Source organism: Rhodanobacter terrae, from assembly GCF_042657005.1.
In the GTDB taxonomy this organism is placed as follows: Bacteria; Pseudomonadota; Gammaproteobacteria; order Xanthomonadales; family Rhodanobacteraceae; genus Rhodanobacter; species Rhodanobacter terrae.
The window spans coordinates 1-56,998 of record NZ_JBHSNG010000018.1; the positions used below are offsets into that span (position 1 = coordinate 1).

The 56,998-nt window shown below is 65.1% G+C and carries 50 protein-coding genes and 1 pseudogene (1 of these 51 cut by a window edge); 32 read left to right on the forward strand and 19 right to left on the reverse strand.

Translation table 11 applies throughout. The features are described from left to right. The 15 genes and pseudogenes from ACFPPB_RS14825 to ACFPPB_RS14895 form a co-directional block, all read left to right on the forward strand. A pseudogene (locus tag ACFPPB_RS14825) lies at nt 1-112 on the forward strand (IS1595 family transposase); the annotation flags it as partial. A gap of 398 nt (nt 113-510) precedes the next feature. Then, nucleotides 511-669 (forward strand): DUF3309 family protein, encoded by a 159-nt coding sequence (locus ACFPPB_RS14830; protein WP_377328434.1) that lies wholly within the window; start codon nt 511-513, stop codon nt 667-669. A 304-nt stretch (nt 670-973) separates the two neighbouring features. Continuing rightward, on the forward strand, nt 974-1,486 hold the full coding sequence (locus ACFPPB_RS14835) for a catalase family protein (RefSeq protein ID WP_377328436.1): 513 nt from the start codon (nt 974-976) through the stop codon (nt 1,484-1,486). Next, entirely contained in the window at nt 1,476-1,901 is a 426-nt protein-coding gene (locus ACFPPB_RS14840; RefSeq protein ID WP_377328438.1) for a hypothetical protein, read from the forward strand. Before ACFPPB_RS14835 ends, ACFPPB_RS14840 begins: the two co-directional genes overlap by 11 nt. Further along, complete coding sequence (locus ACFPPB_RS14845) at nt 1,898-3,385, forward strand: RAD55 family ATPase (protein WP_377328440.1); 1,488 nt, start codon at nt 1,898-1,900, stop codon at nt 3,383-3,385. Before ACFPPB_RS14840 ends, ACFPPB_RS14845 begins: the two co-directional genes overlap by 4 nt. A gap of 21 nt (nt 3,386-3,406) precedes the next feature. Further along, nucleotides 3,407-4,960, forward strand: coding sequence for a diguanylate cyclase domain-containing protein (locus tag ACFPPB_RS14850; protein ID WP_377328442.1), 1,554 nt, complete (start codon nt 3,407-3,409; stop codon nt 4,958-4,960). 814 nt (nt 4,961-5,774) lie between these two features. Then, nucleotides 5,775-5,960 carry a CsbD family protein gene (locus ACFPPB_RS14855; RefSeq protein WP_377328444.1) on the forward strand — a complete coding sequence of 62 codons (186 nt, stop codon included), beginning with the start codon at nt 5,775-5,777 and terminating at the stop codon, nt 5,958-5,960. Between the two features lie 285 nt (nt 5,961-6,245). Next, nucleotides 6,246-6,827, forward strand: coding sequence for a c-type cytochrome (locus ACFPPB_RS14860; RefSeq protein WP_377328446.1), 582 nt, complete (start codon nt 6,246-6,248; stop codon nt 6,825-6,827). Between the two features lie 74 nt (nt 6,828-6,901). After that, nucleotides 6,902-7,402, forward strand: a complete 501-nt coding sequence (locus tag ACFPPB_RS14865) for a nuclear transport factor 2-like protein (RefSeq protein WP_377328448.1) — start codon at nt 6,902-6,904, stop codon at nt 7,400-7,402. Between the two features lie 458 nt (nt 7,403-7,860). Beyond that, nucleotides 7,861-8,274, forward strand: coding sequence for a response regulator transcription factor (locus ACFPPB_RS14870; RefSeq protein ID WP_377328450.1), 414 nt, complete (start codon nt 7,861-7,863; stop codon nt 8,272-8,274). A 136-nt stretch (nt 8,275-8,410) separates the two neighbouring features. Continuing rightward, nucleotides 8,411-8,920, forward strand: a complete 510-nt coding sequence (locus ACFPPB_RS14875) for a DUF4199 domain-containing protein (RefSeq protein ID WP_377328452.1) — start codon at nt 8,411-8,413, stop codon at nt 8,918-8,920. A gap of 448 nt (nt 8,921-9,368) precedes the next feature. Beyond that, entirely contained in the window at nt 9,369-10,484 is a 1,116-nt protein-coding gene (locus ACFPPB_RS14880) for a sensor histidine kinase (protein WP_377328454.1), read from the forward strand. Then, nucleotides 10,481-11,221, forward strand: coding sequence for a LytR/AlgR family response regulator transcription factor (locus tag ACFPPB_RS14885; protein WP_377328456.1), 741 nt, complete (start codon nt 10,481-10,483; stop codon nt 11,219-11,221). The genes ACFPPB_RS14880 and ACFPPB_RS14885 overlap by 4 nt, the downstream gene beginning before the upstream one ends. A gap of 100 nt (nt 11,222-11,321) precedes the next feature. After that, a complete protein-coding gene (locus ACFPPB_RS14890; protein WP_377328458.1) occupies nt 11,322-12,620 on the forward strand; it encodes an ABC transporter permease in 1,299 nt (432 codons plus the stop codon). Between the two features lies 1 nt (nt 12,621). Beyond that, complete coding sequence (locus ACFPPB_RS14895) at nt 12,622-13,854, forward strand: ABC transporter permease (protein WP_377328460.1); 1,233 nt, start codon at nt 12,622-12,624, stop codon at nt 13,852-13,854. Nucleotides 13,855-13,973: 119 nt separating this feature from the next. On the opposite strand, the gene ACFPPB_RS14900 is transcribed toward ACFPPB_RS14895, so the two are convergent. Then, complete coding sequence (locus tag ACFPPB_RS14900) at nt 13,974-15,065, reverse strand: alpha/beta hydrolase family protein (protein WP_377328462.1); 1,092 nt, start codon at nt 15,063-15,065, stop codon at nt 13,974-13,976. 52 nt (nt 15,066-15,117) lie between these two features. Next, a complete protein-coding gene (gene bhcC, locus ACFPPB_RS14905) occupies nt 15,118-16,503 on the reverse strand; it encodes a 3-hydroxy-D-aspartate aldolase BhcC (protein WP_377328464.1) in 1,386 nt (461 codons plus the stop codon). On the opposite strand from bhcC, the gene ACFPPB_RS14910 reads away from it, so the two are divergent. Beyond that, on the forward strand, nt 16,481-17,446 hold the full coding sequence (locus ACFPPB_RS14910; RefSeq protein WP_377328466.1) for an alpha/beta hydrolase: 966 nt from the start codon (nt 16,481-16,483) through the stop codon (nt 17,444-17,446). The genes bhcC and ACFPPB_RS14910 overlap by 23 nt on opposite strands. A gap of 24 nt (nt 17,447-17,470) precedes the next feature. Here the strand turns inward: ACFPPB_RS14910 and ACFPPB_RS14915 are convergent, their stop codons facing one another. Continuing rightward, nucleotides 17,471-18,526 carry an SDR family oxidoreductase gene (locus ACFPPB_RS14915; RefSeq protein ID WP_377328468.1) on the reverse strand — a complete coding sequence of 352 codons (1,056 nt, stop codon included), beginning with the start codon at nt 18,524-18,526 and terminating at the stop codon, nt 17,471-17,473. 405 nt (nt 18,527-18,931) lie between these two features. Next, nucleotides 18,932-19,444, reverse strand: a complete 513-nt coding sequence (locus ACFPPB_RS14920) for a PepSY domain-containing protein (RefSeq protein ID WP_377328470.1) — start codon at nt 19,442-19,444, stop codon at nt 18,932-18,934. 593 nt (nt 19,445-20,037) lie between these two features. Between ACFPPB_RS14920 and ACFPPB_RS14925 the strand changes: the two genes are divergently transcribed. After that, nucleotides 20,038-22,563, forward strand: coding sequence for a zinc-dependent metalloprotease (locus ACFPPB_RS14925; RefSeq protein WP_377328472.1), 2,526 nt, complete (start codon nt 20,038-20,040; stop codon nt 22,561-22,563). 167 nt (nt 22,564-22,730) lie between these two features. Here the strand turns inward: ACFPPB_RS14925 and ACFPPB_RS14930 are convergent, their stop codons facing one another. Beyond that, the gene (locus tag ACFPPB_RS14930) at nt 22,731-23,915 is read right to left on the reverse strand and encodes an alpha/beta fold hydrolase (protein WP_377328474.1); all 1,185 of its coding nucleotides are present in this window, start codon (nt 23,913-23,915) and stop codon (nt 22,731-22,733) included. Between the two features lie 395 nt (nt 23,916-24,310). On the opposite strand from ACFPPB_RS14930, the gene ACFPPB_RS14935 reads away from it, so the two are divergent. Continuing rightward, nucleotides 24,311-25,516: a serine hydrolase domain-containing protein gene (locus tag ACFPPB_RS14935; RefSeq protein ID WP_377328476.1), complete on the forward strand. Its 1,206-nt coding sequence runs from the start codon at nt 24,311-24,313 to the stop codon at nt 25,514-25,516. Nucleotides 25,517-25,616: 100 nt separating this feature from the next. On the opposite strand, the gene ACFPPB_RS14940 is transcribed toward ACFPPB_RS14935, so the two are convergent. The 3 genes from ACFPPB_RS14940 to ACFPPB_RS14950 form a co-directional block, all read right to left on the reverse strand. Continuing rightward, nucleotides 25,617-26,111 carry an Ohr family peroxiredoxin gene (locus tag ACFPPB_RS14940; RefSeq protein WP_377328478.1) on the reverse strand — a complete coding sequence of 165 codons (495 nt, stop codon included), beginning with the start codon at nt 26,109-26,111 and terminating at the stop codon, nt 25,617-25,619. Nucleotides 26,112-26,314: 203 nt separating this feature from the next. Continuing rightward, on the reverse strand, nt 26,315-27,094 hold the full coding sequence (locus tag ACFPPB_RS14945; RefSeq protein ID WP_377328480.1) for an SDR family oxidoreductase: 780 nt from the start codon (nt 27,092-27,094) through the stop codon (nt 26,315-26,317). 136 nt (nt 27,095-27,230) lie between these two features. Further along, complete coding sequence (locus ACFPPB_RS14950) at nt 27,231-28,190, reverse strand: LysR family transcriptional regulator (RefSeq protein WP_377328482.1); 960 nt, start codon at nt 28,188-28,190, stop codon at nt 27,231-27,233. 335 nt (nt 28,191-28,525) lie between these two features. Between ACFPPB_RS14950 and ACFPPB_RS14955 the strand changes: the two genes are divergently transcribed. From ACFPPB_RS14955 to ACFPPB_RS14970, 4 genes are all read left to right on the forward strand, one after another. Continuing rightward, on the forward strand, nt 28,526-29,026 hold the full coding sequence (locus tag ACFPPB_RS14955; RefSeq protein WP_377328484.1) for a carboxymuconolactone decarboxylase family protein: 501 nt from the start codon (nt 28,526-28,528) through the stop codon (nt 29,024-29,026). Nucleotides 29,027-29,111: 85 nt separating this feature from the next. Next, nucleotides 29,112-29,537, forward strand: a complete 426-nt coding sequence (locus ACFPPB_RS14960; RefSeq protein ID WP_377328486.1) for a cupin domain-containing protein — start codon at nt 29,112-29,114, stop codon at nt 29,535-29,537. Between the two features lie 158 nt (nt 29,538-29,695). Next, the gene (locus ACFPPB_RS14965; protein WP_377328488.1) at nt 29,696-30,592 is read left to right on the forward strand and encodes an RNA polymerase sigma-70 factor; all 897 of its coding nucleotides are present in this window, start codon (nt 29,696-29,698) and stop codon (nt 30,590-30,592) included. Between the two features lie 169 nt (nt 30,593-30,761). Next, nucleotides 30,762-31,619, forward strand: coding sequence for a hypothetical protein (locus ACFPPB_RS14970; protein WP_377328490.1), 858 nt, complete (start codon nt 30,762-30,764; stop codon nt 31,617-31,619). A gap of 101 nt (nt 31,620-31,720) precedes the next feature. Here the strand turns inward: ACFPPB_RS14970 and ACFPPB_RS14975 are convergent, their stop codons facing one another. The 5 genes from ACFPPB_RS14975 to ACFPPB_RS14995 form a co-directional block, all read right to left on the reverse strand. Continuing rightward, nucleotides 31,721-32,398 carry a type 1 glutamine amidotransferase domain-containing protein gene (locus ACFPPB_RS14975; RefSeq protein WP_377328492.1) on the reverse strand — a complete coding sequence of 226 codons (678 nt, stop codon included), beginning with the start codon at nt 32,396-32,398 and terminating at the stop codon, nt 31,721-31,723. Between the two features lie 107 nt (nt 32,399-32,505). After that, the gene (locus tag ACFPPB_RS14980; RefSeq protein ID WP_377328494.1) at nt 32,506-34,278 is read right to left on the reverse strand and encodes an ABC transporter transmembrane domain-containing protein; all 1,773 of its coding nucleotides are present in this window, start codon (nt 34,276-34,278) and stop codon (nt 32,506-32,508) included. Between the two features lie 964 nt (nt 34,279-35,242). After that, nucleotides 35,243-35,491 (reverse strand): DUF167 domain-containing protein, encoded by a 249-nt coding sequence (locus ACFPPB_RS14985; protein WP_377328496.1) that lies wholly within the window; start codon nt 35,489-35,491, stop codon nt 35,243-35,245. Nucleotides 35,492-35,519: 28 nt separating this feature from the next. Continuing rightward, a complete protein-coding gene (locus ACFPPB_RS14990) occupies nt 35,520-36,503 on the reverse strand; it encodes a hypothetical protein (protein WP_377328498.1) in 984 nt (327 codons plus the stop codon). Then, nucleotides 36,500-37,054: an RNA polymerase sigma factor gene (locus ACFPPB_RS14995; RefSeq protein WP_377328500.1), complete on the reverse strand. Its 555-nt coding sequence runs from the start codon at nt 37,052-37,054 to the stop codon at nt 36,500-36,502. The genes ACFPPB_RS14990 and ACFPPB_RS14995 overlap by 4 nt, the downstream gene beginning before the upstream one ends. Before the next feature lie 375 nt (nt 37,055-37,429). Between ACFPPB_RS14995 and ACFPPB_RS15000 the strand changes: the two genes are divergently transcribed. Beyond that, nucleotides 37,430-37,903, forward strand: a complete 474-nt coding sequence (locus tag ACFPPB_RS15000) for a YehS family protein (protein ID WP_377328502.1) — start codon at nt 37,430-37,432, stop codon at nt 37,901-37,903. 756 nt (nt 37,904-38,659) lie between these two features. Here the strand turns inward: ACFPPB_RS15000 and ACFPPB_RS15010 are convergent. Together ACFPPB_RS15010 and ACFPPB_RS15015 are read right to left on the reverse strand one after the other, a co-directional pair. After that, nucleotides 38,660-42,082 (reverse strand): trifunctional glycoside hydrolase family 18/polysaccharide deacetylase/glycosyltransferase family 2 protein, encoded by a 3,423-nt coding sequence (locus tag ACFPPB_RS15010; protein ID WP_377328506.1) that lies wholly within the window; start codon nt 42,080-42,082, stop codon nt 38,660-38,662. Nucleotides 42,083-42,171: 89 nt separating this feature from the next. Further along, nucleotides 42,172-43,614 (reverse strand): lipase family protein, encoded by a 1,443-nt coding sequence (locus ACFPPB_RS15015; RefSeq protein ID WP_377328508.1) that lies wholly within the window; start codon nt 43,612-43,614, stop codon nt 42,172-42,174. Nucleotides 43,615-43,938: 324 nt separating this feature from the next. Between ACFPPB_RS15015 and ACFPPB_RS15020 the strand changes: the two genes are divergently transcribed. Then, nucleotides 43,939-44,700: a YdcF family protein gene (locus ACFPPB_RS15020; RefSeq protein WP_377328510.1), complete on the forward strand. Its 762-nt coding sequence runs from the start codon at nt 43,939-43,941 to the stop codon at nt 44,698-44,700. Nucleotides 44,701-44,755: 55 nt separating this feature from the next. Here ACFPPB_RS15020 and ACFPPB_RS15025 read toward each other — a convergent pair whose 3' ends face one another. The 4 genes from ACFPPB_RS15025 to ACFPPB_RS15040 all read right to left on the reverse strand — a co-directional run bounded on the left by ACFPPB_RS15025 (nt 44,756) and on the right by ACFPPB_RS15040 (nt 49,302). Then, nucleotides 44,756-46,186, reverse strand: a complete 1,431-nt coding sequence (locus ACFPPB_RS15025) for an aldehyde dehydrogenase family protein (RefSeq protein ID WP_377328512.1) — start codon at nt 46,184-46,186, stop codon at nt 44,756-44,758. 324 nt (nt 46,187-46,510) lie between these two features. Then, the gene (locus ACFPPB_RS15030; protein WP_377328514.1) at nt 46,511-47,422 is read right to left on the reverse strand and encodes a cation diffusion facilitator family transporter; all 912 of its coding nucleotides are present in this window, start codon (nt 47,420-47,422) and stop codon (nt 46,511-46,513) included. 355 nt (nt 47,423-47,777) lie between these two features. Beyond that, nucleotides 47,778-48,290 carry a Slp family lipoprotein gene (locus tag ACFPPB_RS15035; protein WP_377328516.1) on the reverse strand — a complete coding sequence of 171 codons (513 nt, stop codon included), beginning with the start codon at nt 48,288-48,290 and terminating at the stop codon, nt 47,778-47,780. A gap of 88 nt (nt 48,291-48,378) precedes the next feature. Beyond that, the gene (locus ACFPPB_RS15040) at nt 48,379-49,302 is read right to left on the reverse strand and encodes a 23S rRNA (adenine(2030)-N(6))-methyltransferase RlmJ (protein WP_377328518.1); all 924 of its coding nucleotides are present in this window, start codon (nt 49,300-49,302) and stop codon (nt 48,379-48,381) included. 170 nt (nt 49,303-49,472) lie between these two features. Between ACFPPB_RS15040 and ACFPPB_RS15045 the strand changes: the two genes are divergently transcribed. The 8 genes from ACFPPB_RS15045 to ACFPPB_RS15080 all read left to right on the forward strand — a co-directional run. Then, the gene (locus tag ACFPPB_RS15045; RefSeq protein ID WP_377328520.1) at nt 49,473-49,820 is read left to right on the forward strand and encodes a hypothetical protein; all 348 of its coding nucleotides are present in this window, start codon (nt 49,473-49,475) and stop codon (nt 49,818-49,820) included. 121 nt (nt 49,821-49,941) lie between these two features. Next, on the forward strand, nt 49,942-50,340 hold the full coding sequence (locus tag ACFPPB_RS15050; RefSeq protein WP_377328522.1) for a hypothetical protein: 399 nt from the start codon (nt 49,942-49,944) through the stop codon (nt 50,338-50,340). Between the two features lie 110 nt (nt 50,341-50,450). Next, nucleotides 50,451-52,280, forward strand: coding sequence for a copper resistance system multicopper oxidase (locus ACFPPB_RS15055; RefSeq protein ID WP_377328524.1), 1,830 nt, complete (start codon nt 50,451-50,453; stop codon nt 52,278-52,280). Then, nucleotides 52,277-53,443, forward strand: a complete 1,167-nt coding sequence (locus ACFPPB_RS15060; protein ID WP_377328526.1) for a copper resistance protein B — start codon at nt 52,277-52,279, stop codon at nt 53,441-53,443. Before ACFPPB_RS15055 ends, ACFPPB_RS15060 begins: the two co-directional genes overlap by 4 nt. A gap of 12 nt (nt 53,444-53,455) precedes the next feature. Continuing rightward, nucleotides 53,456-54,571: a c-type cytochrome gene (locus ACFPPB_RS15065; RefSeq protein ID WP_377328528.1), complete on the forward strand. Its 1,116-nt coding sequence runs from the start codon at nt 53,456-53,458 to the stop codon at nt 54,569-54,571. A 131-nt stretch (nt 54,572-54,702) separates the two neighbouring features. After that, on the forward strand, nt 54,703-55,125 hold the full coding sequence (locus ACFPPB_RS15070; protein ID WP_377328530.1) for a hypothetical protein: 423 nt from the start codon (nt 54,703-54,705) through the stop codon (nt 55,123-55,125). Nucleotides 55,126-55,207: 82 nt separating this feature from the next. Then, entirely contained in the window at nt 55,208-56,479 is a 1,272-nt protein-coding gene (locus ACFPPB_RS15075) for a TolC family protein (protein ID WP_377328532.1), read from the forward strand. Further along, nucleotides 56,476-56,998 carry the beginning of an efflux RND transporter periplasmic adaptor subunit gene (locus tag ACFPPB_RS15080; protein ID WP_377328534.1) on the forward strand. Its footprint extends 782 nt past the window's final position, so only the first 523 of its 1,305 coding nucleotides appear in the window; the start codon lies at nt 56,476-56,478; the stop codon falls past the right edge of the window. The genes ACFPPB_RS15075 and ACFPPB_RS15080 overlap by 4 nt, the downstream gene beginning before the upstream one ends.

A 56,998-nucleotide genomic window follows, 5' to 3' on the forward strand; every position in this document is an offset into this window, starting at 1 on the left:
CTGTTACCGCTTCAATCGTCGCTTCGACTTGGCCGCCCTGGTGCCGCGGCTCATCGTCGCTGCCGCGCGGACGCCGCCGCTGAGTTATCGGCTCGCAACGTTGGATGCGTGATGTGGGGAATCAGGACGCTATATGGAACGATGCATCGAAGATGTTGCTGCCAACACGCGTGAAGAAGCGGTGTTGCCTGTACGCGTGAACAAAGACGACTTTTTAGCGCCGGTCGGTTTCAGTCTGTACTTTCTGGCTGCTCGTGCATCAGCGAGATCACTGCTTTTGCCCGGAGAGCTTGGGACGGCACATGGATGCGATCCACCCATTGCACATGCCGGCCATGTCAGATCCCCGTGAGCACGCGGTGATTGAATAACTGGGTTTTTATTGACAGTTCGTCCACTGGGGGACTGTTACCGTGGATTGTTCGCGCGTAGGCCTGAAATTCCGCACGAAGATTTATCTATTACGAACCTTGCCTAGGGCTCGTCGCATCTAACGACGAGGACGCCGTCATGTCTCTTTCACTGCTGTTGATCATTGTGCTCATTTTGCTGTTGATCGGCGCGCTCCCGACGTGGGGTTATAGCCGTTCATGGGGTTACCGCCCGACCGGCGGCCTCGGCCTCATTCTCGTTATCATCATCGTACTGCTGGTGTTCCATATTATTTGAAGCGCACATCGATGCCTCGGAAGCGTAGTCGCTGGATCGCGTTCCTTTTCTTTCTCGCTTCTGTTGTCGTCATGCTTGGGATAGGTGTCTGCCCGAGTACCACGCACCAGGGAGTGCAGCCACCCCGCAGCGGTTCGCCAGGGAACACGTCCGTATCGCCGTCATAGCAACCGCGTCGCTTCCGTGGAAGCCCGCAATGCCAGCACCCTTTCACTGGGTGGAGGGGTGCTGGCATTGCAGCGGACGCACACCCAGCCTTGACCTTGCCGGTGTCCTTCTGGGTACCGACCTAAGGAGTCCGACAATGTCCAGCCCGATGTCAGCTTCGCCGCTGCACCACGATTCCTCGTTAGAAAAGCTCGAAGACGGCGATACCCAGACCATCGACGCACTGCTCGAAGTCCTGCGGACGATCAACGAGACGACCTTTTCGCGGAGCGCGGTGGCGAGTGGGAGGCCGCGCGTGCCGCTGTGCACCGACCTGACCAGCATGCCGATCGAGGATGCCTCGGTGGAATGGTCGCAGGACAGGAGACCCTACATCGCCGTGGCAAGAATCATTGTTGCAGAGCAATCCGCGTGGTCCGAAGTGTGCTCGGCAGCGAGCGATGGCGGCATGGCGTTCAGTCCGCGGCATGCACGGTGTGGGAACCAGCCGCTGGGAACCCTCGCGCGCGCCCGCAAGGCGGCCTACGAGGTGAAATCAAAGGGTCAGTTTTTTACATCGTTTGCCCAGACGAATCGCTGCCACTGCGAAGGGTGTAAAGTACCTGGGTCCGTGCATTGCGGAACCTCACGAATCACCGATGCAAGCTGAAGTGCAAGGGGTCCAGCCGATGTTTGCGCGCCTCGCCGCCGAGAGCGCCGATGCCGCTCGGATCGCGGAAATAGCCGTCTCGATCTGGGACGACGTGGGAGAGGCCTTGGCGCCGATCATTGGCCAGTCCGGCGTCGGCGCGCTGTTCAGGCGCAGTATTTATCTCACCCGCATCGCGCACCCCTGCCTGCAGGTCGTCGACGAGCGCGCGTTAGCATCCGGCGGCCTGGCGGTGTTACAGACGGTGTTGGCGCAACAGGACAGCACCGAAGCGGCCGCAGTAAATGCCGCGCTGCTGCAGAACTTCCAAGAAGTACTGATCACCCTGATTGGCGCATCGCTCACCTCGCGACTGCTGCGTCCCGTATGGGAAATCACCTCGAGCGGCGATGCCGCGCAGGAAAAAATACTATGACCACTGCCAAAGCCACCATTAACCGGCTGCGCACGGGCGTGCCCGGACTGGACGAGGTGCTTGGCGGTGGGCTGCCCGAGTTCTCGTTCAATGTCATTGCCGGACCGCCCGGTTGCGGGAAGACCACTCTCGCGCACCAGATGATGTTTGCGCTGGCCACGCCAACACGTCCGGCACTGTACTTCACCGTGCTGGGCGAGCCGCCGCTGAAGATGCTGCGTTACCAGCAGCAGTTCGACTTTTTCGACAATGAGAAGGTCAATCACGCGATCCACTTCATCAACCTCGCCGAGGACACCGCCACGGGCGACCTGGCCCGGGTACTGGCGCGGATCGTCGCCGAGGTCGAGGCGCGCGGGCCCGGCCTGGTGTTCGTCGATTCGTTCCGCTCGGTGATCCTGGCCGGGCAGGGCGAGGGCAGCGGCTTCATCAGCCTGCAGCAGTTCGTGCAGCAGCTGGGCATGCTGATGACCAGCTGGCAAGCGAGCACCTTTCTCATCGGCGAGTACTTCAGCGACAGCGATCCCAGCCCGGTGTTCACCGTGGCCGACGGACTGATCTGGTTGCGCCAGAGCGTTCAGCGCAATTCGATGGTGCGCAAGCTCGACATCGTAAAGATGCGCGGCCAGCCCACGCTGCCCGGCTTGCATACGTTCCGCATCAGTGCGGCCGGCCTGCAGGTGTTTGCGCCACTGCCGGCGGTCGATGCATCGGCGAATATTTCGAATCCGTCGATCACCGAGCGGTTGTCCCTGGGCGTGCCCGGACTCGATGCGATGATGGGTGGTGGCTTGCCGCGCGGCTACTCACTACTGGTGGCTGGACCTTCCGGCTCGGGCAAAAGCATCCTGGCGGCGGCGTTTCTGGCCGAGGGTGCCAACCGGGGCGAGACCGGCGTGATTGCCGCCTTCGAGCAGCGTGCCACGCGATCGCGTGGCCAGCACCTGGCCAAATTGATCGAAGGCGGTCGTATCGGCGTGATCGACACCAGCGCTCCCGGCCTGTCGGTGGATGAGGTCGCCGTAGTGCTCGTCGCCGAGGTAAAGCGGCTCAACGCCAGCCGCGTGGTGATTGACTCGCTGTCGGGTTTTGAACTTTCGCTGGCGCCCACTTTCCGTGAGGACTTCCGCGAAGCACTGGCGCGGATGGTGTCAGCGTTGGCCGGCACGGGAGTCACCGTGCTTATGACCTCGGAGCTGGAGGACCGCTACACTGAACTGCGCTTCAGCCCCTACGGCACGGCCTTCCTCACCGACGCCATCATCGTGCAGCGCTACATCGAGGTGGAAAGCCGGCTGCAGCGCATGATGGCGGTGCTCAAGATCCGCGCGAGCATCCACTCGACCGAACTGCGCTTGTTCCACATCGATGACGACGGCATCAAGATCGACCAGATGCTGACTAACTATGAAGGCCTGCTGGGTAGCAGTCCCACGCGTAGCCAGCTTGGACTCCAACAGCGAAGCGATTCCGACGATGGTTGATCGCCGCGCCAGTGCGTCGCCATGACCGACCAGCCCAACCCTACCGAGGCTGCCGCGAAGCGCGCGCTGTTGCTGCTTGAAAAGGAGGCAGGACGCCTGCGTCATGAACTGACGGAACTGCGGCGAAAGCTCTCTCACGCGCGGCGTCATCTCAATGAGAGCCATGCGACCCAGTTGCAGGAGGCCAACCGGGAATTGGTGCTGGCTGCAATGCATGCTGACGACATCGCCGCCTCGGCCGTTGCCGATCTGGCTACCTTGACCATGGCCTTCCAGCGCGATGTGGTAACCGGTACGCTCAACCGTGCTTTCATGCTGGACCGGCTGGAGCGTGCCCTGCTGATGGCCCGACGCGACGAGCGGCACCTGGCGCTGGTGTTTGTTGATCTCGACCATTTCAAGCCTATCAACGACAGCCTAGGGCATGCTGGCGGTGACGAGGTGCTGCAAATCGCGGCCCACGCGTTGCAATCGGTGCTGCGTGAATCAGATACCGTGTGCCGTTATGGTGGCGATGAGTTTCTGGTGCTGCTGCCGGAGATCTCGGCCCCCGCCGATGCAGGTCGGATCGCCGCCGACATGCTGACGGCGCTCAGCGTGCCTGTCAGCGTGGGCGGCCGGATATTGAAGCTTTCGGCCAGTCTGGGCATCAGCATCTACCCGGAGGATGGTGAGGACGCAGTTACCCTTATCAATCGCGCCGATGCCGCCATGTACCGGCACAAGCGCGCCGGGTTCGGCGATTTCAAGCGCCGCCGGGAGGCCTGGTCCCAGGAGCAAAGTCCGACGCCGCAGGATCTGCGCGAGGTCAACACGCAACTGGTGCTGTCCGCATTGAAAGCGCAAGAATCCGAGGCGCATGCGACCGAGGCGCACCATCAGCAGTTGAAGCACATGGCGATCGTGGCACATGAATTGCGCAATCCGCTAACTCCGCTGCGCATCGCCGCCGACCTACTGACCAACTGTGGCAACGCCGGCGAAATTCCGATCGAGCGGCTTCAGGTGATCATCGATGACCAGGTCAGCTACATGACCCGATTGATCGATGACCTGCTCGACGGCTCGCGCCTGAGTGCCGGCAAGTTGCGAATCGAGTGCACTGACATCGATTTGCGCGATGTCCTCAACCAGGTAGAGGCTTCCTGTCGGCCGGGCATGGAGTTTCGCCAGCAGTATTTCAGCATGCGCGTAGGGTCCGAGCCGATTCGCATGGTCGGTGATCCGGTGCGACTGGCGCAGGTCTTCAGCAACCTGCTGGACAACGCCTGCAAATACACGCCGGAGAAAGGCGAGATAGCACTTGAGCTGCTGTTGCTGAACAACAGCGCCGTGATCACCGTGCGCGATAACGGTATCGGTATTTCTGCTGAGGTTCTGCCGACGATATTCGACCTGTTTGTGCAGGATGCCCGTGCGCTGCCGCACTCCAACGGAGGACTGGGGATTGGCCTTGCAGTGGTGCGTGATCTGGTGCAGGCGCACGGTGGCAGCGTGGTTGTCCACAGCGCCGGCCGGGGTTGCGGCAGCGACTTCATAGTGACACTGCCGCTTGCCGGGCCAGATGCGACCTGACGATGCTCTGATCAGTCAAGTCGTAAACAGCCGTCCAGGTGCCTGTGCGAAAACCTCGTCAAACTACCTGAAGTGATGCTCTGCCGGACTTTCCGACGGGCCCATCGAAATCTACTCGTATGAACTGTCTGTTGCGCCTCGCAGACGCAGCTGCCCGTGGTTGCAAGCGAGGTTCGCCGCAGGAAATCCCAGGTCGGATGGCACCATCGCCGGCGCAGGATGGCTGTCGATTTCGTAGATTCTTTCGTGGGAGCTGCGCATCGTTGCGCATTCCATGTCTGACCAGCGGCACTCCTGGCCGACAAGAGGAATTTCGAAGGAAGCACGTTATGGTCGGCGAGGTTGATCTGAGGAGAGCTTCGCAACACCAGCACGATGTTCCAGCTTGTTGGACTCCTGTCCAAACAGGCCAAGAAGCCGCGTTATCCAAGGCAATCCCGAAGAATGCTTGGCGCTGACGCGATCATCACTCCCCAAGTGAGACAACTGACATCGGCCGGCGAAGGTAGCCTCTCTACCTCGTCAAGGACTGAGGACGCCGGCCGTTTGCATGACTCATGTTTTTTTGCATCCACCGCCTCCCCCATGGGCGGTTTTTTTTGCGTTGGACGTCACTGTGGATCCAGGAAATTGGCGTCACCCGCAGCACTACAAGTGCGATTCCATTCGAGAGGCATCTGCCTCGGTACCTTGCGTATCGCTCATTTAGCAAATGGTAGACAACCCTCCACCCTTGCGCTTCACGGGTTCGAGACGAATGACGGACTATAGGTCTGACATCGCACGTTCGCGAGATGAGAGGCAGGATCGAATCATGGACAAGAACAGAACTGAAGGTACGAAGCACGAAATCAAAGGCGCGATCAAGGAGGTGGTTGGCAAAGTCACGGGTAACAAGGCCAAGGAAGCCGCTGGTAGTGTCGAAAAGAACATTGGCGCGATGCAGAAGGACGTGGGAAAAGCGATGGATCACGCGCGTGGCGAGAGCAAAAAGCACTGATCGCGTTTTGCACTCGATATGAAGGTCGATCACACTTTGATCGGCCTTCATGTTCCTATGGCCCTTCAATCGGCTCGTCGTGCCGAGCGCGCTGGATGGTATTGGCGAGGATGATAGACGCGACGAGCGTGTGACCGGCGGCGGATATACCTCCGCGCAACCGACCAATCCGGATCTTGGCAATACGGTACCGGTTATTGTCGTCGTTGAAGGACCGGCTGCGAACCTCGCAGCATCGCACCGGCCTGTCATTTAAAGACCTCGATCGCTGAATAAGGAGGAATCATGAAACGCATCTTGATCGGAGTCGCCTTGACGTTTGCGATTGCACTGGTCGGCGCGTACCTGCTGATCCAAAGTGGGCTTGTGCCAGCCAATGCCGATGCGCAACCAGGCCGACTGGAAACATGGATGGCGAGTACGTCGTTGAATGCCACGTTGCTTCGCAACGCTCCCAAAGGCCCCAACCCGGTCGCGCTGACGGACCAGAATCTCCTCGATGGCGTCAAGCTGTTCGCTCAGAATTGTGCGGTTTGCCATGGTTCAGCGCAGGGCGCGGCATCGCCATCGCCGCTAGCGAAAGGTCTTTATCAAAAGCCGCCACAATTCGCGACCGATGGCGTGGAGGATGATCCCGAGGGCGTCTCTTTCTGGAAGATCAAGCACGGGATCCGTCTGACAGGTATGCCATCGTTCGGTTACTCACTCAGAGACCAGCAGATATGGACGATTGCTCTATTTCTGAAGCATATGGACAAGCTGCCGCCCGATGCAGAACAGACGTGGCAGCAAGTCCGGAATTGGCCGCTAGACACTCTACCTAACGCCGCGCCAATGCCAGAGCAGCCAGCACAGTCAAAGCAATAGGCCAGTGCGTTTACGCTCGCTCTGGAATAGCCCACTTGCTCCACTTCGGTTGCCGCTGAGCAAGCCCGTAGTCCATGGTCGGTTTTTTTGAAGCATGGCACGTGGTCGTTTTGGATGCATTGAAGTTGGTGGGTTTGCGCCGGCAACGGATGGCAACCTCGTTAGGCCTCAGTCCCTCAATCTTCAAGCGGAAGAAGCAAATGCCCACAGCCGAAACACTTGAGCGATTCATCGCGCGTGTTGAAGAGAACGCTCACGCGGAAGCTTGCGAGGAGTTCTACACCGCAAACTCTACGATGCAGGAGAACCAGTCGCCTCCGAGGATCGGACGAGATGCGCATGTGACCAACGAACACAAGGTCATGGCTCGGGCAAAGTCAGTCTGGTCGAAGTGTGTACGTCCTGTCTTCGTCAACGGAGACAACGTGGTCATTCGCTGGATTTTCCACTTCGATTGGGCCGACGGCACGGTCACACACATGGAAGAACTCGCGTACCAGCGCTGGGACGGTGAACGCATCGCGGAAGAGACGTTCTTCTATGATCCAGCCCAACGTATTCCCGGGAAGATCTAGGCTTGCTCCCTACGATCGCATGGGGCGTGACGGCGAGGATGGGGCGCCGCGAACGGACTACAGCTCAAGTCGTAGTCGTGCCAGGAGCCTAACCCGTGCGGCCATGGCGGCTTTCTTCCTATGAAACTCGCTCAGCGACTGCCCGGAAGTGGCCGAAGTCGGCCGGTCGACTCCCGCTGCTTGCGAGCCTGGCCAGTTCCACTGACGGTGGTGGTCGGGCTCGATGTCGGAAATGGGCAACGCGATGACGATGATGGCCGCCTGGCCCCCAGCCGAGCGCAGTTTCACTGACGAAGCTGGTCAGCTTCTGTGGAATCGGGGTCAGTTATACGTATCTCGGAAGTGAACCTGGCACCGCGGCTGGACCGAGGCCGCCCGTTGTCGAACCAAGTGGCCCTTTTCTTGCCGTCCCCGTCCCAGCGCCAAGATGATCTCGTACAGGGCGAGCGGAGACGGGGATGTGGGAGCGGGTGGTCGGCTACGGGGCGCTGCTGGCAGCGGGAACGCTCGCCCTGCAGTGGCTCGACTACCAACGGCTGGCGTGGATGCATTCGGGCGACATCTACCTGTTCCTGGTCGCGGCCGCCTTCCTGGTGCTCGGCATCGTCCTCGGCGTGCGGGTGTTCGCCGCGCCGGCGCCGGCCGCCTTTGATGGCAATCCGAAGGCGCAGGCGGAACTGGGCCTGAGCGGGCGGGAGTTGGAGGTGCTGCACGAACTGGCAGCCGGCCAGACCAACAAGGAGATCGCGGCGCACCTCCACGTTTCGCCGAACACGGTCAAGACGCGCGTGGCGCGAGTGTTCGGGAAGCTGGGCGCGAAGCGGCGCACCGAGGCGATCCGCCGGGCGCGCGAGCTGGGGATCGTGCCCTGAGAGCGGATTATTCGGGGTGAACACGCCGAAATCACCCGTTCGGGCGATTGCCGGATGGGGCAGGATCGCGGTCAATGCCGGCTCAATCCACCGCTCGAGGAGTCACACCATGTTGCGCACCATCCTGAAATACGGCGTGATCGCCGGCCTGGTCGTCGGCGGTTTCGAGATCGTCACCTTCGTCGCGTTCTCCGGGATGCCGCCGATGAAATACGGCATGGTGATCGGTTACACGACCATGCTGATCGCACTGAGCGCGGTGTTCGTGGGGATCAAGCGGCACCGCGACGTGGATCGGGGCGGGGTGATCGGGTTCTGGCCGGCGCTCGGGGTCGGGCTGGGCGTCAGCTTCATCGCCGGGATCTTCTACGTGATCGCGTGGGAAGCAGTGCAGGCGATGACGCACATGAATTTTGCCACCTCCTATGCGAACGCGATCATCGCGAGCGAGAAGGCGAAGGGCGCGAGCGCCGATGCGCTGGCGAAGCTGACTGCCGACATGGCGGCGTTCAAGGTCAAGTATGCGAATCCGATGTACCGCCTGCCGATGGCGTTCGCGGAGATCTTCCCGGTCGGCGTGCTGGTGTCGCTGGTCTCGGCGGGACTGCTGCGAAACAGCCGCTTCTTGCCCGCGCGGCGGGCTTGACGCGTTTACGACCGCAGGTGAGGTGGGTGGCGTGCTGCGTGAGTTTCAAAAAATGCAGTTTTTATCCGCGACCCCAAAGCAGCCACCAACTTCAGGGAACGTCTGAACAAGCTTCTGCTCGTCGCCGAGATTGTGGGAGCGACTTCAGTCGCGATGGCCGCGGCAGCGGCCTGCAGCATCCCGGCGTTGCAGCGGCTCGATGCACAATCAGGCGGCGCAGCGCACTGCTACGCGATCGCGACTGAAGTCGCTCCCACAGGAGGCGCCCTTCTCCAGACCGCAGTGGACTTATTCAGACCATCCTTAGAAAAGGGAAAAGGAGACTGCGCCATCAAGGTGCCGACAAAGCGACTTTCAATGCCCTGACCATGGCCGCCTTGCCCCTCTTAGGTCCCGCTTGCCACATAGACAATGTCCGTCGCCGCAGGCGCGGCTACACTCGATCACCATGAACGCGTTATCTCGCCCACTGCCGGCAGGTGTCCACACCGACTACAGCGCGACGTTTCCTCAAAAGACCTTGGCCACGTTGTGGGTGTTGTGGGCAGCATTCTGGCTGCTCATGATCGGTGTTTCCTTCGAGGATCAGTTTCGTGATCCGCTCACGCGGTGGTGGGAGCCCGTCCTGTCGGAGGGGAGTTCGGCTCTGGTCTCGACAGGATGGATGTGGCTTGCCGTCCGGGTTCGCGGGCGCCATGCGCGGTATCTGGACAAGCTCTTGATCTGGTTCGGTAGCTACCTGCGCTGGTTGCCATTGGTCTTCATCACCTGGATTACGGCGGTTTACACGATACGACATGGCGTCTACGCCGCTGTGGGTCGCACCTACGAGCACCCAGGCTGGGGTTTCGTCGTTGTGTATGAGAGCCTCAAGCTGACGTATTTCGCGGGACTGTGGCTCGGGATCCTGTTTGGTATCGATTCCTATGGGCAGTGGCAACTCCAGTGGCGCCGTTTGTTGCAAACGCAGAAAGCGCTGGCCGAAGCGCAGCTTGCACAGCTTCAAGGCCAACTGCGGCCGCATTTCCTGTTCAACGCACTCAACACTGTCTCAGCCCTGATGCATACGGACGTGGCGCGAGCCGACCGTTTGGTGGCGGCGCTTGGAGATCTGCTGCGTATCAGCCTTCGGTCCAATGAGCATGAGATGACGCCGCTCGCTGAAGAACTGCGCACGCTCGAGCTGTATGCGAACATCATGCTTGAGCGGTTCCGGGATCGCGTGACGCTGGACTGGCAGATCGATCAGGCTCTGCTCGACATCCCCGTTCCGGCGCTATTGCTGCAGCCCTTGCTTGAGAATGCGTTCAAGCACGGCGTCGAGCCTACGGCGGCGCACGTGTTCATGATTGTCAGTGTCCGGCGCGAAAGTGGCTCACTGGAAATCGTCATTGGCAACTCGGGCTCCATGCTCGCGTCGCAGCACCGTGACGGAGTGGGATTTCGCAACTGCCGGGAGCGGCTCGGCATCATCTATGGCCATACGGCATCCCTGCTGGTCCGCAACGAGGGCGACGGCGTTGCCGCGCGCGTCTTGATACCGCTGATGGACACCATTCAATGATCCGCGCCGTGATCGCCGACGACGAGGCACCGGCCCGCGAGAAGCTCGAACGCTGGGTGGCCGAACAACCGGATATGACCGCGGTCGGATCGGCCGAGGACGGATTGTCCGCGGCGCAGTGCATCGAACGGCTCCGCCCGGACGTGGCCTTTCTCGATGTCCAGATGCCGACCTTGTCGGGACTCCAGGTCGCAGCGCAGCTCGAGCCAGCGAGCGCGCCGCTGATCGTGTTCGTGACCGCCTTTGACGAGCATGCGGTGAAGGCGTTCGATCTCAATGCGGTCGACTATCTGCTCAAGCCTTACGACCTGGATCGCTTCACGCGTACCGTGCAGCGCGTCCGGGAACGGCTGCATGCCCATGAGTCCGGCGCGATAGCGGTAGCGATTGGACGAGCACGGACGCCTTCTTGCGAGCGCTTGCTCGTGCCGGACGGCGAACGGTTGCAACTGATCGATGCGGCATCCGTCGAATGGCTCCAAGCCGACGACAACTACGTCCGCGTGCATACTGCTTCGCGCACGTACCTGCTACGCAGGACACTGCAGGACCTGCTGTCTCAGCTGGGGGAGCAGCGCTTCGTGCGGATCCACAAGTCGACAGCGGTGAACCTCGGTTCTATCGGATCGCTCACTCCCCTCTTCAAGGGCGACTACGAAATCCATCTACACAACGGCCGCGTTCTCCGGCTCAGTCGACGGTATCGCGAAGCGATATTCGCTCGCATGGGGCAGTAGTTCCTACTCACCACACCGACGTCTCCACTCACCCCAAATCTGCTGTCGGCTGGTTGCCTGCGGATCAAGCTCCTGCTTGTGTGAATGAATGGGGAAAGGAATGTTCGGCTACTACTTTGACCTTGCCATGCGCAGCCTCCGGCGCAACAAGGCGCTCACAACACTGATAGTGCTGGCGATCGCGCTGGGCATAGGTGCCAGCATGACCACGCTGACCGTACTGCATGTGCTATCGGGCGATCCGTTGCCGGACAGAAGCAGCATGTTGTATGCGCCGCAGATCGATCCGCGCGACATGGGTGATTACCAACCCCAGGGCGAGCCGCTAGATCAGGTCACCTGGATCGACGGCACGAACCTGTTGCAGGCGAAGCGGGCAGATCGCCAGGCGCTGATGACAGGCGTTTCGGTGGCCATCCAGCCGGCACAGTCCGCGCTTGATCCATTTTACGAGACCGCGCGCTACACCACGGCCGATTTCTTTCCCATGTTCGGCGTGCCGTTCCGGTACGGCCATGCCTGGGGCGCGCCCGAGGACGCGGCCAGGGCAGCCGTGGTCGTGATCAGCAGCAAGCTGAATGACAAGCTGTTCGGTGGTTGCGACAGCAGTGGACGCATGCTGCGCGTGGAGGGTCATGCGCTGCGTATCATCGGCGTGCTGGGCGACTGGCGGCCGAATCCTCACTTCTATGACCTCCACGTGAAGAGCTACGGCAGGGACGAAGGCGTCTACCTGCCGTTGTCCACCTCGCAGGATCTGCATCTGGCGCATCTCGGCGGCGCCGACTGTTGGGGCAATGGCGGTGCCGACGCCACTCCCACAGCGCCTTGCGTGTGGTTGCAGTTCTGGGTGCAGCTGGACACGCCGACCCAGGCCGCCGCGTACCGGCAGTTTTTGATCCATTACTCGCAGGAGCAAAAGTCGCTGGGCCGCTTTCTGCGTCCGCCCAACGTACGCCTGCGCAATCTGATGCAGTGGTTGGGCTACGAGCAGGTCGTGCCCGGCGATGTGCGGTTGCAGACCTGGCTGGCGCTGGGCTTCCTGCTTGTGTGTCTGGTCAATACGATAGGCCTGATGCTGGCCAAGTTCCTGCGCCGCTCCGCCGAACTGGGTGTGCGCCGTGCACTAGGCACATCGCGGCGTGCGCTGTTCATGCAGTTGCTGGTGGAGTCCGGCGTGATCGGGCTTGCGGGTGGCCTTGGCGGCCTGCTCCTGGCGTACCTCGGGCTGTGGCTGGTGCGACGACAGCCGGCGGATTACGCGCCGCTGGCGCATCTGGATGGCGCGATGCTGGTGATGACGCTCGTGCTGGCGGTGGTTGCCAGTCTGCTGGCAGGCGCGCTGCCGGCCTGGCGCGCCAGCCACATCACTCCCGGCCTGCAACTGAAGAGCCATTGACATGGATATCCGACCGATTCTCGCCACCCTGCGCCGGCACAAGATCACCGCATCGCTGTTGATCCTGCAGATTGCGCTGACCTGCGCCATCGTGTGCAACGCGGTGTTTCTGATCCATCAACGCCTGCAGCAGATGGACATTCCCAGCGGCATCGCCGAGCACGAGCTGCTGCAGATCAAGTTTGCGTACATCGGCGATCGACCGGATGCCTACGCGCAAGCGCAAACCGATCTGACGACATTGCGGCAGGTCGCCGGGGCGCAGGCGGTGGCCCTGGCAAACCAGCTACCGCTCAGTGGTTACGACATGTCTACCAGCGGCCTCAAGCTGCGCCCTCATCAGCGGCAGAACTCGCTCGAGGCGGCGAGCTACTACGGCCAGAACCTGCTGGCGACGCTGGGTGTACGGCTGATTTCGGGGCGCGATTTTCAGCCCGATGAGCTGCTCGATCTGAAAGCCGTAATGCCTGCGCTGCACAGCGGCGATATGAAAAATCTGCCGCACAGCGTGATCGTCGCCCAGGCGGTCGCCGAGCGCCTGTGGCCAGGCCAGAGTGCGCTGGGGAAGACGATCTACGTTGGCGACGACATACCGTTGCAGGTGGTCGGCGTGAGCGCACCACTGGCACGGCCGGACAATTTGCAGATGGGTGCCCAGTACAGCGTCGTGTTTCCGATACGCCTGACCGCGACGGAGGGCGGAAGCTACGTGATCCGCACCGCCCCGGGGGATCGCGAGCAGGTGCTGAAAACCGCTATGGCTGCGCTCAAGCGCCTCGATCCCAGTCGCATCGTGCTGGAGCAGCGCACCTATGACGAACTACGCCATGAGTATTTCCAGGGCGACCGGGCCATGGCCGGCATGCTGGTTGGAGTTATCGCGGCGCTGCTGATCGTCACCGCGCTGGGTATTGCCGGACTGGCCAGCTTCTGGGTGGGGCAGCGCCGCCGTACCATCGGCGTGCGCCGCGCACTCGGTGCCACCCGCGGCAACATCCTGCATTACTTCCAGACCGAGAACTTCCTGCTGGCCACGATCGGCATCGCGCTCGGCATAGTGCTGGCCTACGGCATCAACCTGCTCCTGATGCTGCATTATGAATTGCCGCGACTGCCGGCGATCTATTTCCCGATCGGCGCGATCGCGCTGTGGTTGATCGGCCAGCTCGCCGTGCTGGGGCCGGCGCTGCGCGCCGCCGCCGTGCCGCCGGTCGTGGCGACGAGGAGCGTTTGATATGCCGTTGGCATGAGCTTTCGACGTCCGCTACCCGGCGACCCGACAGAGGTGACGACCGCCCGGTCCTGGCCGTGCGCCGCCTTGCGGCCTCGATGACGGTCGACGAGCACGCACGCTCAGTGTGCAGCGACGCCCAGCGTCTTGCGGAAGAACGCCAGTGCGTCGGCGTTGATCTTCCGGTGCGCCGTGACGCGATCGACGCCCGGCGGATCCTTGCAAATGTCCGGTGCGACCCTGCTGAGTTGGGACGAGCAGGGCGAGAGAAACACGTAATGCCCCGCCTTGGGAATCCTCTCGATGCCGGCGAGCGTCTTGATCAGGGGAGCGATGTGCAGAACGTTTTCCTGTGGCAGCAGCACTCGATCGTCCTGACCGTAATAGAGAAACACCGGGCGATCGACGCGGGAAAGACTGACCTTGTCGAAAACCAGGCTCAGCGGCGCCATGACGAAGGCGGCTTTCACGCGTGGATCATCGGGCTTGCCCCAGCGGTCGACGCTTGCCTGCAGTGCGGCGAGGGCCGCTGTCGCGGTCCCTTCGGATTGGAGCTTCTGCAGCAGCCCGCAGTCCGGGTCTTGGGGATGTCGTTTGCAATAGCCTGTGAAGAGATTGAAATGTGGTACCGCACCGACAACCACCAGCGCCGCGTAGCCGCCGGCGGAAAAGCCGGCGACGCCGATCCGGTTCGGATCGATCAGCGTCTTCCAGCGCGGATCGTTCAACAGCTCGTTGATGGCCGCCTTCACCTGGATCGGCCGGCCGTCCAGTACGGCGGCGGTGCCGACGCCGCTCGTGTCGTGGAAATTGTCCTTGGGGTGTTCCAGCGTCGCCACCATGAAGCCGTGGCTCGCCAGGTAAACCGCGAGATCGTGATGGCCGAGGTCCGACCCGCCGTGGCCGTGCGAGATCACCACCAGCGGCTTGGCGCCGGGGATCGGCGGTGCGTCGGCTGTGGCATGCAATTCGTAAGGTCCGTGCCAGGTGATCTTCGAAGCTTGCGCGGACGGATAGAACACGTAGCCGGGCGTCGTGCCTGCGTTGACGGGGTCGTGAATCGCGATCGCCTGGAATCCAACCCCGGTCGCGGCCTGGGCGATGGCGGCGACCGGTGCGAGGAGCAGCAGCGAAACGAGCACGCGACTCGCCAAGGCACGGCGTGAACGAATATTCATGCGGTCTACCTGCCACGAAAGGAAACGGAATTGCATGGCGACTTGACACGTGGCGCGTTATCGCGATGTGCTCCGGCAACGACACGCGTCAATAGCACTTCCCACGCGCCGACACCGGCCAGACCACCTCGACCTTGCCGTTGCGCACGCCGACGTACCAGTCGTGCAGGTTGCAGGTCGGGTCGCAATGTCCGGGCACGAGCTTCAGCTTTTCGTTGATGCGCAAGACGCCGCGCATGTCCTCGATCACGCCGTGTTCGTCCGAGGCGCTGATGTATTCCACGTCGTCGCGGCCGTGGATGACGGGCAGGCCGCTGTCTAGCGACTGCACCTTGAGGCCTGCGTCGCAGACCGCGTGGCCGGGTTTTGCGTGGCTCATCACCGAGGTCAGGATGAATAGTGCGTTTTCCCATTCGCCATGGTCGATGCGATGGCCGTCCTTGTCCCTGATGCGCCCGTAGTCCGCATCCATGAAGGCGTAGCTGCCGCATTGCAGTTCGTTGTAGATGCCTGAATTGGACTCGAAGCAATACGAGCCCGTGCCGCCTCCCGAGACGAGCTCGGGGGTCAGCCCGGCCGCTTGCAGGCCCTCGACCATGGTCTTCACCAATGCAATGGCGTGGTCGAGCTTGGCTTTGCGGTCCGCGTAGCTTTCCAGATGTTGCATGGCGCCCTGGTACGCCTGGATGCCGGTGAATGTCAGGGCTGGCGCGGCATGGATGGCTTTGGCGATCCCGACCGCTTCGCTGGTGGTGGCGACGCCGCAGCGGCCCGCGCCGCAGTCGATCTCGACGAGGCACTCGATGGTTGTGCCGTGCTTTTGCGCCGCGGCCGAAAGTTCGGCCACGTTCGCCACGTCGTCGACGCAGACGATGATGCGCGCGCCGTATCCCGGCAGGCGCGCGAGCCGGTCGATCTTGTCCGGGTCGCGCACCTGGTTCGACACGAGGATGTCCTTGATGCCACCACGTGCGAAGGCCTCGGCTTCGGAAACCTTCTGGCAGCAGACGCCGACCGCACCGCCCAGGCTTTCCTGCAGCTTCTGCACATCGACCGACTTGTGCATCTTGCCGTGGCTGCGGTGGCGCACGCCGTGCTCATGCGCGTAGTTGCCCATCTTCACGATGTTGCGTTCCAGCGCGTCGAGGTCGAGGACCAGGCACGGCGTCTGGATATCCGCCTCGTCCATGCCCGGCAGGGCGGGGATGTGGTAGCCGATTTCGTAGTCGGTGAAATCCATCGTTGCGTTCACGGGAATCTCCGCAGTTCTCAAGTGGCTTGTCGGGATCGTCATGGCTCCGATGATGATGACATTGACGGGCTTGCCCGAGGAAATCCATGGAAGCGGCCGCTGCAGGCCCGATCCAGCGTGCAACATCGGGAAGACAGGCCGGGCCCGATGAGCCGCCTTGATCACACAATCTTGGCGTGCGCCAAAACGGAGGAGCATCATGAGGCCATGGGCCGTTGCCATGTGTCTGCTGATTGCATGCGGTGGCGCATTTGCCAAGACGATGGTCTGGCAGCCGGCTGCCGGGCATACACAAATACCGATCTGGCCGGGAGCGGCGCCGGGTACGCAACAAGTTCCCGGTCCGGAAACCGCGACGGTGAGCGACAAGTTGTTGGCCGGCAAGCCGGTGACTGCAGTGACCAATGTGACCCGGCCGACGATGACGGTGTATGCGCCCACGGGAAAAAATACAGGGGCCGCTGTTGTTGTGATTCCGGGCGGGGGTTTTCAGATCCTGGCCATCGACCTCGAAGGCACCGAAATCTGTGACTGGCTGACGTCCAGGGGCATCACTTGCGTCCTGCTGAAGTATCGCGTTCCGGGTGTGCCCTATGTCTGGCAGTGCGATTGCCGTCCGCACAATTACCAGCTATCGGTGCCTTCGTTGCAGGACGCCCAGAGAACCCTGCGGCTGGTGCGCCATCACGCCGCGGAATGGCACATCGATCCGCACAAGGTGGGTGTCATCGGGTTTTCGGCAGGTGGTTATCTGGCGGCGGAGATCAGCACGAACTTCAATCGGCGCCTGTATGCACCCGTCGACGCGGCCGACAAGGAAAGTGCCCGCCCGGATTTCGCGATGCCCATCTATCCGGGGCATCTCGCAGTCGACCACGACAGCAAGTTGAACCCGAATGTCCCTGTCTCCCGTGAAACACCCCCCACGTTTCTGGTGCAGGCAGAAGACGACAACGTGGACGGCGTCCAGCAATCCCTGGTTTATTTCACTGCGCTGAAGAAGGCCGGCGTGCCGGTGGAGATGCACCTGTATGCACACGGCGGACATGCGTTCGGGCTGAGGCCGACGTCGAATCCGATCACACGCTGGCCAGCCCTGGCCGAAACATGGATGAGCACCATCGGGATGATTCCTGCCGCGGAGCAAAGGGACGGCGGTCATTAAGTCCCTTGGCTGCCTCGGCTCCGTTTACCCGTTGCCCTTCGATCCATTTGCGCTTTCCTTCAGAAGCCCGAGCCCCAACAGGCTTTCAGCGGTGGCGACGATGGCTTCCTCGCTCGAACGCGGCGCCCAGCCGAGCACGCGTCGGGCTTTTTCGCTGGTGGCGTTCTTCGGCTTGCCGAGTTCGGGCAGGATCTGCTTGACCGCCGGGTCGCGCAGCGCGGCGAGCCGCACGAGCCAGTTCGGCAACTGCCGGGTCGGTACCCGTCTGGCCGATGCGCCCATGCGGTTCTTCAATATCTTGGCGATATCGCGTATCGAGAGGAAATCGCCGGCCACGGCGAGGAATCGCTCGCCTTTCGCGGCGGGATGAGTCATGGCGCGGATATGCAGGTCGGCGACGTCGCGCACATCGACGGCACCGAAGCTGAGCTGCGGGCAACCGGGCATGGCGCCGTCCATCAGCCGCTGCACCAGCAGAATCGAAGTCGAGTAGTCCGGCCCCAGCACGGGGCCGAACACGCCTACCGGATTGACCACGGAAAGTTCGAGGGTGCGGCCTTCGCGGGCGATGAAATCCCAGGCTGCGCGCTCGGCCAGGGTCTTCGATTTCGCGTAGGGCTGCACGTCCTCGCCCGCGGGATCGGTCCAGTTGGTTTCGTTGAACGGTGCCGGCTGCACTTTCTGCCCATAGCCGATCGCCGCGAACGAGGAAGTCAGCACCACGCGCCCGACGCCGGCATCGCGCGCGGCGCGCAAGACCCGCAGCGCACCTTCGCGCGCCGGCACGATCAGCTCGTCCTCGTGTTTGGGGAGGGTGGGAGGAAAAGGCGACGCGATGTGCAGCACGTAATCGCAGCCGGCGGCGGCTTGCGGCCATCCGGCGTCGCTTTCGAGATCGGCGACCACAAACGACAGGCGATCGCCCGGCTCGGCGCCGCCTTGCTTCAGCATCGCGCGTACGTCGCCTTCGCGCTTCAGACTGCGCACCGTGGTACGCACCTGGTGGCCCGCAGCCAGAAGCTGCAGGATGGCATGACCGCCGATGAAGCCTGATCCGCCGGTTACCAGAACGGTGCTCATGGCCATTCCCTATCGTTCAATACACGGAGGGTAGTGACGTTAGCCCGCCATGGAATGCGCCGCAACGACCTGATCAGTAGACCGACCCGTCATCGGTCCACCGGACGACATGAGCAGGTTCAAATGAACGCCAGCGTCGAAGATCGAGATTAAGGGCGAACGCTTGCCCGAGGCTGCGTTGAAGATGACCGGGTCTTGAGTGGTCAGAGTCATAGCGAACCGAACTTAGCTGCGTGCCGGTCGGAAACCGAGGTGGCGGCGATTGTGTTCCGCAGGTGTAGGAGCCCGCTGGCGGGCGATGCTGTTGCTTTGTACCCAACATCAGAGCAACGGCATCGCCCGCCAGCGGGCTCCTACACAAAAGCGGTTTGCCCGGGCTTCTGTGACCATCGCAGACGCGCCGAATCAATCGCGCGACTTGGCCACTACGCTGCCATCGTCCGGATCGACCAGCAGGTCGACCTCGTCGCCATGGGCAGTCCTGGCTTCGGCGGCCCACAGGCCGTCATCGAACTTCACGTCCTTGACGTTCTGGTAGCCAGCCGTCACCAGCTTGGCGCTGATTTCTTCCTTGTTGAGTTTGGACGGCGCATCGGCCGCATACACCTTGCCGTTGACCGGCCCGACCGCGAGTTCGACCCACTTCTTGTTGCCGCCGCGAGCCTTGCTGCGCCATACGCCGTCCTTGAATTTCAGACCCTTCACTTCCTTGTAGCCGGCGTTGGCGATCGCGGTTTTGACGGCTTCCTCGGTCGATCCGCCGGTAGGCGGCCGGACCGACCATGTGGTCACCGTCGTGGTGGTGTGATGCATGGTAACGGTACCGCCCGACGACCGGGCGGTGGCGGGCGTGTCCTGTGCGAGGGCGGCGCCGCAAACCGACAGTCCAATCAACAGGGGAAGCAAGCGCTTGATCATGGGGAACTCCTTGGGTGATGAAACGAATCAGTGAGGCCAGCTTGCGCAGGCGACGATCCGAAGTACGAGTCTGCGGATGACACTCGGCGCCGACTCGTACACCCACTATGGGAGCACCACATTCAGGACGATGGCGTGAAAGCCCGCGTGACTTTCGGGTGAAGAAGGAACGGGGTACAAGCAGGCCGAAACAGCGTTCAGTCTGTAACCCGGACGGTTCCATCGGAGTCGGCGGAAAAAACATCGACAGGACTGAGTCCGTTGCGGCAATTCAATGGCACGTCGAAACGCCGGTTCCTTGCGAAAGCGACGATCCCAAACTCACTCACTCGCCCCTCGAGTTGCAAACTGCAACTGTGCCCGCCGCGCATGTGCTTGGCCTTGGCCAATCTTCCAGATGCGTCACCCCGAGATATTTGCTAGAAAGGGACGGGGAATATGCGCCGCTGGACGGGCCGTCGATCGCCCGCATCCCCCGTGCGCACCGAAGTCTTTTGTAATCACTGCGACGAAGGCTATGCGGTAGCCGGTTTTTGCTGCCTGCTCTCTTTCGACGGTTTCCGCGTTTTGCCTTAACCGCTAGAGGCTCACCCATGTATGGATTTTTCGGCAAGTCCTTGGCCGCATCGCTGCTGGCCATCGCACTGCTTGGCGGCACGCCCCAACTGTACGCCGCACAGAAAAACACGGCCGGTCCCGCGGAGACGGCGGCAAAAGTCTTTCAGCACACGGCGGCGATGGACGGTCTTCTGCCGGTGCACGTGGACCAGCACGATGGGCGCATCCTCGTCACCTTGCCGGCCGCGCAGGCCGACGGTGTTTCGGCGCGTTTTCTCTACGCCACGGCATTGCGCACCGGGCTCGGCGCCGCACCCACGTTTCTCGACCGCGGCAGGGTCGGCACGACGCAGGTGATCGCGTTCAGGCGCTACGGCAAGAAGATTGCCGCCGTGTTCGAGAATCCGCGCTTCCGCTCCGCCCGTGCCGGCGACGCGGCGAGCCCGGACTTCGTGACGTCGATTGTATGGATGGGCGACATCGCTGGCACCATGCCCGATGGCCGGATGGTGGTGGACCTGTCCGGCTTTCTTACCACCGATACGCTGGGTATCGCCAAATCGCTGGATCAGCGCGAGGACACTTTCGGGGTGGGCGGCGCGCTGGGCGCAGGCAAGGGCAACGGATTCACGCTCGACGCGAAGTTGAGCGCCGCCGATCCGGCGTCGGTGAAGCTGTTTCCGGACAATCTGGAAATCGACGCCGTGCAGACCTACGCCTCGACGTCGCCGGGTGCCGAGGTCGCCAACATCGCGCCGGGCGTGCAGCAGGTCAGTTTCACCGTGCATCACAGTTTCGTTCGTCTGCCGGGGCCGGGCTTCCATCCGCGCCGCTTCGATCCGCGCATCGGCGGCTTCGCCACCCAGGTGGTGGATTTCGGCCAGCCGCTGGGCAGCGACGTGGTGCGCGACTATGCGAATCGCTTCCGACTGGAGAAGATCGACCCCGGCGCTGCCCGCTCGAGGGTGCGCAAGCCTATCGTTTTCTACGTCGACAGCAACGCGCCCGAGCCGATCCGTTCCGCGCTGATCGAGGGCATCGGCTGGTGGGGCAAGGCGTTCGATGCGGCAGGCTACGTCGACGCCTTCCAGGTGAAGCTGCTGCCCGCCGGTGTCGACCCGATGGACGTGCGCTACAACGTCGTCAACTGGGTGGATCGCGCCACCCGTGGCTGGTCGTACGGGCAGGAAATCGTCGATCCGCGTACCGGCGAGATCGTCAAGGGCATGGTGGTGATCGGATCGCTGCGGGTGCGCCAGGACATCCAGATTTTCGAGGGGCTGGTAGGTGCCGACAAGGTCGGTAAAGGCGGCCCCAACGATCCCGTGCAGGTGGCATTGGAGCGCTTGCGCCAGCTCGGCGCGCACGAGGTGGGGCATGCGCTGGGCTTCGCGCACAACTTTGCCGCCAGTACCCAGGGGCGTGCCTCGGTAATGGATTATCCGCCGCCACGGATAAGACTGGTCGATGGCCGTCCCGACCTCACTGGCGCCTACGCGACCGGCATCGGCCGCTGGGACATGGCCACGGTGCACTGGCTCTACGGCGAACCGGCACCGGGCCAGGATCCGCAAGCGGCTGCCGAAGCCACGGCCAGCGCCGTGATGGCGTCGGGATTGCGCTACGTGTCGGACGAAAACGCCCGCGCCGACGATACCGCGCAACCCTGGGCATCGCTGTGGGATGACGGCGCCGACCCGACGACCGAACTGGTGCGGCTGATGGGTGTGCGTCGCGCCGCGATCGACCACTTCGGCCTGGCCGCGCTGGCGCCTGGCGAACCGATGGCCGATCTACCCCGGCGCTTCGTGCCGATTTGGCTGCTGCACCGCTACCAGATGGTTGCCGCGGCCAAGGCCATCGGTGGGGTGGATCTGAGCTATGCCGTCAACGGTGGCGGCCGCGAATCGTCGGCGCCGGTACCGCCACACGCTCAGCGCGCCGCACTCGATGCCGTGCTGGGTACCTTGTCGCCCGAGCAGTTGCGCGTGCCCGCGTCGCTGTTGCCGCTGCTGTCGGCGGCGCGCAACGGCAGCCCCAACCGGCAGTATCGGATCGAATTGTTCGCCGGATCCGACGGCAGCGTCTTCGATCCGCAGGTGGCTGCCGACAGCGCCGCGGAGCTGACCCTGAATACCTTGCTGGCGCCCCCGCGGCTGGCGCGGCTGGATGCCCAGCATGCCGCCGATCCAGGAGCGCTCGGCGTCGACGAACTGCTTGACCGCCTGCTGGCGGCAACGCTTCCCGAGCGCACCGATGCGCTGACGCGACGGATCGCCTACCGCACCCTGATCACCCTGGCCCAGGTGGCGCACAACCCCAAGACCACACCGGGCGTGGCCGCCATGCTGGACCAGCGTGTGCACGAGACGGCCCTCGCTCTCGGGCGGCGCCAGGGCAGCGCCGCCGATCGCGCCTGGGGCGCCAGCCTGTCGCGCCAGCTGCTCGATCCGCAGCAGCTCGACCAGCTGTTGGCCAAGCGCCCGAGAACTGTGGACGTGCCGCCAGGCGCCCCGATCGGCGGTGAGGGCGACTGGATGACGATGCCCGCAGACGACTGATCCTCGCCGAATCTACATCGCCGGCACCTCGCGCCATCGAGCAGACATTCCCTGCGTGCCCGACGGGTGCTCCGGCCGCAACATTCGCCCTCGGCCGATGGCGGACATGCGGAAAGCGGATTCCGGCATCGGGATGGTCGTGGACATCCCGATGCCGCCGTGCCGCGTTATCGATCGCGCGTGACTTCCGCAGGCGCTGCGTCGTCTGCTTTCTGTGCCAACGGCAACGCGTCGGTCACCAGATGCATCAGGAACCGGCCCGGCTGTTCTTGCATGATCATGTGGGCCGAGTCGGCAAACATCACCAGTCGCTTCGACGGCGCATGTATGTCGCCGAACCACTTTTCGGTCAGCTCGTGCGCCGTGGTGTAGTCGTGCTGGCCCACGAACACGATCACCGGGCAGTCGAAATGCGTGGTGTGGTCGAAGTCGACAGCCAGCAGCGGTTGCAGCAGGTGATTCAGCGAAAACAGGCTGCCCTTGCCGATCGCGGCGAGGTCTGCCTTGCTGTAGTCGGGCGACAGCGATTCGGCATCGTCTTCGAACTGGTAATCCTGACGGCCATAGGCGAGGCCGCCGTAGTACATCTCCCATTTGCTGCGCGTGCCGATGTTATCGAGGGTCAGCTTCGGACCCGGGTAGGGCGCCATGGCTTTCAGTTCGCGCACCGCCTGTGCGTTGCCTTGCGCGATCGCCTGGCGGAGGGCAAAGGCGTAACCGGCCTCTTCGTTGTGGCGTCCATTGACGACCTGGCCCACCGAGATATACGCGTAGAACCAGTCCGGATGCAGCTGGGCCAGATGCACGCCCAGCACGGTGCCCCAGGAATGTCCCAGCAGGAATATTTTCCGCTTGCCATAGCGCTGGCGCAGGTACTGCACCACTTCTGCGGCATCGTTCGTCATGCCGTCGACGGTCATGCCCGGTGCCATCGCCTGCTCCGAGTTGGCCGCATAGGTCTTGCCGGCGCCGCGCTGGTCCCACTGCACCACGGTGAAGTAATCCTCCCAGGGCGTCTGGAACGTATAGGCCTCCGGCATGGCCGGGGAAGCCGGGCCCCCGTGCAGGAACAACAGGATCGGGTTGCGCCGATCATTGCCGCGAATCGACAGCCATTGGTCGACGCCCCCGATACGGACCTTGACCATCTCCTCGATGCCATGGGGTGAGACGATCTTGCGATTGTTTGCGAGGATGCGGACGACCTCGTCACGCGACATCAGGGGCGATTTGGCCTGAGCCGGTGCGGTCGCCACGCTGGCTGCAGCCGCGGGTGCCGTGGCTGAAGAGGCACTGGTGGAGGCCGTTCCCACGACCACGGCCAGCAGGAAAAGAAGATAGGTGCGGAACATGGCCAACGAAACTCTCCTGGTACGGATATCTGGTGATCCGCTGTACCGGGCGAACCCGGCGAAAGCGGGAGTGACGGCAGCCGATGCAAGCAAGCGAACACGGCGCCGTTGTATCCGGCTTCAGCAAGTTATGTGCCAGCGAGGGATTCGCGGCTGAGGCCAGTCGATTCAAGAGCTCGATGACGGGCAGCGTATATGCGCCAGCGTCCGCGGACAGGTCGGCGGACGTCCGGCCGATGCACGCCGGCGGGCGCCGGACTATCCGAGCGGGTGAAGGCAGGGGTTTCGCTATCGGCTGTATTCCGGCCTGAGTTGCGCCTCGGTTTGCCGCCAGCGATCAACGCAGGCGCGGGCCGGTAACATGTCGATTCCGCAACTACCCGACACCCACCGCCATGGGTCCAAAGATCCGCTCCTGCCTGCTGGTTTCCGCACTCTGCCTGACCGTCCCGCTGCCGGCGGTTGGCGAGCAGCCCGCCCAGACTATCGGTCAGCGACGCGAGGCGGTGCTGTTCTGGCCGCAGGCGCAGCGCGAGGCGCAGTTCCGGCGGATGTACGAGCTGTTTCCCAGCGATCGTGCCGAGCACGGCGCGCATGTGCACCAGCTGCCGCTGGGCAAGCCGTTGGCGCTGCCGGGGCAGGACACGTCAACATGGTTGACGGGTTACATGGACCGGCATCACCTCGCCGGCGTGATGGTGCTGCAGCACGGCCGCATCCGCCTGCAGCGCTATGCGCCGGGGTTCGGGCCGCAGCAGCGCTGGGAGTCGTTTTCGGTGGCCAAGTCGGTCACCTCCACCTTGCTGGGGATCGCGCTGCAGCGGGGCGACATCCACGGCATGGACGACACGCTGGGCACCTACATCCCCGAGCTGCGCGACAGCGCCTACGCCAAGGTCACCGTGCAGCAGCTGCTGACGATGACCTCGGGCGTGCACTGGAACGAGGACTATGCCGACGCCAAGTCGGATGTGGCGCAGATGTATCTCGGCGCCTGCGTCGACGGCCAGGCGCACGTGCTGTCGTACCTGCGCAAACAGCAGCGGCAATGGCCCGCCGGCACGCACTGGAACTACAACACCGCCGAAACCGATCTGCTCGGCATCCTGGTGCAGCGGGCCACGCATCGTTCGCTGGCTGCTTATCTTTCGCAGACCATCTGGAAGCCTTATGGCATGGCCGCCGATGCGTACTGGATCAGGGACGAATGCGATGGCAGAGACACCGGCGGCAGCGGCCTGTCGGCCACGTTGGGCGACTACGCGCGGCTGGGGCAGTTCATGCTCGACGGCGGCCGCATCGCGGGCAAGCCGGTGATTGCCGCGGCGTGGCTGCAAGGTGCAGTGCACCGCCAGGAAAAAGTCGACGAGCCTGACCGCGGCTACGGCTATCTGTGGTGGACGGATAGCGACGGCAGCTATGCCGCCATCGGCATCTTCGGCCAGATGGTCTACGTCGATCCGGCGCGCCAGCTGGTGATCGCCCAGGTGGGCGCCTGGCCGCATGCGACATCCGACGCACTGGTCGCCGCGCGGCGCAAGTTCGTGGCCGCTGTCAAACGCGCGGTGGATGCGGAGCGGGAGCAGCCGGCGCAGCATTGAATCGGTTGGCGTAGCGAACAAGAGGCTGGCTGGAACAGTCCGGCTACCTCAGTCGAAGCCTTCCCGATGGCCGCTCGGTATTCCTGAAGACCGGTGCGGCTTACGGGTCGAGCAGAACCACGCAGTCGATCCCGACTCTGGCCATCTTGGCGTAGGGGCAGATGCGCTCGGTGTTGCGCACCAGCTCCTCGGCGATCGCGCGATCGACGGACGGTAGGCGGATGCGGATATCCGCGGCGAGCATGAACAGGCCGTCGACCGGATCGCGGCCGAAGGTGACTGAGGCGACCACCTCGGCATCGCAGATCGCCACGTTCGCCCGCGCTGCGAGCAGGCTCAGCGCGCCATGGAAGCAGGCGGCATAGCCGGCGGCGAACAGCTGCTCCGGATTGGTGCCGCCGCCGGGGCCGCCCATCTGCTCGGGCAATCGCAGCCGCAGGTCGAGGGCGCCATCGTCGGAACGGGCCACGCCGGAGGCGCGACCATGCATGGACTCACCGCCGCTGACGCGCACGGTTGCCGTGTAGAGCGGCAGGAAATCTGCCCCGTAATGCTTGTCGAGCAGAGAGACGGGTGGGGGGTGCAGATCGGTCATGGCGGGCTCGGGCTGTTTCGGCAGTGAACGTCCGCGGCGCCCTCAGGCGGGGAGCAGCGTCGGCTTGGTGCTTGCGGCATGGCGGACCGGGCGAGCCGACGTGTACGTGTCGCGACTGATCCTTGCCGTTTCGTACAGCGCAGCGACCCCTGCGTGCACGATGCATGCGGCCGGCAGACAGTCACGGGGCAGGTGGCAGGGCTTTACGCCGCCACTCCGCGGCTGGCGAATGCCGAGCGGGCGAACCAGGCCCGGAAATCCTGCGCGCCCAGCCGCGCGCCGTCGCCCGGCAGCAGCAGGGTATCCGGTTCCAGCACGGCGCCGAAGTAGGGCGCCGTCGGATCCGCGACGACCTTGCGCGGGTCGCCGATGGTGGTGAGGAAGCGCTGCACCCATTGCGCCAGCGGCGCCTTCTCGGGGCCGGCGATTTCCACGGTGCCGTTGACCGCTGCACCCAACGTGTAGTCGGTGACCGCATCGGCGACATCGTCCGAGGCGATCGGCTGCATCAGCCCGCTAGACAGGCGCAGCTCCTGCCCCTGGCCGCCATCGCCGGCGATGCCGCTGAGGAACTCGAAGAACTGGGTGGAGTGGATGATGGTGTACGGAATGCCGGCGGCGCGTATCAGGTTTTCCTGGGCCATTTTGGCGCGGATATAGCCGCTCGCCGCAAACGCCGGGCGTCCGGTGCCGACCACCGACAGCGCGACGTGATACCTCACGCCGGCCTTCTTCTCCGCGGCGGCCAGGTTGCGTCCCGACGTCTCGAAGAAGTCCAGCACGGGCTTGTCTTCGAACGAAGGCGAGTTGGCCAGATCCACCACCACGTCCGTGCCCGCCATCGCCGCGTCCAGGCCTTCGCCGGTGAGGGCGTTGACGCCCGAGGAAGGCGCCGCGGCAACCGCCTCGTGGCCGTGCTTGCGCAGGCGCTCGACGACTTTGCTGCCGATGAGGCCGGTACCACCGATGACGACGATTTTCATGGGAAACCTCCGCTCTGGGTTGGCGCCAGGGGCGCGTGATGGATTCATGCTAGGCGCGGTCAGCGGCAGCCGGTAGGACCGTCGGCGGGCTCACGGTGTTGCCTGCTGCGCACCAATCGGCACGCCGCAGGCGGGGTCAACCGATGCCTGCAGCGATGACCTCCCTCATCCCGCGCGGGAGCGTCGTCGTCATGGGGGCGAGCCCGGTCGCGCACTGCAGATCCAGGGCGCGCACGGCACCGGTCATGTAGTCGATGAACACGCGGATCCGTGCCGGCAGCTGCTGCCGGCTGAGATAGCAGAGGTAGTGCCCGCGATCGTCCGGCGCGTACTGTGCCAGGCACTCCACCAGCCGGCCGGCGCGCAGATGCGCGCTGACCTGGTAGCCCGCCATCTGCGCGATGCCCTGGCCGTCGAGCACGGCCTGCAGCACCAGCTCGTCGTCATTGAACGTGCAACTGGATGACGGCAGGTGCTTCAGCACCCGGCCGCCGACCTTGAACTCCCATTCGAAGATCCTGCCCGACGCCGTACGGAAATTGACACAGCCGTGGCCGGCCAGATCCTCCACCTGCCGCGGCAGCCCGTGCGTGCGCCGGTACGCCGGCGACGCGCAGAGCAGCATCGGCATCGGGATCAGCTGTTTGGCGATCACCCGGCTGTCGTCCAGGCGTCCGTCGCGAAAGGCCACGTCGATCCGGTCCGCGCTGAAGTCCGTGGCGCGGTCGTCCAGCCGCAGGTCGACGGCGATCTCCGGGTAGCGCGCGCGAAAGCCGTTGAGCAACGGCGCCACGATGCGGCGCCCGAAGCCTGTCGTGGCGCTGATCCGCAGCTGCCCGCGCGGCGGGCCTTCGCGCAGGTCGTGCATGTCTTCCAGTGCCTGCACGATCCGCTGCACGCCCGAATGGCAGTTCCGGTAGAACAGCTCGCCCTCGCCGGTCAGCGTGGTGCTTCGGGTGGTGCGCAGGAACAGCCGGGTGCCCAGCTGGGCCTCGAGCTTCTGCACGCTGCGGCTGACTGCGGAGCGGCCGATGCCGAGGCGGTCGCCGGCGCGGGCGAAACTGCCCTCGGTCGCCACGGCGATGAATGCGAGCACGCCGGCGCAGCTCGCCGAAAAGCTCGACGCGAGGGCGTCGGTATTGGCGCAATGGGGTCGATCTTGTGAATCGGGTGTCATTTGTCGTGTCCGGGAAGGTCAGGGGCGTCGCGCTCGGCTACCGCCAGGCGCATCCAACACCGGCATCGGCCGGGCTCCTACCTCATAGACGTTTCGGTGGCGGCGCCCGTGACACCGTCGGCGGATTGGTTCCTGGCGGGCAACACCGCGAGCCCGCCGACGGGCCTACCGCAGACATTGTCCCGAACCTAGGCTGGGCACCGTCACGCCATCGAGCGCGAGCAGGTACCTCAGCTGATCTGAGGAATGGCCACATGCCCAGCGAGGACTCCCCCATGACCCAACGAATCGACTATCAGCAGCAATCACCCGAGTTGTTCAAGAAGCTCGTCGCCATCAGCATGGCGATAGCGCAGGGCAGCATCGAGGCATCCATCGGCCACCTCGTCGAGATCCGTGCCTCGCAGATCAACGGCTGCGCCTTCTGCGTCGACATGCATATCAAGCAGGCGATGATTCATGGCGAACGTCCGCTACGCATTCATCACCTGCCGGTCTGGCGCGAGTCCCCGCTGTTCTCGGACCGCGAGCGTGCGGCGCTGGCCTGGACCGAGGCGTTGACCCAGCTGCCGCCGCACGGCGTCGGGGACGATATCTATGCGCTGGTCCGCGAGCAGTTCTCCGAGAAGGAGCTCACCGAACTCACCTATGCGGTGACGACGATCAACGCCTGGAACCGCATCAACGTCGCGTTCACGAGCGTCCCCGGCAGCGCCGACAAGGCCTACGGGCTCGACAAGGCCGGCCTGGCCTGACACCAGGCTGGCGCGGCGACGCTGCGCCGGCCGCTTTTTCGACGCCCCGATCCGGGTGGGGCGAACCATCCATGAGGAAATATCCATGCGCATCTTCAAGACTCTCGGGCTTCTGTTGCTGCTCATTTCCGGCGTGGCGGCGGCCCAGCCGACCGGGCCAGGTTCTCCCGCACCGACAGCGCCGATGGCCAAGGTCGCGGATCTGATGACCAAGGTCCTCCAGGACTATCCCGGCAAGGAAGGCAGGATGATCCTGGTCACGTACCCGCCCGGCTCAGTCGATCCGGTCCACCGCCACGACGCCCATGCCTTCGTCTACGTGCTCGAAGGCTCCATCGTGATGGGTCTGAATGGCGACAAGCCGGTGACGCTGGGGCCGGGGCAGACCTTCTACGAAGGGCCGCACGACGTGCACACGGTTGGTCGCAACGCCAGCAAGACCAAGCCGGCCAGGTTCCTGGTGTTTCTGCTGAAGGACCAGAACAAGCCGGTACTGATCCCGGAGCACTGAGATTTCCGCGCGGATCGCTTCGGGCCGCTGCCAAATCCATGGTGGACGCCCGTGCGTCGCCGCGGGTCGCAGGCTGCAACGCATGACCAGCGGCGGCGTCATCCGGTGCCGATCGGCGTAGGCTGTCACAACCACGCCGGCACAGACGTCTTCCGCCCATGGACGCAGCCACCGCCACCTTCCACGATCTGCGCCCGCGGCTGCAGGGCATCGCCTACCGCATGCTCGGCTCCGTGTCGGAGTCCGAGGACATCGTGCAGGACGTCTGGCTGCGCTGGAACGGCGCGGACAAGGACGTCGTCGACAACACGGAAGCGTGGCTGGTGGCAACCACCACCCGGATCTCGATCGACCGCCTGCGCTCGGCCAAGGCACGGCGGGAGCAGTACGTAGGCATCTGGCTGCCCGAGCCGGTGCTGACCGAGTGGCCCGCCACGCCCGAGGACATGGAGGAGCTCTCCAACGAGGTCTCCGTCGCCTTCCTTATCGTGCTCGAACGCCTGTCGCCCGAGGCCCGCGCCGCCTTCCTGCTGCGCGAAGTGTTCGACGTGGACTACGGCGAGGTGGCCGAAGCGTTAGGCAAGAGCGAGGCCGCCTGCCGCCAGATCGTGCACCGGGCCAAGGTGCAGCTGCGCCAGGAACGGCCGCAGCGCGCGGTACCCGGCGAGGCCCACCAGAAGCTTATGCGGCGCTTCGCCGAAGCGCTCGCGCAAGGTGACTTCGCCGGCATGAAATCGATGCTGGCCGACACTGCCGAGCTGCTCGGCGACGGGGGTGGCCGCGTCGCCAGTTTCCCCCGGCCGATGGTCGGCGGGCAGCGCATCGCACAACTGCTGTTCGCCGCAAGCCTGCGCTACAAGGATGTGCTGCGCGTCGAAGTGGCGATGATCAACGGCCAGTACGCCGTGCTGCGCTACATCAACGGCGAGCTCGAGTCAGTCCAGTCCTGCGAAAGCGACGGCGAGCGCATCACCCGCATCCACGTGCAGCGCAACCCCGAGAAACTGGCGCGGCTGGTGGCCGCCATCGCCGAGCGCCGCCGCCTGCAGTCCTGATCACCATCAGCGACATGGGTGAGTCGCTCGGACTTATCGCGGGCGCGCCGTGTGCAGCCTCCTCTGCATGTCACTGCGCTTGCACGCTTGCGCGCACGAATGACTTTCGACCGATGGTACGTACCGCGGGGTCCGCTATCTTGCGTACACCCAACCCAGGAGCAGCAACGTGCCCAAACGCAGATGGTCCATCGCCTTCGTGATCGCACTCGGAGCCGTCGGGGTGTCCCACGCTGCGGAGCCCGCACCGGCAAGGGTGATTCCGTTGGCGTCGTATCTGGGCGCCGTGCCATCCATGCAGGTGCAGTTGGGCGGCAGCCAGGCCACCGTGTTGCTCGATACCGCCGGCGGCCTGACGGTGCTCACGCCCGGTGGTGCGGGCAAGGCCGGGTGCGAGCCATGGGGGCGGCTATCGGGCATGCGGATGCGCGGGGATCGCGTCGACCTGCCGCGCTGCGATGGCGTGAAGCTGAAGGTGGCCGGCCACTCGATCACGATACCCGAGGTAGGTGTGTGGGATTTTTCCAAACTGCTGCCGAAGGATGCGCCGCCGCTGGATGGATCGGTGGCGCTGGACGCTTTTGCGGGGCAGGTGGTCACGCTCGATTTGTCGGGCGGCCACCTGATCGTCGAGACGCCAGCCAGCGCGAAAGCACGCACCGCGCACGCGACCGAGCTGCCGATGCGCCTGGCGCGGGAGGTGGGCGGCGCGTCGCTCACCCCGCTGGTGGCGGTACCTACCGCGAAGGGAAACCTCTGGTTCGAGCTGGATTGCGGCAGCGACGGCGCCCTGATCGTCAACCGTGCCGTCGCCGCCGCCCTCGGGCTGGATCCTGCAATGACGCGCGGCCAGCCCGCGAATCTCGCACTCGCCCCGCAGATCAAGTTGCAGGGAAGTGCCCAGGTGCAGGACCTCGTCGTCGATGGAAACATCGGCGCGCCGATCCTGCGTCAATGGATCATCACCATGGACCTTGCACACCAGCGTCTATGGCTTTCCCCGGCCAGGTCCAGCGCGAAGCGCTAGTCAGTCAAAAGGGAGGTGATTGATTCGAACCCGTTATCTCCGATATCGGGATCGGGTTCACTTATCGCTGCGAGCAAATGGACCTGAGGTTTCCTCACTGCCTACGACAGTTGTTTGAGCAAGGCGCGGGCGGTCGCTTCCGACGAACCCGGGTTCTGTCCGGTGATCAGCAAACCGTCGACCGCCACGTGCGACTGCCAATCGGCACCGCTGGAGTAGATGCCGCCGTTCGCCTTGAGCATGTCTTCGACCAGAAAGGGAACAATCTTGGTCAGGCCAACCGCTTCCTCCTCGGCGTTGGAGAAGCCGGTGACTGCCTTGCCGTTCACCAGCGGCTTGCCATCGACGCCTTTGACATGGCGCAGCACGCCGGGGGCATGGCATACCAGGGCCACCGGCTTGCCGGATGCCACGGTCTTCTCGATCAACGCGATCGACGTGCGGTCCTGGGCGAGATCCCAAAGTGGCCCGTGCCCGCCCGGATAGAACACTGCATCAAAGTCGGCGACCTCGACGTCGACGAGCTTCCTGGTCGTGGCCAGCGCGGCAACCGCGGTGGCATCGGCCTCGAATCGGCGGGTGGTATCCGTCTGGAACGCGGTCTCGTTGCTCTTCGGATCCAGCGGCGGCTGGCCGCCCCGAGGCGAGGCCAGTGTCACCTGGGCGCCAGCATCCACGAAAGCGTAATAAGGAGCGGCCAGCTCCTCCAGCCAGAAGCCGGTTTTTTCGCCGGTGTCGCCGAGCCGGTCGTGCGAAGTGAGGACGAGGAGAATTTTCATGGAATGAACCTTCGTATGCGCCGATGAATGAAGTGCGTCGACGGGAATGTCGCGCGTGGAAAGTCATGCTTGCCAGAATCAGGAGTCGCTTGTTCGACCCCAGTCCCTCAAGCCACAAACTGCAACCGCGCCAGCTCCGCATACAGCCCGCCCTCGGCCAGCAGGCTCTCGTGCGTGCCCTGCGCCACGATGCGCCCACCGTCGAGTACGACGATGCGGTCGGCGCGTTGCACGGTGGCGAGGCGATGGGCGATGACCAGGGTGGTGCGGCCTTTTTCGAGACGTTCCAGCGCCTGCTGGATCGCGGCTTCGGATTGCGCGTCCAGCGACGAAGTCGCTTCGTCGAGCAACAGCAGCGGGGCGTCGCGCAGGATCGCGCGGGCGATCGCGATGCGCTGGCGCTGGCCGCCGGACAGGCGCACGCCGCGTTCGCCCATTTCGGCCTGGTAGCCGTCGTCGAGTGCGCTGATGAAGTCGTGTGCCTCGGCGGCGCGGGCGGCTTCGCGCACTTCCTCGTCGCTGGCGCCTGCGCGGCCGAAGCGGATGTTGTCGGCGGCGCTGCCGCTGAAGATCACGGTTTCCTGCGGTACCAGCGCAATCGCGCCGCGCAGCTCGGTCAAGGTCAGCGCGCGCAGATCGATGCCGTCGAGGCCGATGCTGCCGCTTTGCGGGTCGTAGAAGCGCAGCAGCAACGCGAATACGGTGCTCTTGCCCGCGCCGGAGGGGCCGACCAGGGCGATCGTTTCGCCGGGGCGGATGTCCAGGGTGAAATCGTGCAGCGCCGGGGCATGGGGTCGGGTCGGGTAATGGAAGGTCACGCCGTCGAAACGCAGCGCGCCATGCATGGGGCGGGGCAGGGCAAGTGGTTGTGCCGGATCGACGATCTCGGCGCGCTCGGCCAGCAGTTCGCCGATGCGCTCCATCGCGCCGGCCGCGCGCAGCACGTCGCCCCACACTTCGGACAGGCCGGCCACCGAGCCGGCGGCGAATACGGCGTACAGCACGAACTGACCCAGCACGCCGGCGTCCAGCGTGCCGGCCAGCACGTGGCGCGCACCGGCCCACAGCACCAGGGTGATCGCGCCGAACACCAGCACGATCACCGCCATGGTCAGCAGCGAGCGCATGCCGATGCGCCGGCGCGCGGTGGCCAGCGCGCGCATGATCGCGCTGCCGTAGCGGGTGCTCTCGATATCCTCGCGTGCGTACGCCTTGACCGCGGTGGACGCGTTGAGCGTTTCGTTGGCGATCGCGGCGGCATCGGCCAGGCGATCCTGGCTGGCCCGCGAAAGCTTCTGCACGCGGCGGCCGAACACCAGGATCGGTAGCATCACGGCCGGAATCACCAGCGCGGTGAGGCCGGCCAGCGAAGGCGCGGTCCACACCATCGCCACCGCCGCGCCGATCAGCATCACGGCACTGCGCAACGCCACGGAGACGCCGGAACCGATCAGCGCCTGCACCACTTCGGTATCGGCACTCAGGCGCGACAGCAGCTCGCCCACGCGGCTGCGCTCGAAGAAGCTCACGTCGAGCCGGATCACCTGCGCGTACAGCTTTTGCCGCAGCGAGGCCAGCGCCCGTTCGCTGAGCAAGGTGATGCAGAAATAGCGCGCCGCGGTGGCGACGGCGAGTACCAGCGCGACGCCGAACAAGGCGATGAAGGTCTTGTTGATCACCGCCTGGCTGGAATGCCCGAAGCCCTGGTCGATGATGTGGCGAAACGCCATCGGCAGCACCAGCGAGGCGCCGGACGACAGGCCCAGGAACACCAGCCAGCCGATCGCCAGCGCACGATGCGGTTTCAGGAAGGGCCAGAGTTCGCGCAATGCGCCGATGCGGCGGAGGGGGCGGGGCGTGTCGGTGGCGGCGTCGCTCATGGGCTCTCGCAGGACGGATCGGAGATGACGCGGGCCCGCGCGCGGGCAATGCCACTCAAGGTGGGGTGCGTCGCGGCCGATTCAATCCTCGCGGCAAATCGGCGGACTCGATCCATGCATCGGCCTTCGCCGCTTCGCTGCGTGGGCGGCCATCAATGGGTCTGCGAGGCGAGCATCGCAACCGCCACGCCGGGAGCTCGGGGTTCGGCGATCCGCACAGGGCTTCGCGCGCCTCCGTAGGTGCAGGAGCCAGGCCCACATAGCGCATGAACGCGGATGAAAAGTGGGCGTGACTGGAGAGGCCGTCGATGCCGGGTCCCTGCTGGCCATTACGCCGGCATTGCGAAAAGCAGACGACGGCCGATGCTTCATTCGTCTTGCCGGTCGCCGGCCGATGTTCGAACCCATCGCAAGTCTGCGGGTAGGGCTCGACGGTTCGCCCGGAGGAATCAGCCGCCAGTACGGCCTGCACTTGTCCGTCGCGGAGCCGGAGACGTCCGCTGCGGATGCGACGGAACCGGCACGCGTGGCTACGGCTGTCGAACCGGCGACGGTGCCTTCGCCGAACTCCGCGGTGCAGCCGTCGCCCGTCGTCTGGCGCGAATCGCCGCCCATGAGTCCGCCCGATCGACGAACTGCCGAGCAAGCGTGGCTGGACGAACGGATCGCCCGTCTGCAGCGCGTCGTAACCCGTCTGCAGCGAATGGCGGCCCGGCGCGGACGCACGCGCGCGCTTGAGGTGTTCGAAGCCAGGCGGCAACGCCGCCCGATCGAGCGCTTCGACTCGCAGGCGCTCATCGTCATCGGCGCCGCGCGAGCGGCCCAGCGAAAGCTGGAGGAGCAGGCGTGGCAGCTGGTTGCATTGCAGGCAAGCATCGCGGCGTTGAGCAAGGACTTCGAATTGCCGGCGGGTAATCCGGATGCCGACAGCGTGTCCGCACCGGCGCGTTCTGCGAGCTGGACCTCAGGCAGTCTGGATGCGGACGCGCTTTATCCGGCCGGAGGCGCCGCTCTTGATGGATACGGCGGATCTCGGACAGCCGAAGCGTTTGGCTATCAGCCCTATCAATTCTTCGTTGGCCTTGCCGTCAATGGGCTGCGACTTCAGTTGGGCAAGCCACACGCCATCGGCGGCCTCCTCGATCTGACTGACTCGGGCATTGGGCTTGACCTTCACCTGAATCACCGTGGGCGTGCCTGTCCCTTTGGTCATCGCGGGCTCCATTTGTCACCCGCTGCACTCATGGCTTGCTCAGTTTCGGCTGGAGGTCCAGTGGCAGATCCCATCGCGGGTGGGCGAGATGAAAGGCAGTCAGCCGCTGCCGCGCTTCGTCATCGCGGCCTAGCGCGAACAACTGGCGGATCTTGTTGAGCTCCTGCGCTGGCGTATCGCTGGCGTTCGAGGCGGTATCCGTGCCGGTAAAGGGCTCGATGGGCGTCGGCGCCACCGGCATCCGCCCTCGCACGCGGGGTGTGCCGGGAGCGGCCTCCTGCAGGGTTTGCTCGGCGGCATTCGCCGTTGAATCGCTGGCGGCTTGGGGCGCGACCATGGGGGATGCGGCGGCGGCCGGGTTGGAGGAAGCCGTTCGGCGCAACGCGCTCGCGGCGTAACCTTCGCCGGATGTACGCGCGCGGTGCTTGTTGGCAGCTGCCTCGCGCAACGCGGTCACGTTGGGCGTGGGTGATTCTGCGGCAACCATTTTGGGTAGTGGCTGTTGCATGGCCGGCATGGGTGGCATAGGCGCTACAACAGGTTCAACCGGTGACGTCGGTGCACTGGCTGACGCGATACGTGGCGCGGGTACTGCCGCCTGCGCCGGCGCCGCGCTGTCGGCCGCGGTGGGCGCCGACTCGGCCGGCGGCCAGGCGTGCATATGCCAGGCGAGCCCGGCGGCAAGTACCAGGATAGCTGCGCTGCCGAGTGCGATGAGCCAGTGTGGCCTCCGGCTTCCTTCGACAGACGATCGCCCGACCGGCGGCGATACACGCTGTTTCGGATGAACCCAGTCGCCAGGTTCGCGTGCGGCTGTCCGGTCTTCATGGCTCGCCGTCGGGTTTTCTTCACCGGATGCCAGCGCGTGCGCCGCGGCGTCCAGCACGGCGGCATCCAGCGCCGGAGCCGGTTCGCTCCGCGGCAGCTGGCGGTACAGCGCGGCCAGCCCGGTTTCGCCGGGCAGCTCATCGTCGGGCTCTGGCGGGCCTTGTGGCGGCAGTCGGGTGGTCATTCGGACAACACTTCGCGTAATCGGGTCATGGCATAGCGCAGGCGCGATTTCACCGTCTCGCGGCCGGTGCCGGTTACTGTGGCGATCTCCTCCAGACTGAGCTCCTGCTCCAGCCGCAGCAGCACGGCGGTGCGCTGTTCGTGCGGCAGCTGTTCGATCGCGCGCTGCAGGCCGATGCCGCGCTCGAACTCGGAGAGTGCGTGATCGGGCTGTTCCCACGCGGGCGCGGCGACATTGGCCAGCGCGGCCTCGGCTTCGTCGCCGTCGGCCATCGGTCGCTGGCGGCGTGCGTTGTCTATCATCAGGTTGTGGGCGATCTGCAGCAGCCATGTGCTGAATTTCGCCTGCGGCTGGTAGCGTGCACGCGCGCCGATCACCCGGCTCCAGGTTTCCTGGAACAGCTCGTCGGCGCGATGCGGATCGCTCACGCTGCGCAGCAGGAATCGGTACAGCATGCCGCGATGGCGCGCATACAGCGCCTCGAACGCGGCGAGGTCGCCGCGCGCATAGGCAAGCATCAGCATCGCATCGGGATCGACAGCGGCATCCATGGGGAGCGAGCGTAAGCCAAATCGCATGCCTGCGGGGGGGCCAGCGATCCTGGCAATTGCTCTTTTCCCGCGGCCGCCCCGGGAGGGCCGGTACGATCAAGTACGGCATGGGCGTCGACTTCGCGTGGACAAGCAGGTCCGGCCCCGTTGCGCGATAGCGGCGGGGGAGGACTGCACGGGGATGGTGTCTGCAGTCACAGCAGGGTTCCGCGCAGCGGGGCCGGAAAACTCATTGCGCGGCGCAGGTTCCCGCATTCACGGACGATTCGGCGCCGGTTCGTGAAAGATGAAACGCGGGCATGACGCGAACGGGGTTAATCGTCGCGGGCGGGGCGCGGTAGCATGGCGCTCTCAAGTGAGACTTGCCGGAACGACATGATCAACAACGACGTACTGCGCGCCATCCGCTACATGCTCGACCTCAGCGACGGAAAGGTGGTGGAGATCGTCCATCTGGCCGACCCGAATTTCCCGATCGCGAAGGAGGATGTGCAGGCGTTCCTGAAGAAGGACGAGGAACCGGGCTACGTCGAGTGCAGCAACGTCGCGCTGGCGCATTTCCTCGATGGCCTGGTGTTCCATCGCCGCGGCCGCGACGAAAGCCTGCCGCCGCGCCCGGTGGAGAAACGCGTCACCAACAACGTGGTGCTGAAGAAGCTGCGCGTGGCATTCGAGCTGAAGGACGTCGACCTGCACCAGGTCCTCGCCGCTGCCGGTTTCCCGATCTCCAAGCCCGAACTCAGCGCGCTGTTCCGCCAGCCCGGCCACAAGAATTTCCGGCTATGCGGGGATCAGTTGCTGCGGAATTTTCTGAAGGGACTGACGATGCGGGTGCGTGGCAACGCCTGAGGGATGGTCTGAATATGTCCAGACGCAAGAATTGAGAGCCTTTTATCTTGATGACTTGCGGTGACAAGCATTGGAAAATTCGGACTTATTCAGGCGATCCCAAAGGAACGAAGTCCACGCCGGCCCGCAGAAAGGCGCACACCGGTCGCGGCCTGTTTTGTGGGAGCGACTTCAGTCGCGACTTGCGTAGCAGTGCGCTGCGCCGCCCGGTTGTGCATCGAGCCGTTGCAACGCCGAGATACTGCAGGCCGCTGCCGCGGCCATCGCGACTGAAGTCGCTCCCACAGGCAAACGGGGATCTTGGCGACGAGCGGAAGCTTGTTCAGACGTTCCTGAGCGGTTTCCAGCCGGTTGCATGCCCTCCGAACTTGCATCTCCTCAGAGTGAAACCACGGGAATGCATGTCGCGCACTCGAATGCCCCGGTTTGCGGGTCAGACTTCGCATCGTTGGGATAGTGCTCGAAACACGGACGGGCATCGAGTTGAAGTCCGCTGGAGGGCAGCCACTCTACTAAGCAACGCGGCCCATGCGTCGCCGATGTGATCGCTGGTACGCTCGAAGGCGAGGACCGCGTACTTGCCGCCCGGAAGAGTTGTCCTGAAGGCATTTCCGGACGCGACGAATTCCGGCCGAACTTCAGCGCAGGTAGCCAGAAGGATCGAGGCGTCGATCGGGCACGCACTGAAGATCGATCGCTGCGATCAGCCGCCGGGCGACCTCCAGCTGGCTTGTTTCGCTCCGTGATCACCTCGCCTCAATGCCCCGCTTCGGCCGCATTCACGGTCGCCTTGCGGTCCTGCCGGCCCCAGCCCACCGACGGCCCCCGGATCGCCGTCCACACCGAACGCACCACCACGTAATACATCAGCTGGCGATAGCCGAAGCGCTGCAGCACCAGCCACCACAGCAGGCTCCACTGCTCCTTCTTTTCCATCGCGAAGGCGAGTGCCGCCGCGGCGAGATCGACGGCCATGAAGGCGGCGTAGAAGATCAGCATCCTGATCAGGTTTTCGTCGTTGAACTGGCCACGGTGCTGGAAGTAGTCCAGGGCAGTGCTGACGATCTGCCAGACCAGCACCAGATCAACCAGCGGCGATACCACCGAGAACGCGATCTGGAACAGCCAAACCTGCGGCAGCGCGATCGTGCCCAGCGCGCCGTAGCGGGGGCGGAACGTGGCGTCGCGGTGTTTCCACAGGCATTGCAAGGTTCCGTAGGCCCAGCGGAAACGCTGGCGGGCGAGGCCGCGCGCACTGTCGGGCGCCTCGGTCCAGGCGATCGCCTCGCTGTCGAACAAGGTGTGGTAACCGGCCTTCTGCACGGCGATGGTGAGGTCCTGGTCCTCGGCCAGCGTGTCGGCGGGAAAACCGCCCAGCCGCTCCAGCGCCTCGCGCCGCCAGGCGCCGACGGCACCGGGCACGACGGTGATCGCACCGAGTGCGGCCAGCGCGCGGCGTTCCAGGTTCTGCGCTGTGATGTATTCCAGCGCCTGCCACAGCGTGATCAGGTTGATCCGGTTGCCGACCTTGGCGTTGCCGGCGACTGCACCGACCCTAGGATCGGCAAACCAGCGCACCAGCCGCGGGATGGTATCGGGCTCGAACTGGGTGTCGGCGTCGAGCGCCACCACCACCGCACCTTTCGACGCGTGCAGCGCGGTGTTGACCGCATGCGCCTTGCCGCCGTTGGGGATGGTGATGAGCTGCACGCGTGGTTCGTGCGCGTAGTGCTGCTTGACCACCGCCGAAGTGGCGTCGACGGAACCGTCATCGACCACGATGACTTCGAGATTGGCATAGCGGCTCTTGAGGATCTGCCGGATCGAACTGGCAATCACCTTTTCCTCGTTGTAGGCGGGAATCAGCACCGAGACCAGCGGCGGGTCGTCCCCGAGTACGGGCAACGTGCGTCGCCGCTCGCGCGCGCGGTTCCAAAGGGCGAGTCCGCCGAGCAGCAGCAGGCGTGCGACGCCCAGCGTGATGGCCGCGGTCAGCAGCCAGCGGATGAGATGGCCGAACAAGCCCAGGGCGAGGAATACCGAGCGGTCGGCCCATTGCGACAGCGAGCCGGGAGCCAGCGGCGGCATGGTCTGCGCGCGGGTGAGGCCGGCCAGCGTCGATACGGTGACGAAGTCGTAACCTTGCGCGCGCAACCCGTCGATGATGCGCGGCAGCGCCGCCACCGTCTGCGAGCGTTCGCCGCCGCCGTCGTGCAGCAGCACGACCTGGCCCTTGCGATCCGGATTGGTGGTGGCGATCTGGGTCAGCACGTTGTCGACGATCTGGTCCGTTCCGGGTCGTTGCCAGTCGTCCGGATCGATGTGCAGGCCGACCGAGAGGTAGCCCATCTTCTGCGCGATCTGGATCGGCACCAGCTCGTCGGCGGTGGTCGGCTCGGCGTCGCCGAAGTAGGGCGCACGGAACAATCGCATCGAATGCCCTGTGAGCGCCTGGAACAGTCGCTGGGTGGCGTTGAGTTCCAGCGCCACGATGCCGGGCGGGCTGTCGCCCAGGTTGGGGTGGGTGAAGGTATGGTTGCCGACGTCGTGGCCTTCGTTGACCTCGCGCTGCACCAGCCGCGGCGACATCTCGGCGTTCTCGCCGATGATGAAGAAGGTCGCCGGCACATGCTTGGCCTTGAGGATGTCGAGGATCTGCGGCGTCCATTCCGGATCGGGGCCGTCGTCGAAGGTCAGCGCGATCTTGTGCGGCAGCGTGCCGGCACGCTGGATCACGTAGGAGCTGGGCAGCGCCGTGTAGCTCTCGTCGTCGATGCTGCCGTCGTCCTTGTTCAGCTCGACGGTGCGGGCGCCGGGCGAAGGTTCCGCGGCGATTTCTAGCACCTCGCCCTGGCCCTCGATGTCGATGTCCTCGCCCTGGCCGATCGTCTGCAGCGACGGCGGAGCCGCTGCGCCATAGTCGCGGCCCAGCACCGACCAGATCGACGGATCCTCGGCGCCCAATCGCCACAGCGCATAGCCGTAGGGCTTGTAGCTGTCGGCGGCATGGATCTGGTTGTACGCGGTGACGCCGTCGAGGAACCAGACCTGGTGCTTGCTGCCGTTATCCTCGCTGTAGGAGAAGTACGGGTTCTGGGTATCCGGGTCGAACGCGATGTCGGCCTGCGCATCCGCGGCGCGGTCCATCGCGTCCTGGAAGGTCAGCGTCTCGGCGTTCTGCCCGTGCGACCAGTCGTAGCCGTAGCTGCCGATCGCGATGATGGTCTGGTCCGGGTCGAGCACCTTCATGCGCTTGTCCAGCGTGCGCTCGAACCAGTCCTCGCCGGCGATGCTGCCGGGATCCTTGCCGGCCCAGTGTTCGTCGTAGGCCATCAGCAGCTCGAAATCGACGATGTCGGCATAGCCTTGGTAGTCCCACGACGCGTCATCGAACGGCACCGACAGCACGATGCCCCAACCGTGCGGGTCGAACGCTTCGTTGAGTTCGGACAGGAACGCCTTGAGGTTCTTCTGCGAGCTCTCGGGGATTTCCTCGAAGTCGACCGTCACGCCCTGGAAATGGTTGGCGGCGATGAAGTCGACGATCTGCGCGATGCGTGCCTGCCGCGCGGCGGGATCGGCCAGCATGCGCGCCAGACCCGCACCGTCCCAGTTGCCGCCCACCGCGTTCTGCAGCAGCGGCAGGATCGGCGTCGACGGCTTCTGCTTGCGGATCAGGTTGAGCGCCTTGGCGTCGATGCTGGTATGCAGCGCCATGTCGGGGCCGCTCACGCTCATCCAGGTCGGAATCACCCAGTCCAGCGTGGGCAGCGCGCGCTTCAGCGACGGGTAGCTGGTGTCATCCCAGTTGACGTAGAAGCCGATCGCCAGCGGCCGGCCGGCCGGCTTGTCCAGCGACAGCGGCGGCGTGTGCGCCGCATTGGTCTTGCCGGCATGCACGTGCACTGGATGCAGCAATTTCTGGCGGGCGCGCACTTCGGCGGCCAGCTTGGCCGCGGGTTTCAGCAGCTCGGGCGCGGCGGCCTTCACGCCGGTCAGCCCATGTCGTGCCTTGCCTGCTCCGCCAAGGTGCAGGCCGCCCATGCTCGGTCCCACGAACAGGCTCACCGCGCACGCCACCACGAACAGCGTGCTGACCACGCCGGCGAACAGCACCAGCCGCGAGACATGGATGGCGCGACGGCCGGTGGGATCGAAGAAGATCGGTTTTTTTTTCATGCCTGGGCGGGGTCGGGGACGCGGGAATACGACAGTGTGCACGGCGCGGCTTAACTACGCCGGAGCACAGCGTCATGATACGGGATCGCTCAGTCGATCACGTCGCCGGGCACGGGCTCGCTGAAATCCTCCGGCGCCAGTTGCCGGGTCAGCCGGAACACGCCTTCGTGGATCTTGCGCGGCAGCACCACGTCGAGCACGGTGGTCTGGTGCGGGGCCAGCACGCCTAACAGGTCGTCGCCGGCGGCGCTGTTGGCCAGTGCGTGATGCACCAGGCCGCCGAGGTCGGCGGGCTGCACGCTGGCGCCGTAGGGGCGATGGCTGTCGACCGCGGCGCGCAGCGTCTTGCGGCTGTTGCGCGGATCCGCCACGCGGCCGTCGCCCGCGAGCAGGCTGTAATCGAGGAACAGCGAGATCGTGCTGCGGTTCTTCGAATTGGCCTGACGGTCGAGCATGAAGCCGTCGGGCAGCAGATCGGGGCTGGCCTGCGCACCGGCGGTGAGCAGGAAACCGGCGCCGCTCAGCGGTTCGCCCGCCTCGTCGGAGAGTCGCACGATCAGCAGGCTGCGCGGGTCGTGGATATGCACGCGCGGAGAAAACAGCCCGGCCGGCTCCAGTTCCACCTTGTCCGCGTCGCGCGCGGCGTTTTCCCGGTCAAAGGCGTCGCACAGCGCGCCGTAATCGTCGGCGCTGCGGACCTGCAGGCAGCGCACGATCGCCTGTACCGTGGCCGGTGCGGCGCTGGCCATGATGCCGCAGGCATCGCCGGAATGGGCCGCGCCGGCGATCAGCTTGAACGCGCAGCGAGGACTGCGGGTGAGGTTGAGCGTCAACGTATCAACGCCGGCTTGCGCGCCGCTGGCCTGCGGCGACAGCACGGCGTGGTGGGCATTGAGGTTGGCGGCGGCGATGCGGACCACGCCGTCGGAGCCGTCCTCGCCGGTGTAGCTGTTGAGGTGGTCGTACAGCGAGCGGTCCGGACGGTCGCCGGTCAGCACGAACTGGAATTGCCCGCACAGGACGGGATCGTCGCCGTGGATGTGGTCGAGGTTGAGCGACAGCGATTCGGCGCTGCCCAGCTCCAGCCAGTCCAGGATGCGCTGGCCCGGATCCACGCCGGCAAACATGGATTTGAGTCGCCCCAGCACGCTCTTGCCCAGCTGCGCCAGCGCGGAGCCGAAGTTCGCCGGCGCCAGCATCACCAGATGGCTGAGCCGGATGGTGCTGTGCGTGGCCGGCTTGTCGCGCCGCGCGCGCAGCCATTCGCGCACCACCGGCCCGCCGGTGGAATGAGTGATGCAGGCGAAGCCGGCGTCGAGCAGATGCAGGTCGCGCAGCGCGTGGTCGAACGCGCGCACCAGGTCGGGCATGGTCACGACGTCGTCGAAACTCACGTACTCGGACAGCCAGATATCGGCCAGCGTCAGCGACAAGCCGGCGGCGGCAGCCTGCCGCTGCAACTGCGACGGCAACTGGCCGTAGGTCGACGTGTTGGTGACGCTCCAGCCGTGGACGAACACGAGGGTAGCCATGGCGTACTTCCTGTGCGATGGGCCAGCCTAACCAAACTCGCCCGGCAGCACATCTGCCATGGAGCTGCAGGGCGTCTCGGGGGATGGCTTCGCCCCTTGTGGGAGCGACTTCAGTCGCGATGGCGCAGCAGAACGCTGCGCCGCCCGGCGGTGCATCGAGCATCTGCAATGCTGAGATGCTTCCGGCGGCAGCCGCGGCTATCGCGACTGAAGTCGCTCCCACTGGCAACGGGCATCAGAAGCTTGTTCAGACGTTCCGCAGCTCACGCGTATACCGCACACCGGCATAATCACGGCCTTCCCGCCGACCTTCGCCGAGTTCCCATGGTCTTGAACACACTGCTCATCCTGATCCTGCTGGCGATCGCGCTGGCCCGGCTGAAGTGGAGCCGCTGCAGCCGCACGTTGCTGGCACTGGCGGTGATCCTGCTGCTGGCGGTGGGCTGCGGGCCGCTGCCGACATGGCTGCTGACCCGCCTGCAGTCCGACTATGTCGCGCGGGCGCCGATCGCATGGGGACGGCGCAATGCGATCGTCCTGCTCGGTGCGAGCACGGTGCAGGTAGCGGACAGCGCACAGGTGGAAGCGAGCCTTTTCGCCTACGGGCGCATCAGCGAAGCCGCGGCGCTGTATCGCGTCTGCCGGCAGAGCGGCAACGCGTGCAAGGTCGAGGTCAGCGGTGGCGATGCGCGCGGGACCGGCGAGTCGGAAGCGGCAGCCTATGCCGGCAATCTGCAGCGGCTCGGTGTCGATGGCGCCGACCTGCTGCTGGAGTCGCGCAGCGTGAACACCTGGCAGAACGCGCAGTTCAGCGGCCCGCTGCTGAAGTCCTGGGGCGCCGACCGCGTATGGCTGGTGTCGTCCGGCTTCCACCTGCGCCGCAGCATGCTGTACTTCAAGCATTTCGGCATCCAGGCCACGCCGGTGCGAGCCGATTACGTCAGCGGCGTGCTGTCCTGGTGGCCGTTGTCGTACAACTTCGCCATGGCCGACCTGGCCTTGCACGAGTATGCCGGCATCGCGCGTTACCGCTGGTACAACGCGATGGGCTGGAACGTGCGGGCGACGAAGCCGGGATCGCTTTGAGGAGCCGGGCCGGCTGGTCGATCATCAACGCATCGCGGATATCCGTCGGCCGCCTTCAGGACTCGCGCATGACCATCAAGCGCAGCTCGGTCATGTCCTCGATCGCGTAGCGGATGCCTTCGCGGCCCAGGCCGGACAGCTTGATGCCGCCATACGGCATGTTGTCCACCCGGAAGCTGGGAATGTCGTTGACGATCACGCCGCCCTGTTCCAGTTCGTTCCACGCGCGCATCGCATGGGCCACGCTGTCGGTGAAGATGCCCGCCTGCAAGCCGTAGTCGGAGTCGTTGACCATCGCGATGGCGTCGTCGAATTTCTCGAACGGGGCGAGCAGGGCGAACGGGCCGAACGCTTCCTGGCGGTTGGCCTTCGCGTCGGCGGGCACTTTTTCCATCAGCGTGGCTTCCAGCATGTTGCCCTCGCGCCCGCCGCCGCACAGGATCCTGCCGCCGGCCTTCTTCGCTTCCACGATCCAGTCGTGCAGACGGGTGGCCGCGGCTTCGTCGATCATGGGGCCGAGGAACACGCCCTTCTTTTTCGGATCGCCGGCCTTGAGCTTCTTCGTGGCCGCGACCAGTTTCTTCTTCAGCGCCTCGTAGACGTCGGCATGCGCGTAGATGCGCTGCACGCCGATGCAGCTCTGGCCGGACTGGTAGAACGCGCCGAACACCAGCCGTTCGACCACGCGGTCGAGGTGCGGGCCCTGGTCCGCGTCGACGATACAGGCCGCGTTGCCACCCAGTTCCAGCACCACCTTCTTGCGGCCGGCGCGCGCCTTCAGCTCCCAGCCGATCTGGCCCCCGGTGAAGGAGAGCAGCTTGAAGCGCTCGTCCTCGACCAGTGCCGACGCGTGCTTGCCGTCCAGAGTGAGGATCGAGAACGCGCCTTTCGGCAGATCGGTTTCGGCCAGCACTTCGCCGATGATCAGCGCGCCGATCGGGGTCTTCTCCGCTGGCTTCAGCACGAACGGACAGCCGGCGGCGATCGCGGGGGCGACCTTGTGCGCGACCAGGTTCAGCGGAAAATTGAACGGGGTGATGAACGACACCGGTCCCAGCGGCACGCGCTTCGTGTAGCCGTGATAGCCGTCCAGACGGCCTGCCAGTTCCAGGTTCAGCGTTTCGCCGTTGATGCGCACGGCTTCCTCCGCGGCGATGCGGAACGTCTCGATCAGCCGGGTCACCTCGCCGGCGGAATCCTTGATCGGCTTGCCGGCCTCGATGCACAACGCCTCGGCCAGCTCGTCGCGGCGTTCGGTGAACCGCTGTGCGCAGTGCTGCAGCACGGCCTGGCGTGCCCATGGCTTGAAGCCGCGCATCGGCGCGGTGGCTTTCACGGCGGCGGCAATCGCTTTTTCGGTGGCCTGCGCATCCGGCACCGCCACGCGCGTGGCGATCTTGCCGCTGTATTTGTCCCGTACGACCAGATCGGTGTTCGGTTGCTGCGGCTGATTGGCGAGGTAGTAGGGATAGGATTTCCTGATCATGGCGTTTCTTCCCTCGGTTTCGCTGCGGCAAGCATAAAAGCTGCCGGTGTTCAGGCGACGTGAGATGCGCGAAGTTCGGTGCCCATCGATGTCACCTGATCGAACGCGCCAGCTTGCCATCGCTATCAAAACTGCATTCGGCCGATCCGGGACGGTCCGATTTTGCCCGTCATTCCGGAATCGCGAAGCGATATCCGGGACCCAGTGTCTTTGTGCATTACCGCTTTACGCGAAAGACACTGGGTTCCCGCTTGACCAGCCATGCGGCTGTTAAAACCCGCGGGAATGATGAAATGGCAGTTGATCGGGGCGTCGCCGGACCTTTCAGTCCGCCAGATCCGGCTCGAAGAAACTCCAGCGCACGTCGTCGAACTCCGCCTTCATCGCGGCCTCCACGGTGTTGATCGCCGCGATCAGCTGCTGGTCGCCGTCGACAGGCTGCATGCGCGCCTTCACCGCCACCATCACGTCGGGACCCATCTGCAAGGTGATCAGGTTCAGCACGTCGGCGACTTCAGGTCGATTTTTCAGGAAGGCCATCAGCTCGTCGCGGCGGCGCGGTTCCATGCCTTGCCCGATCAGCAAGGCCTTGACCTCGATCGCCACCAGGACCGCCACCACGATCAGCAGGGCGCCGATGGCGATGGTGCCGGCGGCATCGAACATCAGGTTGCCGGTGAGCATGGTGGCGCCCACGGCGAGGGTGGCCAGGCACAGGCCGAACAGCGCGGCCAGGTCTTCGCCGAAGATCACCAGCAGTTCGCTGGAGCGGGTTTCATGGAACCACGTCCACAGGCTTTGCGTGCCGCGGGCCTTGTCGACTTCCTGCATGCAGCCGCGCATCGAGATGCCTTCGACGACGATGCCGAACGCCAGCACGCCCAGCGCCAGCCATGGCCACTTCAGGGGTTCTGGATTCGTGAGCTTGTGGATGCCTTCGTAGATCGAGAACATGCCGCCCACGCTGAACAGCAGGATCGCGACGAGGAACGACCAGAAGTACAGCGCACGGCCCCAGCCCAGCGGGAATTCGTCGGACGGCGGCCGCCTGGCCTGGCGTATGCCGAGCAGCAGCAAGCCCTGGTTGCCGCAATCGGCGAGCGAGTGCACGGCCTCGGCCATCATCGCGCCGGAGCCGGTGACCAGCGCGGCGAACAGTTTGGTCACGAAGATCGCGAAGTTCGCGCCCAGCGCGAGCAGGATCGCCTTGATGGGGTTGGCGTGGCCGGACGACATGCGCTCAATCCTTGAAAATGAAGTCGTGCAGTCTAGGGATGCTCTGATCAATTCTACGTAGGCGGCATGATGTCCAGAAGGCGCGCAGGGTGTGTTGCGTGGCGCAGGGAAGACTGGCCGTCTTGCCAAGCTGCGCGGCGCAGCCTGCGCGCCTTCTGGACATCACCCCATCATTTTAAATTCAATGCGTTGGGGCCGTGACTGTCTGTCCGCATGCCTTCGGTCCGCCGTCTCGACAGACGGCCAGTCTGCCCTCGCCGACGGCCCTGTGGCCTGCGAACAGACAGTCACGGTGACGCCTACGTAGAATTGATCAGAGCATCCCTAGCGGCGACGCAGGATTTTGCGCAGGGTGTCAGTGGATGCCGACGCCCACGCCCACGCCGAAGTGGATGTTGTTGCGGCCCTTGTTCATTTCGTCGGCGGTCCACACGTGCGACTGCGCCACCCTGACCAGCGGAAACACGTAGTCGGCCGCACCGACCTTGCCGGCACGGCTGCCGTTGAGTTTGCCGCTGATCGTCATCAGCGCACCGGCGGGGTAGTCGAGCGGTTCCACATAGCCGGGCAGCACGGCGATGAAGCGGCCGTTGCCGCTGTCGTTCGCCTTCGGACGCTGCGAGCCATCCAGCGGATAGGCCAGCAGCTCGACTTCGCTGTGGTCGCTGAAGTTGCTGACCTGCACGATGCGGCCGCCCCAGATCACGTCGCCGCCGGCATAGCGTTCGGGCGCCTGGGCGACCTGGAACGGCGTGGCGGCCGTCGCCTGCGCTGTCGCTTTGTAGAGCGGCGCCGGCGCGCAGCCCAGCACGGACAGCAGAACCAGCAGGGCGGGCAGGCAGAGCAGGGAGCGGGCGGCGGTACGCATGGCGGACTCCAGTGGCGGTGCGTGAAAGTGGTCGGTGATCGCTACGCTACAACAAGCCGGGTCGGCGCAGCGCGTGTCGCTCGGGGCGTCAGCGCCGGCGTGGCGCGGGCGTACCAGGGCGCAGCAGGCGCGACGGTGGCAGCGGACTCGGTGCGGCGGGTTCGGCGCCTTCCTGCAGTAGCCAGTCGAGTTTTGTTTCGGCCGGGCGATCCTGCGACAACAGGCTGCCCAGCGCGCGCAGCGGTTCGCGCAGCGCGTCGTCGAGATTCCAGGGCGCGTTGAGTATCACCATGCCGGAGCCGTTGAGGCGCAGCGGCGAATCGTCCGGATGCACCAGCAGTTCGACGCGCAGCACGCGTTTCGCGCCGCTGCGTTGCAGGCCGCGCAGAAACGGCTGTACCTGGCTGCGCAGCTTGATCGGATACCACACGGCGTAGACGCCGGTAGGCCAGCGCAGCAGCGCCTCCTTCAGCGCCTTTTCGATCAGCTTGTACTCGGCCTCTTGCGCCTCGTACGGCGGATCGATCAGCACCAGTCCGCGCTTCTCCTTCGGCGGCAGCAGCGCCTTCAGCGCCTCGTAGCCGTCGCGCTGATGCACGTGCACCTGAGGATTGCCGCGGAACAGGTCGCGCAGCTTGGAGGCTTCTTCCGTATGCAGCTCGCACAACTGCGTGCTGTCGTTCGGGCGCAACAACCGGGCGACCTGCAGCGGGGAGCCCGGATAGTGCTTCAGTCCCTGCTCGTTGCCCTTGCCGCCCAGGATGCCGGCGCGCCAGCGCTGCAGCAGCGACGGCACCTTCTCGGCCGGATGCAGCCGGCCAATGCCGTCCTTGTACTCGCCGGTCTTCTTCGCCTCGAAACCGTCCAGCGGGTAGTCGCCGCTGCCGGCGTGGGTGTCGATGTAGCAGAACGGCGTCGGCTTGGCCTGCATCGCCTCGATCAGCGCATGCAGTACCGTGTGTTTCAGGACATCGGCGAAATTGCCGGCGTGATAGGCGTGGCGGTAATTCATGGCGGTCACGGCGGGCAGGGGGCACAAGTATAGATGCGCCGATGCTGTACTCCCGCTGGCACATGCCACGTAAACCATTCCTGCACATTGGCGGGCGCAGGCTTCGCCTGTTGCGTGATCGCAACCGGTCAGGCATCCCGGCCTGACTGCCTTCCGCTCGGAGAATCATCATGACGTTCTCGCCGAAAATCATCCTGGCAACCGCCGCGTTCGGCCTTGGCCTGGCTGTTACCGCGGTCAGCGCCCAAGACACCGGTGGCATGGCGCCGGCCTCGTCCGCGAGCAGCATGGGTCAGATGCACCACGGCTCGATGATGCACAAGATGAAAGGCAGCATGCACAAGATGAACGGCAGCATGCACCAAATGCCCGCTACCGTGACCTCGGTCGACAGCGCCACCGGCATCGTCGAGGTGAACAGTGCCGGCATGTCGCTGCGCCTGCATTTCCCGCCGGCGTCGGTGGCGGATCTCAAGACCGGCGACAAGATCACGCTGCATATGGGTTTCACCAAGTAGTCCGGTAGAACCAGCCCGGTTGGCGCGAGGTGGATGCTTGCCTGGTCTTCCGACCGGGCGGGTTGCGTGTGGATGCAGCTCCAGAGTTGAGCCAAGGCGATGCAGCACGTAAGCTGCACCGATGAGCCGTACGCCTCGCCACCTCGCATGCTCGTCACGCTTCCGCGCGCTGGCGTGGTTGGCGTGGCTGATTCTTGCCGTGACGCCCGCATACGGCAGCGCAGGCGGGATGGCGATGAGCGATGCACATCACGCCGGCCTGATGGCATCCGCGGCTCATGTCGTCGGCCATGGCCGGCATGCCATGCCGGTCGATGCCGATTGCTGCGGCGAGCAGGGCCATGGCCAGCACGGAACGACGGATGCCTGTCACTGCGCGGCCGTGTGCGGCAGCGTATTGCCGGCCGTGGCCATGGTCGAACTGGCTGCGGCGCCGCTGGCCATCGTGCAGCGCCCTGCACCCATCGCTGCCCCGCCGAGCGTCCCCCACGCGCCGCCGTTGCGGCCTCCAACAGGCTGACTTTCGCTCAGTGCGATGGGCCTCGGCCGCGCTCGCCCGCGTTGCGGCGGACGTGGCCGGCGTATGCGGCCGGCATCGGTTGCCGGTGCTTTCCCCGATGGAGAGACTCCATGAAATCATTTCCCCCGTCGCCGGCGGCGGACCTGTCGCGGCGGCGCTTTGTCCAGGGCGTGGCCCTGGGCGGCGCTGCGGCCGGTCTCGGCCTGCTGCGGCCCTCGAACGTCTGGGCGCTGACCAGCCCCGGCCATCCCACCGTGTTGAGCGGTACCGATTTTGCGCTGGACGTCGTCGAGGTCCCGGTCAACTACACCGGCAAGACGCGACCGGCGGTCACCATCAACGGCGGCATCCCCGGCCCGATCCTGCGCTGGAAGGAAGGCAGCACGGTGACCTTGCGCGTAACCAATCGGTTGCGGCACATGCCGACCTCGATCCACTGGCACGGCATCATCGTGCCGGCCGGGATGGACGGTGTGCCGGGCCTCAGCTTCGATGGCATCGCGCCCGGCGAAACCTTCGCCTACCGGTTCAAGGTGCGCCAGTCAGGCACGTACTGGTATCACTCGCACTCGGGTTTCCTGGAGCAGACCGGCTTGTACGGTCCGCTGGTGATCGAGCCGTCCGGTCCCGATCGCTATCCGGCCGATCGCGACTACGTGGTGCTGCTGAGCGACTGGACCGACGAGAATCCCGAGCGCGTCTACGCCAAGCTGAAGAAGCAGAGCGACTACTACAACTTCGCGCAGCCGACCGTGCCGGATTTCTTTCGCGACGTGCGCGAGAAAGGGTTGGGCCACGCGCTGGCGATGCGCAAGATGTGGAACGAGATGCGCATGAACCCGACCGACCTGGGCGACGTCTCCGGCTACACCTATACGTACCTGATGAACGGCGCCGCGCCGGCCGGGAACTGGACCGGCATTTTCAAGCCCGGCGAAAAGATCCGGCTGCGCTTCATCAACGGTTCGTCTTCGACCATTTTCGACGTGCGCATTCCCGGCTTGAAGATGACGGTGACCGCCGCCGATGGCCAGGACGTGCAGCCGGTGCCGGTCGACGAGTTCCGCATCTCGGTGGCGGAGACCTACGACGTCGTCGTCGAGCCGCAGGACGAGCGTGCGTACACCTTGTTCGCCCAGTCGATCGATCGCAGCGGACATGCTCGGGGCACGCTGGCGCCTCGGCAGGGGATGTCCGCCGAAGTGCCGGCGATGGACCCGCGGGTATGGCTGGGCATGCGGGACATGATGGGCGTCATGTCGCGTGCGGATCACGCTAGTGATCCGCACGCGATGCCCGGCATGGATCATGCGGCCATGGATCATGCGGCCATGGATCATGCGGCCATGGATCATGCGGCCATGGATCATGCCCCCATGGATCATGGCGACATGGTCGGCATGGCGGTCGCGCCTGTACCCGTCGTGCGGCACGCCCGTACCGAATACGGCCCCGGCGTGGACATGCACGTCGACATGCCGCGCACCAACCTCGACGATCCGGGTAGCGGCCTGCGCGACAACGGCCGCCGCGTGCTGACCTACGCCGATTTGCATACGATCGGCGGCCCGCTCGACGCGCGCGAGCCCAGCCGCGAGATCGAACTGCATCTGACCGGCAACATGGAGCGCTTCATCTGGTCGTTCGACGGCGTGAAGTTCTCCGACGCGAAGCCCATCCATTTCAATGCCGGCGAGCGGCTGCGCATCGTGCTTGTCAACGACACCATGATGAACCACCCGATCCACCTGCATGGCATGTGGAGCGAGCTGGAAAATCCGGACGGCCGGTTCCAGGTGCGCAAGCACACGATCAACGTGCAGCCGGCGCAGCGCATCGCCTATGCGGTGTCCGCCGACAATCCGGGGCGCTGGGCCTACCACTGCCACATGCTCTATCACATGGAGGCGGGCATGTTCCGCGAGGTGGTGGTGTCATGAAGATGCATCGTCGCAACACCTCGATCGTGCCGCCGCGTTCGGCGTTGCTGGCTGCGCTGCTGCTGGCGTCGCCGCTGACGGGGGCGGCGCAGAGCGCTCCGGCGTCGTCGAGCGGCACGGCACCGATGGGCATGGGCGCGATGCCGGGCATGGATCGCGCCGGCATGCACGACATGGCGATGCCGGCCGGCACCGGCAGTGCCGCGAACCCGGCGAAGAAATCGCCGGTCAGGAAGGCTAAGAAGCCGAACACGCCCGTCGCGCCCACACCTTCGTCCACCGGCATGCAGGGCATGGGTGACATGGATCACGGCTCGGCACCTGCCGCGCCGGTGGCATCCGGCCATGACATGCCGCTCATGGATCCCCAGGCGGTGCCGGATGCCAACCACGGCGCGGCGCATGACATGGATTCGGCGCCGGGCATGACCATTGGGCCGATGCAGGGCGGCCATGCACCGGCGGACGCACGCAGCGGCGATTATTCCGACGGCATCGCCGCCGCTCCGGCGCATGGGCTGCACATGCACGGCAGCGCGCCGGTCGGCATGCTGCTGGTCGATCAACTGGAGGCGTTCGATGGCCGCGATGCCAACGGCCAGAGCTGGGAAATCCAGGGCTGGTACGGCAACGACAGCGACAAGCTGTGGCTGCGCAGCGAAGGCGAACGCAGCCGCGGCAAGCTCGAAGACGCCAATGTGGAGGCGTTCTGGAATCACAGCATGGCCACGTTCTGGAACACGCAACTGGGCGTGCGCCACGACTTCGGCGAAGGCCCCGCGCGCAGCTGGGCCGCGTTCGGCGTGCAGGGCCTTGCGCCGTACTGGTTCGAGCTGGAGGCGACCGGCTATGTCGGTGCGGGCAGCCGCACGGCGGCGCGCCTGCGCGCGGAGTACGAATTGCTGTTCACGCAACGGCTGATCCTGCAGCCGGAAGCGGAGATCAACCTGTACGGCAAAAGCGACCCGCAGCGGCACATCGGCAGCGGCATCTCCGATGTACAGTTCGGTTTGCGCCTGCGTTACGAGATTCGCCGTCAGTTCGCGCCGTACGTCGGGGTGAACTGGGTGCGCCGGGTCGGCACCAGCGCCGACTACGCACGGCAGTATCGCCAACCCGTGCTCGACCGGCAGATCGTGGCCGGCGTGCGCATCTGGTTCTGAGGAGAACGCAGCATGAAACAGCAGATCAAGCAGCACGGCATCACCGTCGCCGTCGTCCTGGGCGTTCTTGTCGTCGGCGCGGGCGCGTTCGTGTATTCGGGCCTCTACGACATGGGTGCCGATGCACCTCACACCAAACCCGTCTTTGCAGTCATGCAGGCCCTGCGCGAGCGCTCGATCGAGGTGCACTCGAAAGACATCCAGGTGCCCGACCTCAACGACGAACAGCTGATCCTCAAGGGTGCCGGCCAGTACGCGGCAATGTGCACCGAGTGTCACCTGAAGCCCGGCGGGAAGGATTCGGAAATCCGCCCGGGCCTGTACCCGCAGCCGCCGAACCTGTCGCAGGTGCGGGTCGCGCCGAGGGAAGCGTTCTGGGTGATCAAGCACGGCATCAAGATGAGCGCGATGCCGGCGTGGGGACTCAGCCACGACGATCCCACCATCTGGAGCATGGTCGCCTTCCTGCAGAAGCTGCCCGACATGACGCCGGCGCAATACAGGGACATGGTGGCGAAGGCCCCGCCGGATGAAGACATGGACATGGGCGACGAGGGTGGCCACAGCCATAGCCATGGTGGAGCCGCCGACGAGGACGCGCACGACGGGGTGGCGATGAAGGGCATGGACATGGCCGGTGAAGCGGAGCACGGCCACGCGGCGACCGCAGCGGAGGGTGACGCGCACGAACATGCCGCCGGCACGGCGGCCGAGGCGCCGCTGTCGATGGAGGGAATGAAGCCGAACGCGGTGCCAGCGGCTGAAACGGTGGCGCGGGCGTTCCAGTCGGCGCTGCAGCGTGGCGATCGCGCGGCCGTGCTCGCGCTGCTCGCGTCCGATGCCAGCATCAGCGAAGGCGGTCGGACGCAGACGCGCGACGACTACGCCAACAGTCACCTGGGCGAGGACATCGCCTTCCTGAAGACCGCGCGGATCACGCCGGTCGCGCTGGGCTCGATGCCCATGGGCGATGCCGCGATGGTCGGCAGCGAAAGCGATATGCAGACCACGGTCAAGGGCAAGCCGGCCACGCTGCGCAGCCGCGAGATGCTCAACCTCAGGAAAGACGGCGACGGCTGGAAGATCACATCCATCCAGTGGCAAACCTCCCCGGGATCGGGGTTGTGATGTTGGAGCGGCGGTGTCCCCGCATGCCACGGCCCGGCAATGCAGGCGATGTGGGCGCGGTAGTCACGTCGCCGTTGGCTTGATCCGTGTCAATAACCCGCTCGATCCGTCTGCACTACAGTGGCTGCGGCATGAAACGCGCATTCCACATCCGCCCGCGCAGCAGCCGCCGCCTTGCGTGGCTGGTGGCCTTGATGCTGCTGTGGCAGCAGGTGGCGGTAGCGGCGTATGTGTGCGCTGGCGCACCGGTATCGGCTGGAACGGTCGCGGCGGCGACGCATTCGTTTTCGATGGCGGCGATGGGCAATCGCTGTGCGGAAATGCCGGCGGTTCCGGTCGATCCGCTCTGCCGGCAGCATTGCCAGCCCGATCATGCCACCCAGGTCGACGAGCGTACGGCATCGGTGCCTTTCAATGCGCTGGCTGTGCCGCCGCCGATGGCGTTGTCCGTGGCGGACGCTACCTCGCCGTCGGAGCGGACGCTGGCGCGGCGCCACCGTTTGCGCGCGCCACCGCCCACACCCCGGCTGTTGTACTGCTCGCTCCTGATTTGATCTGACACGTCGCGGCATGCACCGACGTGGCGTCGTGCCGGCCTGGCACGGCGCGAATCGCAGATCGAGGGAGTTCCCACTCATGTTGTCCATTCATTTCGCCCGGCACCTGATGGTGGCGGGCCTGGCTACGCTTCTATGGGCGGCGATGGCCGCGGCGGCGCACGCGGCCGAACCGCCGCTGACCCTGGACGCGGCGGTTCGGCGAGGTCTGGCGCGGGCGCCGCAACTGGACGCGCGTACCGCCGATACGGCGGCAGCTCGCGAGGAGGCCGCGCGTGCCGGGCAGTTGCCGGATCCCACTTTGACGTTCGGGCTTTCCAATTTTCCGGTCACCAGCCCGGGCGCTTTCAGCTTGCGCTCGGACGGAATGACGGCGCGCACGATCGGAGTGGTCCAGGCTATTCCATCGCGCACGGCACGCCGGGCGGAGCGCGCCCTGGCCAGCGCCCGGGTCGATGCTGCGCAGGCCGATAGCGTGGTCGCCGCGCAAAGTGTGCGCGAGCGTATCGCCGATGCGTGGATCGACGACTGGGCGGTCGAGCAGCAGCGTGAGTTATTGCTCGCGCTGCACGACGAAGATGCCCTGGCCGTGCAGATCGCGCAGGCGCGTTTGCGCGGTGGCGAAGGCGGCGCGGCCGATGCACTGGCAGCCCGGACCGAAATCGCCACGCTGGACAATCGAATCGAGGCGGCCGGGGCGGATCTCGCGGCTGCGCAGGCGGGCCTGCAGCGCTGGCTTGGAGGGCCGCCTGGCACGCTCGCCATGACGCAGGATTTCAGCCGGCTGCCGGTGGAAGCCGATCGCCTGGCCTCCAGCGTCGACCAGCAGGCACCGCTGCGCGTGTGGGCCGCGCGCGAACAGGTGGCGCAGGCCGCGCTCGAACAGGCGCGTGCCGCCCGCCACCCGGACTGGAGCGTGAGCGCCAGCTACGGCCATCGCGCGCCGGGCCTGTCGGACATGGTGATGCTGGAGGTGGGCGTGAGCCTGCCGCTGTTCACGCGCAACCGGCAGGATCGCGGCATCAGCGCCAGACAGGCGCAATGGGACGCCGTGCAGGCCGATCACGAGGATGCGCGCCGTGCCCAGCGCGAGGTGGTGGCGCGGGCGGTGGCTGCCTGGCAAGGCTGGGGGCAACAGATCGCGCGCTATCGGCAAACCCTGCTGCCGCTGGCCCGTGATCGCGCGCAGGTCGCGCTGGCCGGCTATCGCGGCGGCGGTTCGCTGCAGCCGTGGCTGGATGCACGCCGCGCCGAAATCGAACTGCGCCTGAGCTATGCCGACGCGCTGGCTGCACGCGCGCGGTTGTGGGCCGCGCTGGCCTTTCTGCTGCCCCCGGAGGTGACGCCATGAAGCGTACGCTGGTCGTCCTTGCCGTCATCGTCGTGGCGGCTGCGTTGCTCGCCGCCGGCTATCTCGGTGGTCGTCGCCGGGTCGCCGACGCGCCCGCACCGGCGCAGTCGTCGGCGACTGCGCCAGACCGCGCGGGCAAGGTGCTTTACTGGTACGACCCGATGGTGCCGCAGCAGCATTTCGATCATCCCGGCCGCTCGCCTATGGGCATGGAAATGCTGCCCTGGTACGCCGGCGCCGGCGCTGCGGCCGGAGCTGTCGTGCGGATCGATCCGGCCACGGTGCAGAACCTGGGGGTGCGTACCGCGCCGGTGGAGCGCCGTGTCCTGTCGACCGCGCTGCGCGTGCCCGGCACGGTGGCGTGGAACCCGCGCGAGGCCGTCACGGTCAGCGCCCGCGTCGATGCGGTGATCAGCAGGTTGTGGCTGCGCGCACCGTACACGAAGGTGACGGCGGGCGAGCCGCTGGCCGACCTGCTGGCACCGCAGTGGAGCAGCGCGCTGGCCGAGTACGACGCGC

Excerpts from the sequence above, each read along its gene's own strand:
- ACFPPB_RS14830 (WP_377328434.1), top strand. The coding sequence starts at position 511 with ATGTCTCTTTCACTGCTGTTGATCATTGTGCTCATTTTGCTGTTGATC.
- ACFPPB_RS14835 (WP_377328436.1), top strand. The coding sequence starts at position 974 with ATGTCCAGCCCGATGTCAGCTTCGCCGCTGCACCACGATTCCTCGTTA.
- ACFPPB_RS14840 (WP_377328438.1), top strand. The coding sequence starts at position 1,476 with ATGCAAGCTGAAGTGCAAGGGGTCCAGCCGATGTTTGCGCGCCTCGCC.
- ACFPPB_RS14845 (WP_377328440.1), top strand. The coding sequence starts at position 1,898 with ATGACCACTGCCAAAGCCACCATTAACCGGCTGCGCACGGGCGTGCCC.
- ACFPPB_RS14850 (WP_377328442.1), top strand. The coding sequence starts at position 3,407 with ATGACCGACCAGCCCAACCCTACCGAGGCTGCCGCGAAGCGCGCGCTG.
- ACFPPB_RS14855 (WP_377328444.1), top strand. The coding sequence starts at position 5,775 with ATGGACAAGAACAGAACTGAAGGTACGAAGCACGAAATCAAAGGCGCG.
- ACFPPB_RS14860 (WP_377328446.1), top strand. The coding sequence starts at position 6,246 with ATGAAACGCATCTTGATCGGAGTCGCCTTGACGTTTGCGATTGCACTG.
- ACFPPB_RS14865 (WP_377328448.1), top strand. The coding sequence starts at position 6,902 with ATGGTCGGTTTTTTTGAAGCATGGCACGTGGTCGTTTTGGATGCATTG.
- ACFPPB_RS14870 (WP_377328450.1), top strand. The coding sequence starts at position 7,861 with ATGTGGGAGCGGGTGGTCGGCTACGGGGCGCTGCTGGCAGCGGGAACG.
- ACFPPB_RS14880 (WP_377328454.1), top strand. The coding sequence starts at position 9,369 with ATGAACGCGTTATCTCGCCCACTGCCGGCAGGTGTCCACACCGACTAC.
- ACFPPB_RS14885 (WP_377328456.1), top strand. The coding sequence starts at position 10,481 with ATGATCCGCGCCGTGATCGCCGACGACGAGGCACCGGCCCGCGAGAAG.
- ACFPPB_RS14890 (WP_377328458.1), top strand. The coding sequence starts at position 11,322 with ATGTTCGGCTACTACTTTGACCTTGCCATGCGCAGCCTCCGGCGCAAC.
- ACFPPB_RS14895 (WP_377328460.1), top strand. The coding sequence starts at position 12,622 with ATGGATATCCGACCGATTCTCGCCACCCTGCGCCGGCACAAGATCACC.
- ACFPPB_RS14900 (WP_377328462.1), bottom strand. The coding sequence starts at position 15,065 with ATGCAATTCCGTTTCCTTTCGTGGCAGGTAGACCGCATGAATATTCGT.
- ACFPPB_RS14910 (WP_377328466.1), top strand. The coding sequence starts at position 16,481 with ATGAGGCCATGGGCCGTTGCCATGTGTCTGCTGATTGCATGCGGTGGC.
- bhcC (WP_377328464.1), bottom strand. The coding sequence starts at position 16,503 with ATGGCAACGGCCCATGGCCTCATGATGCTCCTCCGTTTTGGCGCACGC.
- ACFPPB_RS14915 (WP_377328468.1), bottom strand. The coding sequence starts at position 18,526 with ATGAGCACCGTTCTGGTAACCGGCGGATCAGGCTTCATCGGCGGTCAT.
- ACFPPB_RS14920 (WP_377328470.1), bottom strand. The coding sequence starts at position 19,444 with ATGATCAAGCGCTTGCTTCCCCTGTTGATTGGACTGTCGGTTTGCGGC.
- ACFPPB_RS14925 (WP_377328472.1), top strand. The coding sequence starts at position 20,038 with ATGTATGGATTTTTCGGCAAGTCCTTGGCCGCATCGCTGCTGGCCATC.
- ACFPPB_RS14930 (WP_377328474.1), bottom strand. The coding sequence starts at position 23,915 with ATGTTCCGCACCTATCTTCTTTTCCTGCTGGCCGTGGTCGTGGGAACG.
- ACFPPB_RS14935 (WP_377328476.1), top strand. The coding sequence starts at position 24,311 with ATGGGTCCAAAGATCCGCTCCTGCCTGCTGGTTTCCGCACTCTGCCTG.
- ACFPPB_RS14940 (WP_377328478.1), bottom strand. The coding sequence starts at position 26,111 with ATGACCGATCTGCACCCCCCACCCGTCTCTCTGCTCGACAAGCATTAC.
- ACFPPB_RS14945 (WP_377328480.1), bottom strand. The coding sequence starts at position 27,094 with ATGAAAATCGTCGTCATCGGTGGTACCGGCCTCATCGGCAGCAAAGTC.
- ACFPPB_RS14955 (WP_377328484.1), top strand. The coding sequence starts at position 28,526 with ATGCCCAGCGAGGACTCCCCCATGACCCAACGAATCGACTATCAGCAG.
- ACFPPB_RS14960 (WP_377328486.1), top strand. The coding sequence starts at position 29,112 with ATGCGCATCTTCAAGACTCTCGGGCTTCTGTTGCTGCTCATTTCCGGC.
- ACFPPB_RS14965 (WP_377328488.1), top strand. The coding sequence starts at position 29,696 with ATGGACGCAGCCACCGCCACCTTCCACGATCTGCGCCCGCGGCTGCAG.
- ACFPPB_RS14975 (WP_377328492.1), bottom strand. The coding sequence starts at position 32,398 with ATGAAAATTCTCCTCGTCCTCACTTCGCACGACCGGCTCGGCGACACC.
- ACFPPB_RS14980 (WP_377328494.1), bottom strand. The coding sequence starts at position 34,278 with ATGAGCGACGCCGCCACCGACACGCCCCGCCCCCTCCGCCGCATCGGC.
- ACFPPB_RS14985 (WP_377328496.1), bottom strand. The coding sequence starts at position 35,491 with ATGACCAAAGGGACAGGCACGCCCACGGTGATTCAGGTGAAGGTCAAG.
- ACFPPB_RS14990 (WP_377328498.1), bottom strand. The coding sequence starts at position 36,503 with ATGACCACCCGACTGCCGCCACAAGGCCCGCCAGAGCCCGACGATGAG.
- ACFPPB_RS14995 (WP_377328500.1), bottom strand. The coding sequence starts at position 37,054 with ATGGATGCCGCTGTCGATCCCGATGCGATGCTGATGCTTGCCTATGCG.
- ACFPPB_RS15000 (WP_377328502.1), top strand. The coding sequence starts at position 37,430 with ATGATCAACAACGACGTACTGCGCGCCATCCGCTACATGCTCGACCTC.
- ACFPPB_RS15010 (WP_377328506.1), bottom strand. The coding sequence starts at position 42,082 with ATGAAAAAAAAACCGATCTTCTTCGATCCCACCGGCCGTCGCGCCATC.
- ACFPPB_RS15015 (WP_377328508.1), bottom strand. The coding sequence starts at position 43,614 with ATGGCTACCCTCGTGTTCGTCCACGGCTGGAGCGTCACCAACACGTCG.
- ACFPPB_RS15020 (WP_377328510.1), top strand. The coding sequence starts at position 43,939 with ATGGTCTTGAACACACTGCTCATCCTGATCCTGCTGGCGATCGCGCTG.
- ACFPPB_RS15025 (WP_377328512.1), bottom strand. The coding sequence starts at position 46,186 with ATGATCAGGAAATCCTATCCCTACTACCTCGCCAATCAGCCGCAGCAA.
- ACFPPB_RS15030 (WP_377328514.1), bottom strand. The coding sequence starts at position 47,422 with ATGTCGTCCGGCCACGCCAACCCCATCAAGGCGATCCTGCTCGCGCTG.
- ACFPPB_RS15035 (WP_377328516.1), bottom strand. The coding sequence starts at position 48,290 with ATGCGTACCGCCGCCCGCTCCCTGCTCTGCCTGCCCGCCCTGCTGGTT.
- ACFPPB_RS15040 (WP_377328518.1), bottom strand. The coding sequence starts at position 49,302 with ATGAATTACCGCCACGCCTATCACGCCGGCAATTTCGCCGATGTCCTG.
- ACFPPB_RS15045 (WP_377328520.1), top strand. The coding sequence starts at position 49,473 with ATGACGTTCTCGCCGAAAATCATCCTGGCAACCGCCGCGTTCGGCCTT.
- ACFPPB_RS15050 (WP_377328522.1), top strand. The coding sequence starts at position 49,942 with ATGAGCCGTACGCCTCGCCACCTCGCATGCTCGTCACGCTTCCGCGCG.
- ACFPPB_RS15055 (WP_377328524.1), top strand. The coding sequence starts at position 50,451 with ATGAAATCATTTCCCCCGTCGCCGGCGGCGGACCTGTCGCGGCGGCGC.
- ACFPPB_RS15060 (WP_377328526.1), top strand. The coding sequence starts at position 52,277 with ATGAAGATGCATCGTCGCAACACCTCGATCGTGCCGCCGCGTTCGGCG.
- ACFPPB_RS15065 (WP_377328528.1), top strand. The coding sequence starts at position 53,456 with ATGAAACAGCAGATCAAGCAGCACGGCATCACCGTCGCCGTCGTCCTG.
- ACFPPB_RS15070 (WP_377328530.1), top strand. The coding sequence starts at position 54,703 with ATGAAACGCGCATTCCACATCCGCCCGCGCAGCAGCCGCCGCCTTGCG.
- ACFPPB_RS15075 (WP_377328532.1), top strand. The coding sequence starts at position 55,208 with ATGTTGTCCATTCATTTCGCCCGGCACCTGATGGTGGCGGGCCTGGCT.